The sequence below is a fragment of the Nonomuraea sp. NPDC003709 genome (assembly GCF_040610775.1).
In the GTDB taxonomy this organism is placed as follows: domain Bacteria; phylum Actinomycetota; class Actinomycetes; order Streptosporangiales; family Streptosporangiaceae; genus Nonomuraea; species Nonomuraea angiospora_A.
This window is the reverse complement of the sequence record NZ_JBEXMW010000005.1, coordinates 570,986-626,846: the sequence shown is the minus strand read 5'-3', so window position 1 is coordinate 626,846 and position 55,861 is coordinate 570,986. Positions and strand designations below refer to the sequence as shown.

The following is a 55,861-nucleotide window of genomic DNA, read 5'->3' as shown; positions in this document are numbered from 1 at the left end:
CCCGGCGTTGCGGAACAGGCGCCCGCTCAGCTCATGGTCGCCGAGCGCGCGGGTGATCGACCCGGCCAGGGTCATCGTGATCGGATCGGTGAGCGACTCGATCACCGCGCGGTCGCGTACGGCCGGTCCTGGATCGCGGCCTGTTCGTGCCCGGCCGGCGTTCCGAAGGAGCAGGAGCATCGCGTCCTCCGGGTCGTCCGAGTCGTCCGGGGCCGGCCCGATCTCGTCGAGCCAGCCGGCGAGGTCGGCCCAGGCCTGTGGCCGGTTGGCGCGGACACCGAGGTTGCCGTACATCGCGACGGTCGGGGCGAAGCGGCGCCGGTCGATCCGCAGGACGCGTGGGATCCAGGGCTTGATCAGGTCCATCGCGTCATCGGGCGAGCCGGCGAACTCGGCCACGATGGCTCGCATGACGGCCACGGAGATCCGGTCCGTCTCCTCCAGGGAGGGCTCGCGCTCGGCCTGATCCAGCAGCTCGGCAGCCGCGGCGGTGAACCCGCCCTGGGCGGCGGCGTGCGCGGCGGTCCACAGCCGCCGTCCCCTGCGCGGGCCGTCGACCGTGAGCTCGGCCGCCCGCGACAGCGAGGCCATGGCCGCGGCCGGGCCCCCGCGCAGGGCCGCCTGTTCGGCCGAGTGCTCGAGCTGGTCGGCGGCGTGCTCGTCGTGCCCGACGGCGGCCTGCCCGAGGTGCCAGGCATGGCGGTGCTGGTCGACCGGGGTGTCGAAGGCCGCGGCGAAGGCGCGGTGGATCGCGACGCGCCGGTTGCCCGTGGCGCTGTGGTAGACCGCTGATCGGATCAGCGGATGCCGGAACGCCAGCCGCGGCCCGTCGTAGGTCAGCAGCTCGTCGAGCTCGGCGCGGTGCAGCAGGTCGGCGGCGATCCCCATGGAGGTGGCCGCCTTCTCGATGGTCTCGACGCTGCCCGAGCCGTCGGCGGCGATCAGCTGGAGCAGCGGCAGTGATTCGACGTGCCGTGCCCGGATCCTGGCCAGGAACGACCGCTGCAGCCGGTCGGTCATGGCCGGCGGCTCCGGTGTCCCCTCCGGCGGGATCCTCCTTCCCGCAAGCTCGAGCAGGGCCAGCGGATTGCCCCCGGTGACGGCCAGCAGACGGTCCTGCTCACCCTCGCTGAGGCGCCGCCCGCCCGCGCGCCCGGCGAGCAGCGCCCTGCCCGCTTCGGGTTCGAGGCCCGCGAGCGGGATGCGGCGCAGGTCGGGCAGCTCGGTGCTGTGGCCCTCGTCGGCGCGCGCGGCCAGCGCCACCGCGATGGGCTCGTCGTCCAGCCGGCGGGCGACGAACGCCAGGGTCTTCAGCGTCGGCCGATCGGCCCAGTGCGCGTCGTCGACGACGCACAACACCGGCTTCTCCCCGGCCGCCAGGGACAGCAGCGACAGGGTCGACAGACCCACCAGGAACGGATCGGGTGGCGTGCCGTGCGCGCGCCCGAACAGGACGCGCAGAGCCTGCGCCTGCGGGTCCGGCAGCTCGTGGGCCCGCCCGAGCAGGGGGAGCAGGAGCTGGTGCAGCGTCGCGTACGCGAGATCGGCCTCCGGCTCGACGCCCACCGCGCGGAGCACCCGGAACCCCGCGGCCCGCTCCGTGGCGTGTGACAGCAGCGCGGTCTTCCCGATCCCCGGCTCGCCGTGGAGGATCGCTCCGCCGCCGCGTCCCTCGGCGGCGTGCCGCAGCAACGACTCAAGCAGTTCGCTCTCGTCGTCTCTCCCCAGCACACGCCGAGCATAGAAAGCACCGGCACCTGTGACAAAGCGAGCCCGCCGCTCAAGCCCGGCCACCGTGATCAGTTACCCGTGGTCAACACCATGCGGAAGCGGGCCCGGCCGGAGAGCATCTTCTGGAACGCCGCACCGGCCTCCTCCAGCGGGACCTCCTCGGTCCACGCCCGGACGCCGTTCCGGGCGGCGAACCTCATGGTGTCCTGGGTGTCGACCGCGATGCCGGAAGCGTGCCCGTGCACCCGTCTGGCCGCGTTCACGAGTTGCAGGGGCGTGATGTCCAGCCGCTCCGTGTCGACGCCGACGATGATGAGCTCGCCGCGGCGGCCCAGCCCGTCGATCGTCCCGGACATCGCCGCGGCGTTGGTCACCGTCGCCAGCACCACCTTGGCTCCCCCCTGGGCCTGCAGCGCGTCGGCCATGTTCTCGGCGGCGGTGTCGATGTAGTGGGCCGCGCCGAGCTTGTGGGCCAGCGACGCCTTCTCGGGGCCGCGGGCCATCGCGACGGTGTCGAAGCCCATCTTCGCGGCGAACTGGACACCCAGGTGCCCCAGGCCTCCCAGACCGAGGATCGCCACGGTGTCGCCGGAGCGCGCGGAGCTGCGCCGCAGCGCGTTGTACACGGTCACGCCGGCGCAGGCCAGGGGCGCGGCCTCCACCGCCGTGAGCTCGTCCGGGACCGCGGCCAGGGCGACGGCCGGCACCACGACGGAGTCGGCGAACCCGCCGGCGTACGCGACACCCGGCACCTGGAGCTCGGGGCAGAGGATGCCGTCGCCCTCCCTGCAGGCGTCGCAGTGGCCACAGCTGCCTCCGTACCAGCCGACCGCCACGCGATCACCGACGGACCAGCCGGCGACGTCGGCGCCGATCGTGTCGATGCGTCCCGCGATCTCGTGACCCGGCGTGACGGGGTACGTGGTGCCCGGGATGTGTCCGGCGATGATCAGCGCGTCGGAGTGGCACACCCCGCACGCCTCGACGGTGACCCGTACCTGGCCCGGGCCCGGCTCCTGGGTGTCCACCCGGACCAGAGACATGTCTCCGCCGGGCTCGGCGACCTGTACGGCACGGTGCGTGGCAGAAGAAGACATGCCGTCTCCTCTTCTTACGGAAGCAGCGGCCCCGCGGCGAGGCCCTCTCCCGCGCCCCCTTTCCTGTCCACCGGCCGTCGAACCTGGTCAGAGCGGGTTTGCCAGGCTTTGAGGACGAGGAGGGGGCCGTCGTGTACGGTGAAGGCCCAGCGGTCCGGAGCGGCCGTGACGCGCTGGTAGCCGTTCTGGCGAGACTGCGCAGGTTTTGCATGGTCCGCGGTGGCGGGCCTCCTCCATGGAAGGGTTCGCGTACGGGTCCCCAGGGTGACGATCCCGGCTGGACGGATTGTCGATCATTGACCGCTCTCCTCACGATCCGTCCAGACGGATGCTGATATTTCGGGAATGTGGGCCACCATGACGGGCGTGAATCTCAACGGCCGCAAATTCGTGATGGTGAGCTCGACCGCGAGCGCAGTCGACCCGGACAGCCCGACGGAGTTCCTGTACCAGGAGTCCGACGGGGTGGTGTGGGGCAGCTACTCCGGCGACACCGTGACCCACGGGCGTTTCGTGGGCATGCGTGACGACGCCCAGGTGGCGATCTCGTACGCGCACGCGCTGAAGGCCGGCGGGAAGGCGGGCGGCCAGAGCAGCAGCCGCATCGAGAAGGGGGACGACGGGCTGCTGCGCCTGGTGGAGGAGTTCAGCTTCGACGGGGACGACACGGTGCACGTGAGCGTGTGCAGGGAGGTCGGCTGATCACTCAGTCGTCCTTGCGGAGGGCGGCGCGGCCCTCGGCGGCGCCGACGAAGCGCATCTTGCCGAGCGGCACGCCGCCCTGCGCCCCCTCCTGGACGGGCCGCCGCGCCGGACGGCCCCGGTCGCGATCACGGTCTCGGTCGCTGGGCAGCACGTACGGCCGCTTCAGCACCTCGTCCAGGATGAACACGGTCTCCGTCGCCTTGACCGCCGGGATGTTGGCCAGCCGGTCGGTCACCATGGTGTGCACGGCGGCCACGTCGGACACGCGCACCTGGATCATGGCGTCGTGCTGCCCGGTGGTGATCGCGCAGTACTCCACCTCCGGCATCCGGGCCAGCTCGGCCCTGAACTGCTTCCACATCTGCTGGCGTACGGTCACGAAGATCAGGGCAGTGATGCCGAGCCCGGCCCGCACGTGGTCGATCTCGGCGGTGAAACGCTTGATCGCGCCGTCGGCGCGCAGCGCCTCGAAGCGCGTGTAGGCGTTCGCGCGGGAGATGCCCACCCGTTCGGCCAGCGCGGCCACCGAGATCCTGCCGTTCTCGCGCAGGACCTCGAGGATCTTCATGTGGATGTCGTCAAGCTCGAGACCGATGCCGATCCGTCCAGGCTGACCGCCGCCGCCGACACCATTTCTGGAAATTTCACTCATCATTACCTCACTGACCTTTATATACGTCTCACCGACCGCACAGTGCCTGGACGTTCTGCCGCACAATCCTCGACATCTTCCTGCCGAACGTCCAAATCTTGGAGGACCCATCATGGCGACCCGCTCGCAGACGGCGGCTGTGCTGCTCGCCGGTGCACTCGCCCTGGCCGCCTGCGGTAGCGGCGGCGGCTCCCAGACTCCCGCCGCGTCCGGCGGTGGGGGCAAGACCCTCGTCATCGACACGTCCTTCGACCTCAAGACGGCCGACCCGGGCCGCACGTACGAGCCGACGGGCCTGATCGTCGGCAAGGCCGTCTACGAGACGCTGCTGACGTTCGACGGCGCCGACGTGACCAAGCCGGTGCCCGCGCTCGCGGAGTCGTACGAGCTGAGCAAGGACGGCAAGATCCTGACGCTCAAGCTGAAGAAGGGCGCCACGTTCGCGGACGGGTCGCCGTTGACCGCGGACGACGTGGTGTTCTCGCTGACGCGCGTGCGGGACATGAAGGGCACGCCGTCGTTCCTGCTGGACGGTGTCGAGGTCGCCAAGACCGACGACTCGACGATCACGCTGACGTCCAAGGCGGCCAACCCGGCGCTGCCGTACATCCTGCCGAACCCGGCCCTCGGCATCCTCAACAGCAAGGTCGCCAAGGAGCACGGCGCCACCACGGACGCCCAGGACAAGGCCGAGCAGTACCTGAACTCGGCCTCGGCGGGCTCCGGCCCGTACCAGATCGAGTCGTTCAACGTGAGCAGCCAGGTCACGCTCAAGGCGAACCCCAAGTACTACGGCACCAAGCCCGCCTACGACAAGGTCGTCATCCGCAACGTCGAGGCCGCCACGCAGAAGCTGAACGTCCAGCGCGGCGACAGCCAGATCGCCCTCAACCTGTCCGGCGACCAGGTCACCGGCATGCCCGCGACCCTGCAGGTCAAGAAGACCGCCTCGGCGAACGTCATCTTCCTGCTGGCCAACCAGGACTCCGCGATCAGCAAGACGACGACGAACCCCAAGTTCGTCGAGGCGGTCCGCAAGGGCGTCGACTACGCGGGGCTGCTGGAGCTGGCCGGCGAGGGCTCGGCGCAGGCGCCGGGCATCATCCCGTCGCAGCTGCTCGGCGCGCTGCCCGCCGACCAGGCGGCCAAGCGGGACGTCGAGGGCGCCAAGGCGGCGCTGGCCGCCAGCGGCGTGTCGAACCCGACCGTCAAGCTGGAGTACCCGAGCGAGCTGACCGTCAACGGCCTGTCCTTCCAGCCGCTGGCCGAGCGCATCCAGGCCAACCTCAAGGAGGTCGGCATCACGGTCGACCTGCAGCCCGCGCCGGTCACCACGGCCCTGGACAACTACCGCAACGGCAAGGAGGAGATGGGCCTGTGGTACTGGGGCCCGGACTACCCCGACCCGAGCGACTACCTGGCGTTCCTGCCGGGCAAGACGGTGGGTCTGCGGGCCGGCTGGAAGGCGGGGGCGGCCAAGGAGATCGAGGCCACCGGTGACAAGGCCGCCACGGCGATCGGCGACGACGCCCGCAAGGCCGCCTACGTGGACGTGCAGACCAAGCTGAACGCCTCCGGCCCGTTCGTCCCGCTGATCCAGCCCAGCCAGAACATCGTGACGGCGGCGTCGGTGACCGGCCTCGAGTACCACCCGGTGTGGACGGTGGACGTGGCCGACCTCGGCGTGAAGTAAGGGAGCCTCGCAGGTGTCCGACATCCCGGGCGAACCCCGCCGGAGCCGAGCGAGACGGGCCCATCCGCTCGTCCGCTTCCTGATCCGGCGCATCCTGCTCGCGGTCCTGATGGCCTGGGGCATCACGCTCGTCACGTTCGTCCTGACGAACCTGGTGCCCGGCGACCCCGTGGCCGCGAACCTCGGCCAGCGGGCGCTGGGCGATCCGGCGATCGTGGCCCAGTGGCGGGCCGAGCACGGCCTGGACAAGCCGCTCTGGGAGCAGTACGTGCTGCACCTCCAGGGCGTGCTCCACGGCGACCTGGGCAGCAGCCAGCAGAGTCACCGGCCGGTCAGCCAGGACCTGGCCGAGTTCGTCCCGGCGACGCTGGAGCTGGCCGGGGCGGCGATCCTGGTGTCGCTGGTGCTGGGCGTGGCGTTCGGCGTGATCGCCGCGCTGCGCCGGGACCGGCTGTCGGACCACGCGCTGCGCGTGCTGAGCCTCATCGGCATCTCGGTCCCGACGTTCTGGCTGGCGCTGGTGGCGTTCTACGTGTTCTTCTACCGGCTGCAGCTCACCCCGGGCAGCGGCCGGGTGGACGCGGCGCTCAACGGCGCGGTCCCGGCCGTGACCGGGCTGCAGACCGTGGACGCGCTGGTGGCGGGCCGGTGGGACGTGTTCTCCTCCGCGGTCGGGCACCTCGTGACGCCCGCGCTGGTGCTGGCGCTCTACACGATCGGCCTGCTCACCCGCTTCACGCGCTCGGCGGTGCTGGAGGTGCTGGGGCAGGACTACGTGCGCGCCGCCAGGGCCAAGGGCCTGCCCGGCCGGGTGATCCTCTTCCGGTACGTGCTGCGTTCGGCCCTGGTGCCCATCATCACCGTGGCGGGCCTGGCGTTCGGCAGCCTGCTGTCCGGCACCGTGCTGGTCGAGGCGATCTTCGCCTGGCCCGGCGTCGGGCAGTACGCGTACAAGAGCGCCACCACCCTCGACCTGCCCGCCGTCATGGGCGTCGGCCTGGTCGTCGGCGTCGTCTACCTGGTCATCAACCTGATCGTGGACGTCCTGTACGGCGTCATCGATCCCCGAGTGAGGCTGCAATGAGACGGCGGGACCCTCTGGCCCGCAGGGGCCTGCTTGCCCGGCTGCCCGAGGCGTGGCGGCAGCCGCTGGCCGTGGTCGGCGCCGTGCTGGCGGTGGCCTGGCTGGTCATCGCGCTGGCCGCCCCCATGCTGGCGCCGCACGACCCCCTCGCCCAGGACCTGCCGCGGCTCGCGCCGCCGGGGCCCGGGCACTGGTTCGGCACCGACCAGCTCGGCCGCGACATCCTGAGCCGCGTCATGTACGGGGCCCGGGTGTCGATCCCGCTGACGTTGCTGCTGGTCGTGCTGTCGGTGCTGATCGGCGGGCTGCTCGGCGCCTGCGCCGGGTACTTCGGCCGGTGGGTCGACGAGACGATCATGCGGCTGGCGGACCTGGTGTTCGCGTTCCCGACCGTGATCCTGGCCATGGTGGTGGCCGCCGCGCTGGGCGCCAGCCTGACGAACGCGGTGCTGGCCGTGCTGGTCGTGGCCTGGCCCGCGTACGCCCGCGTCACCCGGGGGCTGGTGCTGGGGGTGCGCGAGCGGGAGTTCGTGCTGAGCGGGCGGCTGCTGGGCTTCTCGGTGTGGCGGTCGCTGCGCGTGGACGTGCTGCCGAACGTGACCGGCCCCATCCTCGTGCTCGCCACGCTGGACATCGGCACCGCGCTGCTGCTGCTGTCCGGGCTGTCGTTCCTGGGCCTCGGGGCCAAGCCGCCGTCCCCCGAGTGGGGGGCGATGGTGGCCTCGGGCGTGGAGGTGTTCGACAGCTGGTGGGTGGCGACGTTCCCGGGGCTGGCGATCCTTACGGTGGTGCTGGCGTTCAACTTCCTCGGCGACACCCTGCGGGACGCGCTCGACCCCCGTACGGCCCGCGCGATCAAGGAGCGTGCGCTGTGACGACGTTGGACATCACCGACCTGAAGATGTCGATCGGCGGCAAGGAGATCCTGCGCGGCGTCGATCTCGCGCTGGAGCCCGGCCGGGTACACGGGCTGGCCGGGGAGAGCGGCTCGGGCAAGACGATGACGGGCCTGGCCGTGCTCGGGCTGCTGCCGCACGGCGCCCGCGTGACGGGCGCGATCCGGCTCGGCGAGCGCGACCTGCTCACCCTGCCGCCCAAGGAGCTGAACCGGGTGCGCGGCGGCGAGGTCGCCATGGTGTTCCAGGATCCGGCGACCAGCCTGCACCCCATGCTGACCATCGGCAAGCAGCTCACCGAGCACATGCGCCACCACCTGAGGCTGGACAAGCGTGAGGCGCGGGCCCGGGCGGTGGAGCTGCTGGGCAAGGTACGCATCCCGGGCGCCGAGGAGGCGTACGGGCGCTATCCGCACCAGTTCTCCGGCGGGATGCGCCAGCGCATCGCCATCGCCATCGCGCTGGCCTGCTCCCCCAAGGTGCTGATCGCCGACGAGCCGACCACCGCGCTCGACGTGACCGTGCAGGCCGGCGTGCTGCGGCTGCTGCGCGGGCTCTGCGACGAGCTGGGGCTGGCGGTGCTGCTGGTCACCCACGACCTCGGGGTGATGTCCGCGGTGGCGGACGAGGTGAGCGTGATGAAGGACGGCCTCGTCGTGGAGTCGGGGCCGCGCGGGCGGGTGCTGCGGGAGCCCGAGCACGCCTACACGCGTTCCCTGCTGGAGTCCCTACCCGACGCGGAGGCGCAATGACTCTGTTGGCCATCGACGACCTGGTCGTCGAGCACCGCTCCCCCGGGCGTCCCGCCGTGCGGGCCGTGGCGGGGGCCAGCCTGGCGGTCAACCCCGGCGAGGTCGTCGGGCTGGTCGGCGAGTCCGGGTGCGGCAAGTCGACGCTGGCCCGCGCCGTCTGCGGGCTGAACCCGATCACCGCGGGCTCGATCGCGTTCGACGGGCAGCCGGTCACGCCGCTCGGCCTGCGGCGCAGGAAGCTGACCGGGATCCAGATGGTCTTCCAGGACCCGTACGCCTCCCTCAACCCCCGGCGGCGGGTCGGCGACCAGATCGCCGACGGTCTGCGCACCTCGCAGGACACCGCCACCTCCCCCGCCGACCTGCTGGAACGCGTCGGCCTGCCGCGGGACTTCGCCGGCCGGCACCCGCACGAGTTCTCCGGCGGGCAGCGGCAGCGCATCGCCATCGCCAGGGCGCTCGCGGCCCGGCCGCGGCTGCTGATCGGCGACGAGCCCATCTCTGCGCTGGACGCCTCGGCGCAGTCGCAGGTGGCCAGGCTGATGCGGGACCTGGCGGTGGACTCGGGCGCGGGGCTGCTGTTCATCAGCCACGACCTGTCCGTTGTGCGGCTGATCGCCGACCGGATCGCCGTCATGTACCTCGGCAAGATCGTCGAGGTGGGCGACACGGCCGAGGTGTGGGCGGACCCGAAGCACCCGTACACGAAGGCGCTGCTCCAGGCCATCCCCAAACCGGACGGGATGGGGGTGCTGCCCGCCGAGCTGGCCGGTGACGTGCCGGACCCGGCGAACCCGCCGGGAGGGTGCCGGTTCAACCCGCGGTGCCCGTCCGTGATGGACGTGTGCCGCGTGAAGGAACCGGAGTTCGGGCCGGTCGCCTGCTGGCTGCACGAGCCGAAGTGACCCCCGTCCGCGGGCCGCGGGCCGCCGCGGCGCGGCTGGCGGCGGTGCGGGCGGCCATGGACGAGGCCGGGGTGGAGGCCCTCGTGCTGCGGCCCTCGCCGGACGCCCGCTTCCTCGGGAGCCTTCTTGGGGACCGTCAGGGCGCGTACCTGGTGGTCACGCAGGACGTGGTGGCCGAGACCGGCGATCCGGCCGGGGTGGTGCCCGCGGGGGCGCGCCGGGTCGGGGTGGATCCGGAGATGCGGGTGCGGGAGCTGTTCGGGCTGGCGATCGAGGCCGAGCTCGTGCCCGCCTCCTCGGTGCTGTGGCCGCTGCGGCTGCGCAAGGAGCCGTACGAGGTCGAGGCCGTCGGGCGCGCGGTGGCGGCGGCGGAAGGGGTGCTGGGGCAGGCGCTGGAGCTGGCCTGGTTCGGGGCGACCGAGCGGGCGATGGCCTACCGGCTGCGGGTGCTGCTGGCCGAGTCGGGGTGCGAGGAGCTGCTGTCACTGCGGGTGGCGGCCGGGGAGCACACGGCCCTCCCCGCGCACGTGCCCGGGGAGCGCGTGATCAACCCCGGGGACGCGCTGGCCGTGGCGGTGTGCGGGCGGTGGGGCGGCTACTGCGCCGAGGTGTCCAGGGTGTTCGCCGTGGCGGAGCCGCCGGACGACTTCGAGGCGATGTACTCGGTGGTGCTGGCCGCCCACCGGGCCGGGCTCGCGGCCGTGCGGCCCGGCGTGCCGGTGGACGAGGTGGCCAGAGCCGTGGGCGAGGTGATCGACGGCAGCGGGTACGGGCGCTTCGCGGCGGCCCACGTGGGCCGGGGCGTCGGGCTGGGGCACGACGAGGGGCCGTGGCCGGGCGAGGACGCCGTGTTCGAGCCGGGGATGGTGTTCTGCCTGGAGCCCGCCATCTACGTGCCCGAACTGTTCGGGGCCCGGGTCGCGGACGTGGTGGTGTGCGCGGAAGACGGGCCGGTGCCGCTGGGCGCGTACCCGCACACCCTGCACGTCCTCGACCGCTAAGGCAGCCTGACGGCCTCGGCCAGCCTGCGGGCCTCGTCGGCCCATCCCGCCAGGAACATCAGCGCCTCGCCCCGCTCCCTGAACCGGCGGGCCGCGTCCACGGGCGTGGCGCCGCCGTAGTCGAGCTGCGCCTCCCCTGCCCGGGCCAGCATCAGCGGGGTCAGGAAGTCGTACTTGACCGCCGACGCGCACACCGCCAGCCGCACCAGCCGCTCGTCACCGCGCCAGCCGGAATCCCGCAGCCCCCGCACGTACGCCCCGTGGACGGCCGCGTCGAGCGCGGGCAGCAGAGCGGCCGGCAGGAACAGGTCGAACACGCTGTCCGGGATGTGGTTGCCGACGTCCTCGCCCAGCGCGCCGTCGCCCGCGAACGCCCAGTCCACCAGCACGCTCTCCCCGTCGCGGTCGATCACGTTGCTCGGCCACACGTCGAGGTGGCACAGCACCCTCGGCAGTGACTCCAGGACGGTCAGGAACTCCTCCCGGTCCCGGTGCAGCCGCACCAGCTCCCCGCGCAGCCCGGGCGGGAAGTTCTCGGCGACCAGGGGGTGCCGCCAGGCCGCGTCGTCCTCCAGCAGCTCGTACGGGACCGGTTTCGAACCCAGGTAGTCGCGCAGGAACGACCGGCTCGACCACGGCCGCTCCACCCGGCCCGCCGCCCCCTGGGCCAGGCCGAGCTGGCGCCCGAAGAGCGTGTGGCGCCCGAGGTCCCAGGTGGTGCCGGGCCGCCCGGCCACGTCCTCGGTCCACAGCGCGAGGTCGCCGTCGTCGCGTTCGACCAGCTCCAGCAGCTTCGGCGCGGCCACCCCCGAGCCCGCCCACAGCCCCGGCAGGCCGTCGGCGTAGACGTCGGCCTCCCTGCGCCAGTAGTTCCAGTGGCGCGGATCGCCGGAGTGCTCCCACCCCGCGCCGCCTTCCTTGCGGCGGGTCAGCACCTTGAGCACCGCCGACCTCGACCCCCTGCGCACCCGCCAGATGCCGCCGGTCACCGCGTTCAGCGGGTTGTGCGTGAGCGGCTCGACGACGACGTCGGCGCCGCCGAGCACCCGCACGATCTCATCTTCCACTCGCGTCACCCTATCTCGTGACGGTGTGTGATGATCCACGGTCAAGGGTAGTCCAGAATCATGCTGCGCATCGGCACGTGGAGATCTGCCGGGTCGCTCGACATGGTGATCTGCGGCTGGCACGACGGCGGCCCCGGACCCCTCGAAACGGGCATCAAGCTCATCTACGGAGCAGGCGGTCCGATGCCCGGCTTTCCCGGGCTGCGCGTGGGCACCCTCGTGGCGACGTGCGCGGAGGAGATCGCCGAGGCCCTGCTCCAGGGGATCGACGTGGTGGCCACCGCGCCGGACTGCTGCCCCGCGGCGCCCGTCGTGGCGGCGGGCATGTGGCACTACGGCTGGACCGGGAGCGATCCGGGCGCGCTGGCCGGGGCGACCGCCGCGGGCCTCGTCATGGCCGCGCAGCCGGGGCCGTGCGCGGTGGAGATCCGCCGCGACGGCCGCAGCTCGCTCGCCGGTGACGTGCGGGCGGAGACCGTACGCGCCTGCCTGGCCGGGGCCGTCCCCCTGGAGTCGGTACGCCTCAGCCAGGAGGCCCCCAGCAGGCTCCTCATCACACCCTGTTAGCCGCTTCCACCAAAGCCCGGCCCCGGCTTGGTGAACCCGGACGAATCGCGGCGGCCCCGCCATCGAATACCGTCGCCTGGGAAACGTCCGAGACGAGGAGCGGCAGGTTGGTCGAGGTCAGGGAGCTCCATGAGATGGCGGAGTTCGAGCAGGTGGATGCGTTGTTCGACGACATCTGGCACTTCGGGACCGGCGCCCCGCCCATCACGATCGAGCTGATGCGGGCCCTGGCGCACGCGGGCGGCTACGTGGCGGGCGCCTTCGAGGGCGGCCGCCTGGTGGGCGGCTCGGTCGGGTTCCTGGCCAGCGGGAACGCCCTGCACTCCCATGTCACGGGGGCGGCGGCCGGGCGCGGCATCGGGTTCGCGCTCAAGCTGCACCAGCGCAGGTGGGCCCTGGAGCGCGGGCTGGAGCGGATCACCTGGACGTACGATCCGCTCATGCGCCGCAACGCCCACTTCAACCTGGCCAAGCTGGGCGCCCGGCCCCGCGAGTACCTGCCCTGCTTCTACGGGGTCATGGACGACGCGATCAACCAGGGCGACGAGTCCGACCGGCTCCTGACCGTCTGGCCGCTGTCCGACCCGCGCGTGGAGGCTGTGGCGCGGCCGGATGCTTCGGCGCGACCGTCGGACGGCCCGCCGCCGGGCGCCGTGGTCGCGCTCGCCGACGTGGGCGGGCGGCCGGTGGCCGGTCCGGTGGACGCCGGCACGGTGCTGGTGGCCGTGCCCGCGGACATCGCGGGATTGCGCGGCGCCGACCCGGGAACGGCCAAGGCGTGGCGGCACGCCGTACGCGACGTGCTGGGCGGCCTGATGGCCGAGGGCCGCGCGGTCACGGGGTTCTCCGGGAAGTCCTACTACGTAGTGGAGAAGAAGTGAAGATCACTGGAGTTGAGCTGCGGCGGATCGCCATGCCGCTGGTCGCGCCGTTCCGCACGTCGTTCGGCACGGAGACGGCCCGCGACGTCCTGCTGGTCAGGGTGGTGACGCCGGACGCCGAGGGGTGGGGCGAGTGCGTGGCCATGGACGAGCCGCTCTACTCCTCCGAGTACACCGACGGCGCGGCCGAGGTGATCCGGCGCTTCCTGCTGCCCGCGCTGCCGAAGACGCTGGACGTGCACGACGTCGGCCGCGCGCTGGAGCCCATCAAGGGCCACCGGATGGCGAAGGCCGCGCTGGAGACGGCGGTGCTGGACGCACAGCTCAGGACGGCGGGCGAGTCGTTCGCCCGCTTCCTCGGCGCCTCCCGCACGCGGGTGCCGTGCGGGGTGTCGGTCGGCATCATGGACTCGATCCCGCAGCTGCTCGACGCCGTGGGCGGTTACCTCGACGAGGGGTACGTCCGCATCAAGCTCAAGATCGAGCCCGGCTGGGACCTGGAGCCGGTCCGGGCCGTGCGCGAGCGGTTCGGCGACGACGTGCTCCTCCAGGTCGACGCGAACGCCGCCTACTCGCTGAGCGACGCCCGCCGCCTGGCCCGGCTCGACGCGTTCGACCTGCTGCTGATCGAGCAGCCGCTGGCCAACGACGACCTCGTGCAGCACGCCAGGCTGGCCAAGCAGCTCAAGACGCCGATCTGCCTGGACGAGTCGATCGAGTCGGCCGAGCACGCGGCCGCCGCCATCGCGCTCGGCTCGTGCTCGATCATCAACATCAAGCCCGGCCGGATCGGCGGCTACCTGGAGGCGCGGCGCATCCACGACCTGTGCCGGGCGAACGGCATCGCGGTGTGGTGCGGCGGCATGCTGGAGACCGGCCTCGGCCGGGCGGCGAACGTGGCCCTGGCCGCCCTGCCGGGCTTCACGCTGCCCGGCGACACCTCGGGCTCGCGGCGCTACTACTCCACCGACATCACCCAGCCGTTCGAGCTGTCCGACGGCCACCTGGAGGTGCCCGCGGGGCCGGGCCTGGGCGTGGACCCGATCCCGGAGGTGCTCGACGCGGTGACCACGAGCACGGAGTGGATCACGCTCTGACCCCGGGCAGCACGGCCTGGCAGGTGGTTAATACGAGTCCCCCACGTGGGGGATGTTCACGGACGCTGCGGCGGCGAGCATCGGAACGCGCCACGCGAACACCACCTGCCTGACCGGAGGCCCCCGCATGACCACCACCCTCGGCGGAACACCACGGACCGGACGGCTTCCTGCCATCCTGGCCAAGCTGCACGGCCGGACGGCGGTGGGCGTGCCCCGCTGGGCCGTGTGGGCCGCCTACGCCACCACCTTGACCCCGCTGCCCTCCGGCATCTGGCGGATCGCGGCCTTCATCTTCGGGGCGCCGCTGCTGGAGTTCGGCGGGGCGCCCCCGCCCGGCCACGGGCCGGTGCTGATCGACGGCGAGTGGTGGTACATCGTCACGCTCAGCGTGGTCAGCGAGGCGACGGCGTTCCTCACCGTCGGGCTGGTCGCCCGGTGGGGTGAGGTGTGGCCGCGCTGGGTCCCCGGGCTGGGTGGCCGCCGGGTGCCGGTCCTGGCGGCCGTCGTCCCCGCCGGCCTGGGTGCGACGGTGCTGCTGGTCTTCCCGTACGCGCTGGTCATGTTCGCCTTCGGCCGGATGATCAACGGGAGCCCCGAGGGTTTGATCGTGCACGGCTGGCAGGCGGTCGCCTTCTGGGTCACGTACACGCCGCTGGCCGCCTGGGGCCCGCTGCTCGCCATCCTGACCGTGCACTACTTCCGGCGACGATCATCCTAGGTGCGTGGCTGGTCGCTCGCGGACTCCTGGGCGGCTCCGGTCGAGCCCGTGCAGCGCGATCTCGTAGCCACCCCGCGCGACGAGGCCCGGGCCGGTCGAGCAGGAGGCGCGCCGCCTGGCGACGGCGTCCTCAGGCGTTGTCGGGCGTGGCCCATTCGACGAACTGGATGATCACGCCGTTGGGGTCGGTGACCTGGAACAGCCGTTCGCCCCAGGGCTCTTCGCGCAGCGGCATCGTGATCTCGACTCCGGCGTCACGCAGCTGCTTCTCCTGGTCCTGCAGGCCGGTGTCGAGCGTGAACGCCAGGATCAGGCCCGCCGCGTGCTGATCGCGCTGCTCAGGCGGCAGGACCTGGATGCCACGGGCGAGCAGGACGATGTCCACCGCATCGGTACGGGTGAGGGAGACGAAGCCCTCGGCGGCGGCCTGAACGGAGTAGCCCAGGTGAGTGGTGAAGAACGCCTGGGAGGCGGCGATGTCGTCGATCGTGAGCGAGACGGTGGACGCGATGATCTGCAAGAAGGTCTCCCTGTCGGGTCGGAGCCGGGACGGAGGCGTGAGGTGCCGACGCGGGTCAGTAGCCGCGACGGCGGGGGATGTTGCGGGCGACACGGGGCTCGCATCGCCCGCGGACGGCACGGTCGGAGGGCAGGTGGCGGAGGTCGTCGCCGCGCTTGAGGGGCTGCTCCGGCCGGTGGTGGCCCAGTTGCCCGGTCCGCACATCGGTGCGGTCGATCGCGGGGACGGCCTGCTCGGCGGCGGGGTCGAGGTGGCGCATGGGCACTCTCCTTCGTTCCGGTCGGCGTTCCATGGTCGCAAACTTACGACGGGCGTAAATTTAGCCCAGACATCTCAGGGGTGTCAACATAAAAATGCTACGGGGGTAATATTTCCCCATGGCTACCCAGACTCCGGCCCAGACCGCCGGCGACCCCACACCGCTCGAGTCGCCCATCGGCCTGCGGGAGGCCAAGAAGCAGGAGACCCGGCAGCTCATCTCCGACCACGCCACCCGGCTGTTCATCGCCCAAGGCTTCGAACAGACCACCATCGCGGAGATCGCCGCCGCCGCCCGCGTCGCCAAGAAGACCGTCACCAACTACTTCGCCCGCAAGGAAGACCTGGCCCTGGACCACCAGGAGGAGTTCACCGCCGCCCTGGCCGAGGCCGTCGCCACCCGGCAGCCCGGGCAATCCGCCCTGACCGCGCTGCGCCGCGCCTTGCAGGACGCCATCGCCGCCCAGGACCCGGTCGCCGGCTTCTCCGGCGCGGCCTTCGCCCGCATGATCGCCGACAGCCCCACCCTGACCATCTGCCTGCGAGGCCTGCACGACCAGCGCGAACACCGCCTCACCCAAGCCCTCGCCGAGGCCACCGGCACCACTCCCGACGACATCACCGTCCGGACCGCCGCAGGGCTCCTGGGCACCGTTCACCGCATCCTGTTCCAACGCATCCAGGACCTCACCCTGGCCGGACGCTCCAACGACGAGATCGCCCGCACCCTCGACGCGGAAGCCACCCAGGCGTTCGATCTGCTGGAGCCCGCTCTGGCCGACTTCGCCACCTGAACCCGCCGACGCCGGGTGAACGTCAGGGCCGCCCACCGGTGTGGGTGGTGATCGTCGCCGCGAGGGACGGCACGACCGCGTGGGGCAGCGCGTGGCCGAGACCGGGCACTGTGACGAGAGTGGCGCCGGGGATGGCGCGCGCCAGCCGGGCGGCGTGCGGCGGCGGGGCGACGGGATCCTCCGGCGCGTCGATCACCAGAGTGGGCACCGAGACGTTCGCGAACTCGGCCCCGCGCTCCATGCCCGACTGGTCGGCCAGGGCATGGGCGGCGGAGTTACGCCAGGTGCCGCCGTGGGCGGCGATCCGGCGTTCGAGATCGGCGAACTCCTCGGCGTCGAAGGGCAGGACGCCGCCGTTGAGGACCCTCCAGTGCTCGACGCGCCACCGCAGCTCCGCCTCCGGGTCGCGCTCTTGTCCGAGCTCCTCCCACAGAGCGAGCAGCCGGGGGTCGGGCCCGGGCAGGTCGTCGTCGGAGATGCCGGGGTCGGGGGCCGCCCCGCCGATCAGCGCGGAGCCGAAGATCGTGGCGCTCATCAGCCGGTCCGCATGGTCGAGGAGGAGCAACTGGACCAGCGTGCCGCCCATCGACATCCCGACCACGTGAGCACGTGCGATCCGCAGCGCGTCGAGGACCGCGATCGGGTCGTCGGCCAGCGCCCGGATCGGGTAGGGACGCTCGTGGAAGGCATGGGTGGAGCGTCCGGTGTCACGGTGGTCGTAGCGGACGACGAAGTGGTCGCGGGACAACAGCTCGACCAACGCGTCGGGCCAGGTCAGCCCGCTCGCGTTGGCTCCCATCACCAGCAGCAGGGCAGGACGCTCCGGATCGCCGGTCGTCTCCACCCAGAGCCGATAACCGTCCGCGACCTCGACGAAGGCCTCAGCGTGGCGAAGTCCGCCGGTCCTCGGGCCGGTCGCTCGGGCCATGACTCACTCCTCATGGGTGGGGTTCGAAGCGACAGTATCAAGAGACGAAACGTATCGTCTCATATTGGCCAGGCGCCCGGCCTCGGCTCAGTTGCCCCAGGTTCCCGCGGCGGCGGCCGTCTTGACGTAGTCGGCGAAAGAGCGCGGGTCGCGGCCGAGCGCTCGCCGTACGCCGTCGCCGACGCGCTCACCGGCGCCGTCGCGGATCCGGCCCAGGAGCTCGGCCGCCAGGCCGGCCGCCTCCGCGGGCACTCCCTGAGCCGTCAGCGCGGCCGTGAACCGGGAGGTCTCCAGCGCCGTGTAGCGGACGGGCCGCCCGGTGGCCCCGGAGATCATCTCGATCGCGGTGCGGAACGACACCGGTTCGGGGCCGGACAGCTCGTAGATCTCGCCCGCGTGGCCGTCCTGGACGAGCGCGGCGGTCGCGACGTCGGCGATGTCCTCGGCATCGACGAACGCCTCCCGGCCCTCCCCGGCCGGCAGCGCCAGCTCCCCGGAAAGGATCGGCTCCAGGAACAGGTCCTCGCCGAAGTTCTGCGCGAACCAGGCCGCGCGCAGGATCGTCCACTCCAGGCCCGTCGCGCGCAGGGCCAGCTCGACCGGCTCCTGGTACGGGTCCGCCGCGCCGCCTACGCCGCGTGCCGACAGCAGCACCACCCGGCGGACGCCGGCCCGGGCGACGGCCGCGAGGAACTCTTCCACGGTGGCGGCCGGCACGGCTTCGCTCATCGGGACGAGGTAGACCGCCCCCGCTCCGTCCAGGGCCGGCCCCCAGGTGTCACGGTCGGCGAAGTCGAATCTGGTGCCGCCGGAGCGGGAGGCCGCGCGGAAGGGATGGCCGAGGCGGTCGAGCCGGGCGGCGACGCGGCGGCCGGTCTTACCCCGGGCGCCAAGTACGAGAACAGGTGAATCGGACATGAGGCCAGTACATCGGGTGCCGAGCGAGACACTCCATGGCCATCTATCTCGCACACATGTGAGATCGTCTCATCATGGACCTCTTGGAGGACTATCTCGCGGGTGTACGGGCGGACGGCGCGATCTTCTGCCAGTCGGTCGCCGAGCCGCCATGGGCGGTGCGGTTCAACGATCCCGCCCCGCTGGCGCTGGGCGCGATGCTGCGGGGCGAGTCCTGGATCGTGCGCGACGGCGCGGCTCCCGTCCGGGTCGGGGAGCGCGGCGTCGTCCTGGTCCGCGGCCTGCGGCCGTTCACCGTGGCCGACCGCCCGGGGACGGAGCCCCAGGTGGTGGTCGACGACGCGGAGACGTGCTGGACGACGGCCGACGGCCCCGCGCCCAACCTCGTGCTGGGGCCGCGCACGTACGGGTTCAGCGCCGAAGGCTCCGACCTGTTCGTCACCGCCGAGTATCCGCTGCGTGGCGACGTGTCCGAGCGCCTGCTCAAGGCCCTGCCCGAGGTGGCCGTCATCCCGCCGGAGCCCGAGTTCACGCCGCTGCTGGACCTGCTGGCGGTCGAGATCGGCCGGGAGGAGCCGGGCCAGCAGGTCGTGCTCGACCGGCTCCTGGACCTGCTGCTGGTACGGGCCCTGCGGTCGTGGTTCGCACGGCCCGACGTCGAGGCCCCGCCCGGCTACCGGGCCCTCGCCGACCCGCGGATCGGGCGGGCGCTGCGCCTGATGCACGAACGCCCGGCCCACCCGTGGACGGTCGCGGGCCTGGGCGCGGAGGTGGGGATGTCGCGGGCGGTGTTCGCGCGGCACTTCGCCGAGCTGGTCGGGCAGCCGCCCCTGCTCTATCTCACGGAGTGGCGGATGACCATCGCCGCCGACCTCCTTCGCACGCCCGGCGCGACCGTCGCCGCCGTGGCCAGGAGGGTCGGGTACGCCGACGGCTTCGCCTTCAGCAACGCCTTCAAACGGGTCCGCGGCATGCCGCCCAGCGACCTGGCCCGTTCCCCGAGATAACCGCCCACGGCAGGGCGTCGCCGTCGGCCAGGAACGCCGCCAGGGCCACCGCCACCAGCGACAACGAGATCCACGACAGCGCGCCCCTGCTCGCCGACGGCACCGCGGTCCGCTTCGGACAGGCAGCCCAGCGAGATGACGGCACCGCAGCCCCCTTCAGACAGGCAGCCCAGCGGGATGACGACCACCGTGCCGTCCTCGACGGTCCAGGTCGCGCAGGCCCGGCCGTGGACCAGGACCACGCGGGCGCCGGCGACCGACAGGCCGCACCAGGCGCGCAGGTCGGCCGAGGCCGCCGTCTCGGCGTACCGGGAAGCCGTCGTCTCCCTCGCGCCGCGGCTCGATCAGCCAGGCGGTGTCGGCCGCCTCGTCCCGTACGAGCTGCCCCTCATCGGCGGGTTCGGCCACCACACGGGAGGCAAGCCGGGCGAGCCGCAGCAGCGACGGACGGGCGGGCGGATCGCCGGATCGCCGGATCGCCGGATCGCCGGATCGCCGGGGAGCGTGAACATGCGCCACGCCACCCATTCCGGACCCACCGCCCTCCACTCCGATGATCCCGGGAAACACCTGGGACCGGATGAGCGAGCTGAGGACCCTCATCCGCTCGGGCGACCGGAGCTCCGCCACGGCCTTCCGAGCAGACCTTCACGTTCCGCAATGGCGGAAGCGGCAGAGGTTGAGGGCTCCACAGTGACAACGTTCACGACTTGGCCCGGTCGAACCCAACACGGAAAGTGAGGGGGACATTCATCCCACAGTGGGGAAATCCATGGCTACTCCTCTCCAGATCCCCGTGCCGTCGGAACGGACGTCCGCGACCCTCCGCCGTTACCTCGACCAGAGCGGGCCGATCTTACGCATCGAACTGCCGGGCCAGGTGCCCGCCTGGCTCGTGACCTCGTACGAACTGGTCAACGAGGTCCTGACGAACGACGACACGCTGTTCAGCAAGAACCCGGCGAACTTCACCGCACTGAACGACGGCACCATCCCGGCCGACTGGCCGCTGCGCCAGCTCATCGAGGGAGAGCACCTGCTGACCCAGGACGGCGCGGACCACCGGAGACTGCGGGGACTCATCAACCGGGCCTTCACCCCCGCCCGCGTACAGGGACTGGCCCCGCGCATCCAGCGGATCACCGACGAACTGCTGGACCGGATGGCCGGCCAGAGCGGCGCGGTGGACCTCGTGCGCTTGTTCACCGAGCCGCTGCCGGTCATGGTGATCTGCGAGCTGTTCGGGGTGCCGCAGGGTGAGCAGCAGCAGATCCGCGACTGGAGCCACACTCTGCTGCAGCACACCACCTCGCCGGAGGAGATGCTCGCCGCCAACGCCGGGTTGCTCGGGTATCTGGCCGCCTTCATCGAGCGCAAGCGCGACGACTCGGGCGACGACCTCACCACGGGGCTGATACGTGCGCAGGAGGACGACGGCGACCGCCTGTCCGACAGCGAGATGATGTGGATCCTGTGGCTGGTGCTCATCGCCGGTCACGAGACCACGGTTCACCTGCTGGCCAACACGGTCGTCGCGCTGTGCTCGGACCCGGAGCAGCTGGTCTTCGCGCGTGCGAAGAACGCCTGGGAGCAGGTGGTGGAGGAGGCGCTGCGCAGCAGGAACTCGGTGATCAGCGTCATGTTCCGGTATCCGCTGCGGGAGGTGCGGCTCGGCGGGGTGACCGTCGGGGCGGGCCAGCCCATCATGGTCGGCATCTCCAGCACCGGGACGGACAGGGCCAGATTCGGCGGGGAGGCGCCGCGGTTCGACGCGGTACGGGAGCCGGACGCGCACCTCGGATTCGGCCGCGGTCCGCACTTCTGCCTGGGGGCGCCACTGGCCAGGCTCGAGGCACGTATCGCGCTGGCGTCGTTGTTCGGCCGGTTCCCCGATCTCCGGTTGGCGGTCGAGCCCGGCGAGATCCCGTACACCTCGTCACTCATCACCGAGGGGCCCACGACACTGCCCGTGCTCCTCCGCTAGATGGAGGCACGCCGGCCTCACCGCACTCTCCAGGGCCCGATCCGCCTCTTCGCGGGAGATGCCCGGCATGGCACCATCGACGTGGAATGGGGGTCCCTGCCCTCGCACCGCGGCCGGGGAACCGGGCGGCTTTGCGTCAGATCATCGCGAGGCGGACGACGATGAGTTTCCGGCGCTGCCGAAGTCAGTACCGGCGACCCATCGACGACGTAGGGATGACCACATGACGCTCGATCTGTTCGCAGGCGTACCCGTCACCGACTATGCCGCGGCGCTGCCGTGGTACGAGCAGTTCTTCGGTGGGCCGCCGTCGTTCCTGCCGAACGACATCGAGGCGGTGTGGGAGGTGGCCGAACACCGGTACGTCTACATCGTGCAAGATCCACAACGGGCGGGGAACGCGCTGGTGCTGTCGTTCGTCGACGACCTCGACGGACGGGTCGCCGAGATCGCCCGGCGAGGCATCGAGCCCGCGAAGCGCGAGAGGTACGACGGTGGCGCGACCAAGGTGACCTACCGGGACACGGACGGCAATGAGATCAGCTTCGGCGGCGGCCCGAGCTGACGCCACCCTCTGAGGACATCGATGGCGGTCGCGCGGGTGCGAGCGACCCACGCGGCACCGGCACTGGTCCCGGTAATGCCCGAGGCTCCCGTGTAGACGAACGCGGTCCCGTTGCGCCCCGCCGCGTCGATCGCGTCCTGCTTGACCGAGACCCCCTGGATCGTGGACAGCGCCCGGAACAGTGTGGCCCGCACGTCGGCGACCAGCGGCTGCTCACCCAGCAACTGGAAGAGCGTCTGGAAGATCCACTCCTGCGTCGTCGCATGGACGTCGTCGAACTCCGAGACAGGAGCGGCGTCGACGCTCACCCGGATCCTGGCGATCATGGCGCGGTATTCGAACCTGACGCGCCCCTTGCGCGGTGCGACTGACCGCGCAAGGGGCGCATCGAGGAGGGCGACCGGACTACTGCACCTTGCAGTACCTGTTCTTGTGGCCGCGAAGGACCTTCCAGACGGTGTAGCCGCTGTTGGAGAACTTCTTGTTCCCCTTGGTCCGGCCATTGGTGTCCAGCGGTCTGCACCAGTACTGCCAGTGGTCGACGCGGTAATTGCGGCTCACCACCGCCGCAGTGATCTTCTTACCCTTCTTGCAGTGGTTGTTGAAGTAGATCTTGGTGGTGGCGTTGCCCTTCTCCCAGCTGAAGTTCACCTTCCTCTTGCCACCCAGGCCCTTGCCGCACCTGATGCCGGCGTCCGCCAGGCTCATCGCGGTGCTGTCGGCCGCGGCGGCGGAGGTGGACGGGGCCGCGGCGGTGGCAGGCGCGGGAGCGGCCTGGGCCGCCGGACCGGCCAGCATGGTCGCTCCGAAAACGGCAGCGACGGTAGTGCCAATGAGCTGGAACGTGCGCATGGATTTCCTCCTTGCTGTCTGAGGGCTGATACGGGGTTTCCGGGTCGGCGTGCGAAAGCCGGCAGTTGCGCGGAGGCCCTTCATGGGCGACCTGCATGCGCAGCCGCGCGCCCCAACCACGTGCGGGGAGCTGCGCAACCCACGTCATCGTCGCGTCGGGCGAGACGGTTGACGGGGGCGTCGTTGAACACAGCGCCGATCGTGGTGATCCTGCCTCCGCTGATCACGTCGGCGTGGGGCAGAGCCGGTCCATCGGCCTCGCCGAGACCCGCGCGCCACGCGGAGCGCCCGCGTGGCTCAGTCGCAGGCCTTGGCTGTGGTGCCGCTGCCCTTGTTGGCGCGGCCCACCCCGGCCGTCACCGTGCCCGTGGCCTTGGCGCAGATGCCGCTGGGGGCGTAGATCATGTTGCCCCAGTGGTGCCCGCCGTTCCCGGGCCGGTAGGTGAAGGATCTGCTCTTGGTGCCGGTGTAGACCGTGATGGTGCCGGAAGCGCCCGCGGCGACCGACACCTCGCCCCAGTTGGTGCCGCACTGGCGGGAGTAGAACAGCCGGATCGTGCCCAGGCGGTCTCCGACCTCGTTCCTGAGCGAGGCTTTCTTCCCGGTGTTGGCCCTGGAGCGGGCGCACCCGCTGCTGTACGGATCCTTTCCGTCGTACGGGTGAGCGCTCGCCGACCCTGCGGTCCTCGCGGCAGGGAGGGAGGCGGCTTGGGCCGCACCGTTCATCAGACCGGTGGTCAGGAGACCACTGGCCAGGGCGGCGCTCGTGCCGAAGACGGCCATCGTCTTGGTGATCGACGTCATGGTGCCGTGACTCATAAAGCGACGGCGGGCCTGCTTGTCAGACTGCATCGCCCGGCCCGTTGTTCCGCCGTTTGGGCGTCTGGCCTTTCGAGATCCACCCTTGCAACAGTGCGGCTCGCCGGTCTGTGTCGAAGTGCACACTGGCGCAACTTCTTTTGGATAGCCCGAAAACGGGCTGTTGGCCGGCGCTGGGGACGTCGGTACGCATCCATGGGGCTGACCTTGCCGCAGCCGGGTTTCTCGGCCCTGCCAGTCCATGGCCTCGGTAGCGCGGGTCGGCGCGCAGAAGGAGCCGGCCGACCCGCCAGGTGGTAACGCTAAAAATCTGCCCGATCACACTACGACATCACGGGGCATCACCTTGCGCAACGCCTCTCAGAAACCCATGGATCGGAACGACCCCATCACTACGCTCCGCCAGAATGCTCGGGCCGGTTTCATGACCTCGCTGTCGATTTCACGAAACCGGCGCATGAGGTCGTTCGATGCCTGCCGGGTCTCTGCTCCCCCGGTCGGCCAGGACTCTTCCTCCGCGCTGTTCAGCTTCTCCTGGATGAGGACCATGAACTCGACGAACTTGTCGAGCGCTGAACTTATCGTGCGGAGCGTGCCGTCGTTCCAGCTCGCCACCTCTCCGCTCTGTCCGTTCAGGACAAGGATTCCGGCGCCGCTGCCCAAGAAGATGAAGTCTCCAGCTTCCCGCCGCAGGCTTGAATTCGGATCCTGCACCTCGTCGGAGATGAGCGTCGGACCGTCACTGAAATCGGTGAAGGTGAGGTAACCACCGATCCGCTCGGGGATCCCGATCGCGGTGATCACCCGCCTGGCCGTTTCGTCCGTCACGCGTCCGGCGAGCGTACTGGGCGGCGATGTGGTCACCTCCAGCCCCAGCACTTTCGCGGTCAAGCATCGGGGAAACGACTCCTCAGGATTGAACGGTGACCAGGTATGGACTTCTGGCCGCGAATCCTGATCATCTCGCAGATGCGCTGGCTTACCGATCATGAGAGCAGTGGCGAAGCGCTGCTCCGGGAGTTGAGCGGATTGGGTCTGTCAGGGCACGTGCCGAGTCGCTCGAGTGCGGCTTGCGCTGGCTCACCCGGTCATCTCAGCACACGTGCGTCTAACGACAGACGGTAACGACGGTCTGTGATCGCCGGCGAAGACGGCCGGCTGGATGCCGTCCTCCGGGCAGACCAGGAGGTCCAGCGCATCCAGTTCCCCAGCCGTGGACGCCTTCCGCCTCGGCCACCTCGTCACCGAAATCGGCGATGTCGCCGGCAGTCACTGCTTCGCGCTGGGCCCGTCTGACGAGCCGGATCGCGATGCCAGTCGCCGCCGTGATATCGGCAGCGCACGCGCGCCCCGCGCCGGGGCACGAGCTGGCGCAATAGACGGAGCGGCCATTCGATTCCTGCGGGTATGCACGCATCGGCCCGGACCGGGAGAGGGCGAAGGAGTCTGATTGTCCACATGGTGCGGTAGCTCGGCTCAAGCGGGCACGGCACGCACCGGGCCCAGCGAGGGCCCGCGCACGCGTGCGCCATCGAGCCCTCGCTCCCCGGGCTGCGCAACATGCTGGAAGAGGCGGTCAACGTGCCACACGCGACAGAAAGGATCATCTCACTGTGACCTGCGGGACAAGGCCGCCGACCCAAGATGACGCCGACGCCTTCGGCACTTGGCGCTGATGTCGTCACGGCATGGTGTGGTCTGAAACCTGCCGGTATCCGCTCCCCCATCGCTGCTTGGCTGGTTCCCAACCCCACGGTCCCAACCCGAACGGAATCATGTCCACGATCATCCAAGCCCGGCCACGCTCACCGCTCATCAGCTGGCTGGCGGTCACCTCGCTCACGCTGGGCATCTTCGCCATCGTCACCAGCGAGATCCTGCCCATCGGCCTGCTGACCGACATCGGCGCCGATTTCGGCATCTCCGATGGCATCACCGGACTGACCATGACCCTGCCCGGCATCGTCGCCGCCATCGCCGCGCCCGCCGTCACGCTGGCCACCGCCCGCCTGGATCGCCGGGTGATGCTGTGCGCGCTCATGGCGGTGCTCGCGGTCGCCGACGTCCTGGCGGCGGTGGCGACCTCGTACTGGATCATGCTGGTCTCCAGGGTGCTGGTCGGCCTCACCATCGGCGGCTTCTGGTCGATCGGGGCCGGGCTCTCCGCCCGCCTCGTGCCGCCGCGCTCGGTCGGCACCGCCACCGCGCTGATCTTCTCCGCCGTCCCCTTGGGCTCGGTGCTCGGCGTGCCGGCCGGCACCTTCATCGGCCACCTCGCCGGCTGGCGGACCGCCTTCCTCGTCCTGGCCGCGCTGTCGGTCCTCGTACTGATCGCCCTGCTGATGCTGCTGCCGCCGCTCCCCGCCCACGAGGTCACCAGCGGCCGCGTCCTGCTCGGCCTCCTGCGCGAACGGGGCACCAGGATCGCCCTGCTGGCCACGTTCCTCATCGTCCTGGCGCACTTCGGCACCTACACCTACGTCACCCCCTTCCTCCAGAACGTCACCCACCTGGACCCGGCCGCCATCAGCGCCACCCTCCTGGCGTACGGCATCGCCGGGACGGCCGGGAACTTCCTGGCGAGCAAGGCGGTCGCGACCGCCCCACGAGCCGCCTTCCTGGCCTGCGGCGGCCTGATCGCCCTGGCCACGCTACTGCTGCCCGTGGCCGGCGCCTCCACCGCCGGGGCCGTCGCGCTGGTGGTCCTGTGGGGACTGGCCTACGGGGGCGTCCCGGTCTGCTCCCAGGCCTGGTTCATGAACGCCGCCTCCGGGACGCCGGAGGCCGCCACGGTCGTCTTCACCTCCTCCTTCCAGGCGACGTTCGCCCTCGGGGCGCTGGCCGGCGGCCAGGTCGTGGACGCCTTCTCGGTCTCGACGGCGATGATCTGCGGCGGTCTGACCGCCCTCCTCATGGCGGCAGCTTCGTGGTCGCTCACCAGACCCCGCCGAGTTTTCAAAGAAATGCCACGCGATTGGCGATCCCATTAACAGAATATCGGCTTTCCCGAGTTTTAAACATTAAATATGAAATCATTGATTCAGTTCTGCCGCGGAAAGTACAGATAATAATCTTATGCGTGGACAATGCCGACAGAAACATAAACCCGTGGCGTTGATGGCGGTAGGTATTTTCCTCTTGGGCTTGGCCATCGCGCTCCTGTTCCTTGCCTCGCAACTTCCCGGCACCATCGGGGCAGTCGTCGGAACCGCACAGGTCCTGACGGCCGCCGTCAGCGTGATTACGTTGAGTGACGGCCTGCTGCGGTGGGTGGTGTCCCTGTCGCGCCGTAAGCGTGGCGCGGTCGCGTCCGCACCCACGTCCGCCGACGTGGCCACCGCGAAAGACATCCTCACCGGCCTGGTGACCGAGAAGTGGCGCGAGGAGACCGCCCTGCGTTCGCTGGGCGATCCCGGGCCCATGCCGGTGCCCTGGCAGTCGACCGAGCGCCGCGAACTCGCCGACCATCCTGAGATCATCGCCAAGGGCACCGTGGCCTTCCCCGACTCGGACGTGCACATCGCGGACATGACACGTAACTTCCGCGCCCTGCGCCGCCGCCGGCTGGTCATCCTGGGCGGCCCGGGCGCGGGGAAGACCACTCTGGCCGTGCAGCTCGCGTTCGAACTGCTGAACACGCGGCGGCCGAAGGAGCCCGTCCCGGTGCTGGTATCGGCCGCACGCTGGGACGACCGCGTACATCCCCGGCTACAGGACTGGCTGGCCGACAGCCTGGCGACGGACTACCCCGCGCTGTGCGCGGCGAGCCTCGGCCCGGACGTCCCTGAGACGCTCGTGGCGCGCGGCGAGGTGCTGCCCGTCATCCACGGGCTGGACGAGCTGCCCGGCGCCGCCCGAGCGGACATGTTGACCGAGCTGAACCGGTCGATGTGCGAGGCCGACCAGCTCATCCTCACCTGCCGTACGGAGCAGTTCGCCGAGTCCGTCGAGAAGATCGGCGACGTCCTCACGGCTGCGGCCGTCATCGAGCCACGGCCCATGTCGGCCGCCGCGGCGGCCGACTACCTGCGGATGTGCCTGCCCCCGGTGTCCCGTCCCGCCTGGCTTCAGGTCCTGGCGGCGCTGCGCGCGGGCGACGCCCCGGCCCTGTCCGAGGTCGCCTCGACGTCGATGGGGCTATGGCTGGTGCGCGCCTCCTACATCACGCCGCAGGCGGATCCGACACCGCTGCTGAAGCTCGGATGCGGCAGCGCGGCCGAGCTGCACGACCACCTGTGCGACCAGCTCATCCCCGCTCTGGTGAGCACGCGCAGGCCCGCCGGCAACCCGCCCCAGCCCTTCCGGCCGCAGCACACCTGGACCCCGGAGCAGGTCGGCCGCTGGCTCACGTACCTGTCCCGCCAGCTCGCGCACAGCGAGGAGGACCCGCGCGACGTGGCGTGGTGGCATCTGGCCCGTCACATGCCCAGCCTCCCGATCCGGGCCGCGCTCGCCGTCGCGATCGGAGTCGTGGTATGGGCAACCCTCTCGCTTGCGACAGAGCTGGTGCCCCTTCAGAGGACGATAATCAGCGTGCTGACCGCACTCGTGGTCATGATCCTGATCGGTTCCTGGTTCACCGAATCACCGGGCCACGCCGACTTCCGCCTACGCGGCAGGCTCGCCGAGCTTCGCCTTGCCTTCCGCGCCGTGGTCGTCGGAGCCATCGGGGCCGTCATCAGCTTCGTCGTGACCACTCACCTGCAGGGCATGGCCGCCGGCCTGATCGCAATGACACAAGTCGGCCTGCTGTCCGCCATCGCATATGCGGTGCACGGCGTGATCGGATTGGCCGAGTGCCCCACCACCGCCACGACGGCGAGATCCCCGCGCTCGACCTGGCAGGCCGACAGGAATCTGACCGCCATCCGGATCGCGGGCGGGCTCGTGGTCGGGTTCACGATGGGGGGCATCTTCCTGTATTCGAAGACCGGGCTGATCACGGCGATCGTGGCCGGGCTGCTGCTGGGACTGCTGTCCGAGCTCATGGTGGGCCGGCACCACGCTTGGCTGGCCTACGAACTGACGATCCCCCGCCTGGCGACCAAGGGGCGGCTGCCCCTGCGGGCCATGGACTTCCTGGACGACGCTCACAGCCTGGGCCTGCTGCGCACAGAGGGGCCGTTCTATCAATTCCGGCACATCGAGCTGCAGGAGCATCTCGCCCGCAGACGGCATCCGACGCCCACCGCGTAGGCAGCCAACCCCAGTGCGGTCGCCGGCACATTGTCAGGCACTGCAAGGATTGCCTCCATGCCGCCCACTGGCCGAAGCGCGCCTCGGCGATGCCCGGTTCGTCCTCGACGAGCCGGGAAGGCGCGGGTGGAATCTCGGGGAAGTCGCGGAACGCGGCCTTGACCTCCCGGTCTTCCTGTATGGCAGGCAGGAGGTCAAGCCGGGCAAGACCGTGGAGCACGCCGGCTCCAAGATGTACGCGACCGCTTCCAGAAGATGCACGCTACTGTTCCCAGCATTTGACACCTCCACCGAGGATGGCCGCGACGCTGGCAACGGTTCCCGGATGGCCGGCCCGATATCCTGCGCGAAGGATGGACTGGAGGTTCCGGTCGGCGGCGGAGGCCCAACACTAATGATCACCGGACTCACCAGGGAGCCCGCAGCATGACCGGCACCACGGAGGCCCTTGGCGGGTCGGCTGCAGTCGACAATGCGGCACGAAGTGTCACGCGCCCGTTCTACGTATACGCCGTGCTCGCCAACACGCTGTTCCAGCGCGGCGTATTCGTCCTCTTCCTTCAGCAGCGAGGCTTCTCCGCCGAGCAAGTGGCTTTATTGCAGACACTGCTCTACCTGGTCAGCGGACTTGCGGAGTTGCCGACGGGGGTCATCGCCGACCGCATCGGCAGGCGTGCCAGCATCGTGATCGGCCAGCTGCTGATAGCTGGATGTCTGCTCGGCCAGGGGACGTTCTCCGACTACTGGGTGTTCCTGGCGCTGTTCATCGGGCAGGGCGTGGGCATGGCATGTGTGTCCGGCTCGGACACCGCCCTGCTGTACGACCTGCTCGTGCGTCGTGGTGCAACGGCCGGCTACGTCAAGGTCAAGTCCCGGTTCACCATGCTCGGGACGGTCACCTCGGGAGTCGCCATCGTCCTCGGCGGCCAACTGCAGCAGATCTCCTGGGGAGTCGTCTACGTCGGTTCGGCGGCGTGCCTCGCCCTGGCCGTGGTGGTGCTGATGTCACGGGTGCCCGAGATCCGCGGCGCGGACGCGGTGGACGAGCGGGACGGAGCCGAGAAGCACGGCGACGCCACCGCATGGCGGGCGATGCTTCGGGTCGCCACGCCGGCGCTCGTGACGCTTGTCGTGGTGTCCGGATTGATGCATGCGACTTTGACGCCGTACATCATCTTTGCGCAGAAGACCCTCTCCGATCAGGGAGCGGGCACCGCATTGGTCAGCGTGGTCATATCGGCGGGATTCTTCGCCGGCGGGCTCACTCCGCTGCTGTCGGACCGCGCGGACCGGCGCATCGGGTATCGGGTCATAGTCCCGGTGTCCCTCCTGACGCTCGCCGCGGCACTCGGCCTGAGCGGCCTCGGCCTTGTCTGGGTCACCATCGCCGCGTTCCTGGCCCTGGTCGGGATTCCCGAGATCACCGCCGTGATCGTGGACAACGTGTTCAACGAGTCCGTGCCGTCGCGCCACCGGGCGAGCCTGCTGTCGATGATCGCATTCGTGGAGTCGGCGCTCATCGGCATCGGCTATCTCGTCCTCGGCGCGCTCATGGACGGGCTGGGCTCCAGTGTGGGCATGGCCACCTACGCCGCGGTCCCCCTGCTGGCATGTCTCCTGTGGCTCCCGGTGCTCTTCCGAGGGGCACGGGTGACCACCGAGAGCGAGAAGCCCGCCGACGAAAAGGCATCCTGAAACAGATCATCTCGAGGACTCCGCCCTAGCTCACCTGCCGTCGGGGAAGCTCACCGCGAACGCGGCCTGGCTGACCCTGACCGCCACCTCCTACAACCTCACCCGCCCAGCCGGGCATCTCGCCGTCGCCACCTCCTGCGCAGCCGCGCGGCACGGTGGCTGGGCGTCACCGGGATCGTGCTCGGTGCGGTGTATCCGATCATGGCCGCTGAGTTCGTGTCCGGAGTGACGCTGCCGGCTCGATGATCTTCATGAAAGCGGGTTGATTCGCACATCCATGGTCGGATCGGTCGCGACGAGCCCGGTGGTGGATGCACGTGAAGCCCTCCCGGTTGCTCGCCACGCATCGCCGGCGCCTCAACACGCCCCCTGGGCCGCGGGTCCTGGGCACATTCCGGCAGGCGGTCACGGTGCTGCGCTGGTTCCGTGAGCGCGGCTGCGCGCTAAGAGCTTCGGCGGTAACGTCCAGTTCCTCGCGGCCTCTGACGGAACCCCGTTGTGGGTCTCCGTTGCCGAGCCAGGCTCCACCCCGGACATCACCGCCGCCCGGCCGCACGTCCTGCCCGCGTTGTACAAGGCGGCCGCCGACGGCCTGCCGACCCTGGCCGACAGGGGCTACATCGGCGCCGGTAACGGCGTCCACGTCCCAGCCCGCCGCCCGAAAAGGAACGCTCGCGCACACTGAAGCGCGTCACCCTGAGCCCCAGTCGAATCGGCGACATAGTCCGAGCCGCCCTCGCTCTCAACTGCCACTGGAAGTGATCTTCATGAGAAACCTCACTGAGAAGCGAATAGAAGCCATGCTCGCCGAAGCCGGATACCGGAATGACGAACCGATCGTGGTCGGGCTCCAGCGACGCGACAATGCGCCGGCTTTTCACGCGCAGGGGTTGACGGCCAGGCGCGAGACGCTGTCCGCCACGACGCCGATCTACGCGGCCTCCCTTTCCAAACAAATCACCGCCGCATGCGTGGCATTGCTCGTCCAGCAGGGTGCGCTGGACCTTGAGTCCGCGTTGTCGCGCTGGCTGCCCCAGCTGCCTTCATGGGCTGGTGACATCCGGGTCCGGCAGTTACTCCATCACACCGCGGCTCTGCCCGCTGATCGTGACATCGACGCCATCCTGGACGGTGACCGGACCAGCCAAGGCGTCATTCAGGCCCTCACCCGATTTCCCGCCCTCCCCGGCAGGCCGGGCGGCGATTACGTCTATTCGAACGCGGGATATGTCTGCCTCGCCGCTGCCGCGGAACGAGCGGCCGGTCAGCCGATTCCGGATTTCGCGCGGGACCGGCTTTTCGCCCCACTGTCGATGAGCGACACGCTTTTCTGGGCCGGACCCGCTCCCGCGCCTCCCGGTGCGGCACCTCTGTCCCCTGAACACCCGGCGCCGCTGTCCCTGGGTGACGGCGGCGTGTGGACCACCGCCGGTGACCTGCTGCGGTGGAGCCAGGCGCTCAATGCCGATGAGCTCGGCCTCTCCGCCCTCATGCACATCCCGGGCCGCCTCGATGACGGGACACCGATCGGCTACGCCTGGGGCATCGGCGTCCGCTCGCACGCCGGGCACCGCGTCTACCGGCATGGGGGCGGCTGGCCGGGACTGCGGGCCATGCAGGCCCGGCTGCCCGACCTGGGCTGGAGCATCGTGTTCCTCGCGACCGCCGACGACACCGAACGTCGGACGGTGCTGCTCGACCTGCTTCTCGACGCGGTGGTGGCAGAAGGCGAATAGCCGGATCCGGTTGTCCATCAGGGGTTTTTTCGGAGGACTTCCCCCTGGCATGCTGCCGTTCATGAACGAGGTCCGGATTCGGCCCGCATGCGATGACGATCTTGAAGGCGTCCTGGCTCTGGCTCCCCGGCTCGCCGAGGGTGTCGCGGCGTGGCGTGACCCCGAGGGTGCCGCCCGGGCGGCGCGGGAGTGGCTCGCCGGGTCCCTCGCCGCCGTCGGGGCGCAGCGGGGAGCGGTGTTCGTCGCCGTGTACGGTGGGGACTCACAGGTCATCGGCGTGGTGTCCGTCCAGCGCCAGCGGCACTTCACCGGGGCGATGGACGCCTACGTCGGCGAGTTGGCCGTTCATCCGCAAGCCGTCCGTACGGGAGTGGGCCGGCGGTTGATGGCCGCCGCCGAGGACTGGGCCCGGCAGCAGGGCCTGCGTCACCTGACCCTGGAGACGGGGGCGGCGAACACGACCGCCCGGCGGTTCTACGCCGCGCTGGGGTATCTCGAAGAAGGAGTGCGGCTGACCCGCTCTCTGGAGCCCGCAACCTCTCTATGAGAAGTTGTCCATTTGGCGGAGGGCCGTTCGTGGTGATGGTGTACGGCGAGCCTGCCGTACGCCGAACTCACCCATGAAGGGGACACCGTGAAGTACATGATGCTGATCAACGCCGCCACCACCGACCAGGACGAGCAGTGCACCTTCGAGGACTGGATGGCCTACGACAAGGCCGTACGGGAGGCGGGGATCTGGGTGTCCGGCGAGTCGCTGGCCGATCTGGTGACCGCCACGACCGTGCGAGTGGACAGGGACGGGGTGCGGAGCGTGATCGACGGGCCGTATGCCGAGACGCGAGAGGTTCTGGGCGGTTTCTATGTGATCGACGTACCGGACCTCGACGTGGCGCTCGACTGGGCCGCCCGCTGCCCGGGCGCGCGTGGCGGCGGGTCGGTGGTCGTACGCCCGGTCGCCGACTTCAATGAATGAGGTCGAGGCGGTCTTCCGGGAGGAGCGCGGCAGGCTGCTGGCCGCGCTCGTGCGCCGCTTCGGTGACCTCGACCTCGCCGAGGAGGTGACCTCGGACGCCATCGAGGCGGCGTTGAAGCACTGGCCGGTCGAGGGTGTGCCGCCCAAGCCGGGCGCGTGGCTGATGACGACGGCGCGGCGCAAGGCGGTCGACCGGCTCAGGCGCGACCAGGCCTTCGCCGCGCGGCTGGCCATCCTGCAGGTGGAGGCGGAGCGGGCGGCGCACGCCCCTCCGGCCGACGCGGACGGCGGCGAGCTGCCGGACGAGCGGCTGCAGCTGTTCTTCACCTGCGCCCACCCCGCGCTGCCCGCCGAGGACCGCGGGGCGCTGACGTTGCGCTGCCTGGCGGGGCTGACCACGCCGGAGGTGGCGCGGGCGTACCTGGTGCCGGTGCAGACGATGGCCAAGCGGATCGTCCGGGCAAAGAAGAAGATCCGCGAGGCCCGCATCCCGTTCCGCGTGCCCGGCGCGGACGAGCTGCCGGAGCGGCTGCCCGGGGTGCTGCAGGTGATCTACTCGATCTTCACCGAGGGGTACGCCGCCAGCTCCGGCCCCGACCTGCAGCGCCTGGACCTGGCCGAGGAGGCGATCCGGCTGGCGCGCATCCTGCGCCGGCTGCTGCCCTCCGAGCGGGAGGTCGCCGGGCTGCTGGCGTTGACGCTGCTGGTCCACGCGCGCCGCGAGGCCCGTACCGGTCCCGACGGTGAGCCGGTGCTGCTGGACGAGCAGGACCGCGGCCGCTGGGACCGGGACCTGATCGAGGAGGGCTCGGCGCTGGTCGTGACCGCGCTGAGCGGCGGCCCGCCCGGCGTGTACGGCGTGCAGGCCGCGATCGCCGCCCTCCACGACGAGGCGGCGGACCTGGCCACGACCGACTGGCCGCAGGTCGTGGCCCTGTACGACGTGCTGCTCGCGCTCGACCCGTCCCCGGTGGTCGCGCTGAACCGGGCGGCGGCCGTGGCCATGCGCGACGGCCCGGAGGCTGGCCTGGCGCTGCTGGACGAGCTGGCCGGCGAGCCGCGGCTGCGCGCCTACCACCCGTACCTGGTGGCGCGCGCCGACCTGCTGCACCGGCTCGGCCGCCGTCCCGAAGCCGCCGCGGCCTACCGCGCGGCCCTGGAAGCGGCCGGGAGCGAGCCGGAACGCGTCCACCTGCGGCGTCGCCTGGCCGCCGTCGAGGAGTCCTGAGGAATTTCGCGGGCGGCTGTCCATCCGGCCGCATCCCGTTCGTGGTCATGCCGTGCGACGAAGCGATGACCACCAACCGCGAAAGGATCCATGATGAGCACCTCCACCGAGCCCACGACCTCCCCTGCGACCGGGGCCGCGCTGCTGCTGGGCTGCGGCGCGATCGCCGGGATCCTGTTCCCTGTCGTGTCGTTCACGCAGGCATTCACCCGGACCGGATTCGACCTGCGGCGGCACGCGCTGAGCGCTCTCACGCTCGGCGACCTGGGCTGGCTGCAGACCGCGAATTTCGCGCTCACGGGCCTGCTGGCGTGCGCCTTCGCGCTCGGCGTACGGCGGGCCGCCCGTCCCGGGGTGGCGGGAGCGGCCGCTTCGCTCATCGGGCCGATCCTGATCGGCGCGTACGGCGTGGCGATGGTCGGCGGCGGGGTCTTCACGCCCGATCCCGCACTGGGCTGGCCGACCGGCGCCCCCGCCGGGCTGCCGGAGCGCCTCAGCACCGGCAGCATGTTGCACACGGTCTTCGGGGCGACGGCGTTCCTGTCGCTGATCGTGGCCGGGCTCGTCTTCGCGCGGCGGTTCGCGAGCCGTGGCTGGACGGCCTACAGCTTCGTCAACAGCCTGGCCACGTTCGTCCTCACGGTGCCGCCGTGGGGCGAGGACAGCGCCAGCCTGCGCTTCGCCGCCGGCGCCGTACTCATCTCCGCCTGGCTCGCCGCCCTGTCCGTTCGGCTCGGAAAACGCTGATCGGCGAAATTCGACACGTGGCAGGACGACATGACTCACGTGGACGGAGGCGGAACGGCTGAGCCTCGCCGTCTTCCTGGGCAGCCTCGCTGTGCGCCCATCTGGCCTCTCGACCCGCACCACCCTGTGCGTGGCGTTCAGGGGCATTCCGGGATTCGTCCGTGGAGTCACGTCTGTGGCCGTCCGGCGACCTCGATGTGTCTCGTCGTGGCGGTCACCAGTCAGGGGGCAGGTAGTAGTCAGTGGTCGAGCCCGGGCCTTCGGCTGTTTGGCGGGCGCATAGTCCGGCGAGTGGATGGCCGTCCGGCAGCACGGCGAGAAGGCTCGTGAAGGCGACCTGTGCGGTGTCGGTGTCTCCGGAGAGAGCGGTCCACAGGGCGAGCTGGTAGGCGGCGCAGTGGGTGAGTTCGTGGTTCTGCCCCAGGACGCGAGCGCAGTCGTCGCGGGCGCCGGTGGCCGTGGCCAGGGCTTCTTCGATACGGTCGGCGTGTCCCAGCATGGCGGCGAGCTGGATGATGCGCGTCAGGGTGCGCGCGTGGTCGGCACCGTAGAGGACCGCGCAGCCCTCGATGACTTCTCTCTGCAGGCGAAGGCCGGTCTCTCGGTCACCGTTTCGAGTCGCCCAGTCGGCCAGGTTCCAGCGGGCGTCGTTGGTGAGGGCGTGATGGTCACCGAGTAGGCGGGTGGCATCGTCGTTGAGTTCGCGCCAGGCGCGCTCGGCGGCCTGCGGCCCGTCGGCCTCCGCCCAGCAGGCCACTTCGAATCGCAGACCCAGCACCTGACGGTGCTCCGGCCCCCAGAGGGTCTGTCCGGTATCCAGGAGCTCCCTGGCCATCGCGAGGGCGTCGGCGGCCGATCCGGTGTGGCCGGTCCAGCGAATCAGGTTCCGTCTGGCTTGGATCGTGGCCGGGTGGATCCTTCCGTGGAGCTCCAGGAAGCCCTCGTATGCTTCGGTGGAGAGGGAGACCGCCCGGTCGAGGTCCCCGGACTGCCCCGTCCACCAGGCCAGCTGAAGGGTGAGTTCGAAGAGGTCGTCCGGAGCGGTGTCCGGCGGCGCGGACCGCAGCGCCGATCTGAGGACGTCGACGGCCTCGGCATGCCGGTTGGCGTCGCCGGACATCTCCGCCAGGCCGATCGCGCCCATGAGGGCACCGCCGTCGACCGCCTTGCGGAAGGCGGATGTCGCGGCGTCCCATTGGGTCCGTTGCTGGGCGGCCCGGCCTAGGTCGACGCAGGCCGCCGGCTCGGCGTGAACGATGAGCGTGTCCCAGACCGGCTGGGCGATCCCGCTGGTCCCGCGTTCGGAGTCGATCGCTTCGGGCAGGTAGTCGAAAACCCGGTAGCCGGTGCCGTCGTGGTTGGGGACCAGGAGGCTGCTGGTGGCGAAGATCGGTTTCGTTGCCCAGGCCAGAGCGGATTCCCAAGGCTCGGGACGGGCGCGGGCGCCCCCGAGGTCGAGCAGGTGGTGTTCGTGGAGGTCACGCAGGACCGGAGCCGGGAGGTGAGTGGTCCAGCCCGCGCAGAAGGCGTCGGCAGCGGCGGCCACCAGCGCCGCGCCTCGGGAGTGGTTCCCTTCGGGAGAACGGGCGTCCTTCCAGGTCGCGAGGAGCCGCGGTCCGGCTGCCAGGAACTCGGCGATTCCGTACGTGCTGGATGACTCGATCGCTTGGGCGATACGCTCGTCCTCTGTGTGCTCGGACGCCCGGCGCAGCTCTGCGGCGCTCCACCGGCGCTCCAGCCGTATCTCATGGGCGAGACCGAACACCGCCGCCTCCGGAACGGGAGACGCCTCGATCCCCCGGAAGCGGGCCCTCTCATGGGTGCGGATCGTGGCCACCACCAGCACCCCCGGCTTCCCGACGATCACGTTCCTGATCTGGTTCGGGAGGGCGCTTCCCGAGGTCAGGTAGCGTTCGAGATCGTCCAGCCAGATCACCGACGGCCGCACGGACTCGGCCGTCTCGAAGGCGGCCGCCAGGCTTTCCCCGCTCTCCGGATCCGGGATGAGCAGGCGGTGACGCGAGCATTTCTCACGCAGCGCCTCGAACGCCGCACGTGACTTCCCCGCGGTCGAGTCCCCGACCAGCAGGACGAAACGGTGTGAGGCCAGGGCCGACTCGATCTCGCCGCTTCTGTCCCTGGGGATGAACGCGGGGAACGCGTCACCGCCCGCACTATGGACGCGCACGACTGACAGATCGTCGATATCGCGGATGCGGGGAACTCTGCCGCGCCGAGCCACCACCAGCCCGCGCTCGCGCGCCGTCGGCGCCTCCACCAGCCGGTTGCCCCGCCCGGACACCACGCCGGCTGCGGCCCCCATCACAGCGACCAAGACCGCGCCCACCCCAGCGGGAAGCTCCGACTCGGCGAACGCCGCCACCGACGTCGCCACCGCCGCGCCGACGATCAGCCACCAACCCTTGACGCGCCCTCTCCACATCACCATGACATGAGACCAAGCCGCCTCGCCTCCGCGATAGGGCCAATCCACACCACTCGACGGGACGTAACCCGGGCCGCCAGGTACTCAGGACGAATGCGGTAGGCATCCCCGATCGGGTGGGCAGGGGCGTGTACGAATGGCCACATCGACTCACAGATGCAGCATTTACGATTCGCCACGGCGTGCTTGGCCGCCGTAGATTGCCGAGGGCGATCGACGATCGTGCTTCGTTCCTCAGCACGGCTCACTGAACGTTTTCCATCCTCCAGGACGCGTGCCCCGATCACATCATGATCGCGATGGCGGCGTTCGGCTGGTGGCTCTAAGAAGCTCCTGGTAGACGGGTTGATCACCACAATCCGCACCGTCACAACCAGGAGCTTCAGGTGCTGTTCGATCGTGCCCCAACCGCTCCCACGTCAAGCTCCGCGCTGAAGAGCTGGACGGTCCTCCGCAAGCTACGCTGCGGCCCTTCCAAGCCCGGCCACCTGTGCGAGACCATCGCCGTCCTTCAGAACCACTGGATCGCACAGGCAGCCTGAGGATGAAAGGAACCGATGATCGTGCAGGTGAAGATCATCATTCACCGAGTGCGGCTGGGAGCCTCGGAGCTCCGGGTGATCCGCCCGGCCAAACCTTTGGGCAATGGGGCACTCTACGACACCGGTAACCAGTACCACATGTATGTGGACCGGACGGATGGCCGACGGATCGGCGCGTTGTGGCTGCTCGCGGCCCGATCGCCACGCTCTCTGGTCTACTTGCCGATGCGCGCCACTCCGGCCGCCCCTGGGATCAACCCCGACTGGGATATGGCGGAGAGGTGCCCGGACCGGCCGCTTGATCTCGTGCTGGCCCACCACTCGCTGCAGTTCCCGCCCTCCCGCTGGAAGCAGGTACGAAAGCGGATCACCGCCCGAAGCCTTCCGGGCGAGATCCGGACGGCAAGCGTTCCGGACACCGACCTGCCCGCCGACGAGGAGATCGACTACCGGGCCCTGAACTACCAGGACAACAAGGACGCGCTCCACCAGCGCGTGCACGCCGAGACGCTGTTTCTGACCGGCAGCACCGCGGCGTTTCGGCAGCCGGCCCGCCACTTTTTCGCCGTGGCGAAGGAAGGGCCGCCCGCTGCCGCGACCTCGCTGTACATCTCGGGCGCCTGCAACTATCACGTCTGCCGGCTGTTCTACTGGCCGAATCTGGATCCAGGCGGCGGGCAGGACATCCACCTGGAGTACGCCCCGCGATGGACGGTCTGACAAACCCATGACCTGCGAATTCAGGCTGTCCTGGGTTCCGTTTCGGCCTCCGGAGGGCCCGAAAGGCATGCCGGTCCGGGGTGGGTGTCAGTCGGCCCACCTACGCGAACTCCCGCCGGGAATATTCGGTTGCGGTCGCGTGCTGTGGATCGCACTATGTTCGTCATGTTCCTGCACGCTCTCCTTGTGACGCCCGCGGTGCCGGGCGTGCTTGAGCGTGCCTGCGACGGCCTGGAGCGTTGACCTCTTCCCGTGAGTCCTGAGGTGACCCGGCGGGGGGAGGTTGTCGGCCCCGAGTACGGGTCACACGGAAACCAGGTCTCAAGGAAGGAACCATGGCCAAGCAGGCCTACGTACGGAACAAGCCGCATCTCAACATCGGCACGATGGGGCACGTCGACCACGGCAAGACCACGCTGACCGCCGCCATCACGAAGGTGCTGGCGCAGCGCGGGCAGGCCACGTACACGCCGTTCGAGCGGATCGACCGCACGCCCGAGGAGGCGCGGCGCGGGATCACGATCAACATCTCGCACGTCGAGTACGAGACCGCCACCCGCCACTACGCGCACGTGGACATGCCCGGGCACGCCGACTACGTGAAGAACATGATCACGGGGGCGGCGCAGCTGGACGGCGCGATCCTCGTCGTGTCCGCGCACGACGGGATCATGCCGCAGACCAGGGAGCACGTGCTGCTCGCCAAGCGGGTCGGCGTCGAGCACCTGGTCGTGGCCGTCAACAAGGCCGACGGCGCGGACCCGGAGCTGACCGACCTGGTCGAGCTGGAGCTGCAGGAGCTGCTGGCCGAGCACGGCTACGACGGCGTCCCGATGGTGCGGGTGTCCGGGCTGCGGGCGCTGGAGGGCGACCCGGTCTGGATCGCGTCGATCGAGGCGCTGCTCCAGGCGGTGGACGAGCACATCCCCGTGCCGGTGCGGTACGTGGACGCGCCGTTCCTCATGCCGGTCGAGAACGTGCTCACGGTCACCGGCCGGGGCACGGTCGTCACCGGGGCCATCGAGCGCGGCGCCGTCCGGGTCGGTGACTCGGTGGAGGCGGTCGGGTTCGGTGAGGCGTTCGGCGCCGTCGTCACGGGCGTGGAGACGTTCGGCAAGACGATGGAGCGGGGCGAGGCCGGTGACAACGCGGCCGTGCTGCTGCGCGGGATCCGCCGCGAGCAGGTACGGCGCGGCATGGTGCTGGCGGCGCCCGGCAGCCAGCACGCGCGCCGGTCCTTCACCGCCCGCGTGTACCTCCTGACCGCGGAGGAGGGCGGGCGGCGCAAGCCGATCGCGTCCGGCTACCGGCCGCAGTTCTACCTGCGGACGACGGACGTGCCCGGGGAGCTGGCGCTCAGCGGCGCCGTCGCCGCCCAGCCGGGTGACACGGTCGACGTGGCGGTCGAGCTGGGCAAGGCGGTCGCGCTGGAGCCCGGGCTCGGCTTCGCCATCCGCGAGGGCGGGCTGACGGTCGGCGCGGGCACGATCCTCACCGTGCCCGACGCCTGACCAGCCCCGGAAGGAGCGCCCGGCCCCAGAAGCAGAAGGGCCGGGCGCGTCCGATCAGGGGCGGACGCCCGTCGCGAAGCGGACCGTGCGGGGAAGCACGAAGCGGTCCTGGGGGAGCGCCGCCTCCAGGGCCGCCCGGGCCTCCTCGCGCAGGTGCTCCGGGATCGCCTCCAGCGGGGCCCTGCGGGCGGCCGACCAGAGCCAGTCCCACACCTGTCCCGCCTCGACGGCCACCTCGAACACCACGTCCTCGTGCCGCACCCCGCCCAGCCCGCCTGCCTCGAACAGCCCGGTCAGCTCCTCGGCCGAGCCCAGCGTGTGGCTGAACGGGGCGCCGCCCGCCCCCGACGTGTACGGCTCCAGTGCCCGCCCGACCAGACCGAGCAGCTCGACCTCGACCGGGCTCGACCGCACCAGCAGGCTGGCCGACAACCGGCCCCCGGACCGCAGCAGCCCGGTCATGGAGCGTACGGCGGCCAGCGGGTCGGGCAGGAAGTACAGCATCATCCCGGCCAGCACGACATCGAACCGCTCGCCGGGCAGCAGTTCCTCGGCCCGTTCCGCGTCGCCCAGCAGGACGGTCGCGTGGCTCAGGCCGTACCGCTCGATCTCGGCCGTGGCGGCGGCGACCATGCCGGGCGCGAGGTCCAGCCCGACCACCCGCCCCGTGGGGCCGACGGCCTGGGCCGCGGGCACGAGCGAGGCGCCCGTCCCGCAGCCGGCGTCCAGGACGCGGTCGCCCGGCCCGGGCGCGGCCTGGCGTACCAGCTCGGCGGCCACGGGCGCGAAGAACGGCACCCCCACCTGCTCGTACGTCCCGGACGCGCGGTCGAACACACCGGCCAGGTACTCCTTGGCATCCATCACATTCCTCCCGTTGAACGTCAGTGAACGGTCAGCACGAAGGCTGCGCGGCCCCGGAGGGGGGCCGCGCATGATCAGATCCGTCGGTCAGCTGGGCTCGAAGCGGAGCCTGAACGTCGCCCGCCCGGCCCTGAGGTCGTAGACGGGAAGGGCGCCGGGCCCGCAGGTGGCGGTGCCGATGCCCTGCTGGGCCAGGTCGAGGCCCAGGTGCACGCGCTCTCCCGGCACCAGGTCCGGCCGGTGCCGCGCCCGGTCCAGGTCGAAGGCGCTCCACGGCCGCGCGGTCAGCCCGAACACCGGGAACCCGCGCACCGTGAAGGCGCCGAAGTCGGCCCAGCGCACGTCCGCCCGGTGGCCGTTCTCCTGCGGGAACACGTACGGCGTCTGGAACTCGTCCAGGCTCGCCCGCCAGCGGCCGACCCTGGCGGCCATCCCGGTGTCCGGGTAGGCCTCGCCCGGCCCCCTGCCGAACCAGGTGACATGTTCGACCGCACCCGCGGGCAGCGACATGTCCAGCCCGAGGCGCGGGATGGGGTCGGCCCAGTCGCCCTCCGGCTCGACGTCCACCCTCAGCTCCAGGCCGCCGTCCGAGGCCGTCCAGGTGTAGGTGGCGCGCATGCCGGCGTCGGTCGCGGCCGGCGCCACCCGCGTGCGCACGGTCAGCGCGTCACCGATCTCGACCTCGTCCACGCGGTGGGTGAGGCGGTGCAGGCCGAGCCCGCGCCACTTGCCGGCCAGCCCGCCGTAGGTGTCGTTGTCGGTCGGCGCCCGCCACAGGCCGAGCCGCGGCCCCTCCACCTCCACGCCGAACAGCCTGACCAGGCGCCCGGTCTCCAGGTCGAAGGCCGAGTCCCCCGCGGAACCCACGGAGATCTCGCCGCCGTCGCGGACCAGCCCGGCGCTCCACGTCGCGGGCGCGCCCTCGACGGCCTCGCCGATGAGCGGCGACAGGAGCGCCTGGCCCCAGGCCACCTCGTGGCCCGCTCCGGCCCACGGCTGGTCGGCCGCCAGCACCGCGCGTACGGTGAGCCACACCTCGGAGCCCGAGTCCAGGCCGGGTGCGGCGGGCAGCTTGACCTCGCCGCCCTCGGCGGGCACGGTCAGCCGGTGCTCGGCGACCGTCTCCCCGTCCGCCTCCACCGTGGCCAGGAACTCCAGGTGCGACAGGTCCGCGAAGCCGTGGCCGTTGACGACGTGCACCACGCCGTCCCCGAACTCGAACCGGACCGGCTCGAACACCTTCTTCAGGTCGATCAGCCCGGGCGACGGCGTGCGGTCGGGGAAGACGAGACCGTCGATGACGAAGTTCGAGTCGTGCACGGGCTCGCCGTAGTCGCCGCCGTACGCGTACTCGTACTCCGGATGCGCGAGCCCGTGGTCGATCCACTCCCAGATGAACCCGCCGGCCAGCCGCGGATACTTCTCGAACAGCTCCTGGTACTCGGCCAGCCCGCCGGGCCCGTTGCCCATGGCGTGGGCGTACTCGCACTGCATGAACGGCATGCCGCGGCGCCGCGCGTCCAGCTCGGGGTCGTCCAGCGGCGCCTCCTCCTGCCGCCCGATGAGCTCGACCTCGGCGTGCGAGGCGTACATGCGGGAGTAGACGTCCGTGTGCGCGCAGGACCGGTCGCCCTCGTAGTGGATCGGGCGGGACGGGTCGCGCTCGCGGGTCCAGTCGGACATGACGGCCAGGTTCCTGCCGACGCCCGCCTCGTTGCCGAGCGACCACATGATGATGCTGGGGTGGTTCTTGTCGCGTTCGACCATGCGGCGCATGCGGTCGAGCAGCGCGTCGGCGTAGCGGGGGTCGTCGGTGGGGTTGCCGCGCCAGCCGATCATGCCGAAGCCGTGGGTCTCGAGGTCGCACTCGTCGATGACCCACAGGCCCAGCTCGTCGCACAGGTCGAGGAAGTCGGGGTGGGGCGGGTAGTGGCTGGTCCGGACGGCGTTGACGTTGTGCCGCTTCATCAGCAGCACGTCCTCGCGCATCGTCTCGTACGTCAGCGTACGGCCGCTCTCCGGATGGAACTCGTGCCGGTTCACGCCCTTGAACAGCAGCGGGCGGCCGTTGGCCAGGAGCACGCCGTCCACGATGGAGATCGTGCGGAAGCCGACGCGCAGCCGTACCGTCTCCTCGGGGAGGGTGAGGACGGCGTCGTACAGGCGGGGCGTCTCGGCCGTCCACGGCTCCACCTCCAGCGTCACCTCCGCCCCGGGCGCGAGGTCGGCGACGCCGAGCTCGGGGACGCTCAGCGTGCCCGAGCCCTCGAAGCCGAGCGTGCCGCGCCCGTCCGCGTAGGAGGCGCGCACGAAGACGTCGGCGGTGGAGCGGGTGAGGGTGACGTCCCGGAAGATGCCCGGCAGCCACCACATGTCCTGGTCCTCGAGGTAGCTGGCGGCCGACCACTGGTGCACGCGGACGGCCAGCACGTTGCGTCCCGGCCGCAGGTACGGCCCCGCGTCGAACTCGGCGGGCAGCCTGCTGCCGGTCCAGAAGCCCAGCTCGTGGCCGTTGAGCCAGACCCTGGCGAAGGAGTCGGCGCCCTCGAACCGCAGCCGGCCGCCCGTCCACCCCTCCGGCAGGTCGAACACGCGGCGGTAGTCGCCCGTCGGGTTCTCGTCCGGGACCCGGGGCGGGTCGACGGGGATCGGGAAGTCGACGTTGGTGTACGCGGGGGCGCCGTGCCCGTGCAGGTTCCAGTGGGACGGGACCGGGAGCTCGTCCCAGCCGGCGTCGTCGAAGGCCGGCTGGGCGAAGTCGTCAGGGACGTTCGCGGTGGGTGAGAGGCGGAAGCGCCACGTGCCGTTGAGGTCGAGGGCGGGCGCGTCAGAGCGGAGTGCTGCCCGGGGTTCGAGCAGTCCCGAACCGGGGGAGAAAGTTTCGAGATCCATCGCGGTCGAGCCTAGAGGTTAAGGACGGTTTCGTCATCGATGAGTTTTCTGTCCACACATGGGCGGAACATCGTTCGCCTTCACCCTCCGAGGTCATAGACGCGATGGGCGTTCTCCGCGCCCACCATCCAGGCCACCCGCATCGCCTGCTCCACCGACCACTCCCCCTCGGCCACGAACCCGCCGACCACCCGCGCCATCGCGCGCCGCCACAGCAGCGCCCCGAGATAGTGCAGCTCGGCCGGGCCGAAGCCGTCGGAGGAGAAGAGCAGCTTCGCGAACGGCGCCACCTCCAGGCTCTCGGCCACCAGCGCCACGCTGCGCGCGCCGGTGTAGCTCACGCCCAGCCCCACGTCGAAGAACACATTCGGGTACGCGTGCGCCAGCAGCCCCGCGTGCCGCTGGTACGGGTAGCAGTGCAGCAACAGCAGCGGCACCCCGGTCGGCTCGGCCAGCTCGATGAGCCCGCGCAGCAGCAGCGGGTCCGACCGGCGCAGGTCCACGTCCGGGTCCCCGAACCCGATGTGGAACTGCAGCGGCAGGCCCCGCTCCAGCCCCGTCCAGATGAGGTGGCGCAGCAGCACGGGATCGGACAGCCGCCCGCCCCCGGCGGACAACCAGCGCCCGGCGGCCTCCGTGACCTCCTCGCGCGTGGGCGGCGCGGGGTCGAAGTCGAGCCCGCAGCGGTAGGCGGCGATGCTCTTGAGCCCGCGCGCCGTACGCGTGCCCTCCCACAGCGCCTCGGCGAACCGGTCGGCGAACGCGCCCGCCCCGCACCCGCCGGCGGCCACCTGCTCGGCCACGGCCTCCAGCCGCACCACCTCGTCGGCCGGCATGCCGGTGACCTCCGCCATGCCGGAGGGCCCGAGCAACTCCTCGCCCCGGTAGCCGGTCTCGACCAGGAAGTGCCCGATGCCGCTCGCGCCCAGCAGCAGCCGGTTGGTCTCGTCGGCGCCGAGCCGGGCGCGCCTGGCCAGGTACTCCTCCGGCGTGCAGTACGGGTCGAGGCCGAGCACCGGCGCGCAGTGCCGCAGGATGGCGTGGCCGACCTGGGAGTCGAACGGGGTCATCCACGACGGCACCGGCCGGTCGGACTCGGTGATCAGCTCCTCGAACGCCCGGCGCGACAGGTCGTGGGACGTGACGCCGTGCACGTGGTGGTCCACCAGCGCCATCTCCTCGATGGCACGCACGAAGCCGGCGGGCATGAGGTCGAGCTCACTGGACATCGGCGGTGTCTCCCCAGGTCTCCCTACCCGGTCAGGATAGGGAGCTACCCGCGTCAGGAGGGGTTCACGCGCCGCGGTGAAAAGTTGTGGCCATGGGTGACAAGACAGACGAAAACTGTTTTAATCCCGCCTAGGTCCCAGTATGACCGTTTTCCTCGAGCGGGAAAGGCGGGTCCGTGCGTGCACCAGGTGGCGAAGTAGTCATCACCGGCGGTCTCGGATTCATCGGCTCACATCTGGTGGACGCCTACCTCGCGGCGGGCCACAGCGTACGGATCATCGACTCGAACGCCGGAGCGGTCGTGGACGGCGAGGACTACGACACCGACCCGCGCTGCACGGTCATCAGGCAGCGCGTGGAGGACCACCTGGCCTCCGGCGGCGACTTCGCGGGCGTGGACCGCGTCATCCACGCGGCCTCCTACGTGGGCCCGGCCAGCATCCTGTCGCGGTCGGGGCGGCTCGGGCACGACATCATCGGCAGCACCGCGCCGGTCATCGAGGCGTGCGCCGCCGCCGGGGTGCCGCTGTGCATGTTCAGCTCGGCCGAGGTGTACGGGCGCAGCGGCGTGCTCGACGAGAAGGACGACATCGTCGTGCCGACCCAGTACAACACGCGCATCGAGTACGCCGTCGCCAAGACGCTGGCCGAGGCCATGGTCTGCAACAGCCGGCAGCACGGGTTACGCGGCATCGTCATCCGGCCCTTCAACGTGGCGGGCGCGCGGCAGTCGCGGGCGGGCGGGTTCGTGATGCCCACGTTCGTGCAGCAGGCCCTGGCCGGGCGGCCGATCACGGTGTTCGCGGGCGGGGAGCAGGTCAGGGCGTTCATCGCGGCCAGTGACCTGACGGCTTTCCTCATCGGTTTCATGGACGCGGCGCTGGACGGCGACGACGTCATCATCAACGTCGGCAACCCGGCCAACGCCGTCACCGTCATGGAGCTCGCCGAACGCGTCAAGGCCCTGCTCGGCAGCCCTTCCCCCATCGTCGGCGTGGACGGCCGGACCGTGCACGGTCCGCACTACGCCGAGGCGGAGTCCTTCCACAAGATCCCGGCGCTCAGGACGGCCACCGACCTGGGCTGGCGGCCCCGCGTCACCCTCGACGAGCTCATCATGGCCACCGCCGACTACTACCGCGCCCGCGAGGACCGAAGGGCAGTGAATGCGCCGCTTTGACCGCGTCCTGGTGATCTCCCCCCACGCCGACGACGAGGTCCTGGGCTGTGCCGGCCTGATGGCCGCGCAGGCCGCGCTTGGTGCCGAGGTGCACGTCCTGTATCTGGCGGTGGACGGCATGCGCCACTACGGGCTGGCCGGCGCCACGACCTACCGGCAGCGGCTGGACGAGATCGAGGCCGTGCGGGCCCTGCTCGGCTTCACCTTCGAGATCGCGTACGGGGACCGCGGGCTGACCGAGCGACTCGACACGCTGCCGCGCCGGGAGCTGGTGGACCTGTTCGAGCACGCCCTGAACGAGCGGCGGCCCGACCTGCTGCTCCTGCCCAGTTTCGCCGACTACGACCAGGACCACTGCGCGGTCTTCGACGCCGGGTTCGCCGCCGCCCGGCCGATCGCGCAGCAGTTCGGCAAGTGGCTGGTGCCGAACGTCTTCATGTACGAGATGTCGAAGATCCAGTGGGCGTCCGAGCCGATGCCCCGCTCGACGGCTTACTGCGATATATCCGCTCATATGGGCGCGAAGCTTGCGGCATTGCGGGCGTACGAGAGCCAGCACCGGCCTTCACCGCACATCAGGAGCGAGGATTCGGTGACGGCGCTGGCCACGTTACGCGGAGCGGAGATCGGCGTCACCCGCGCGGAGGCGTTCGGGGTGCTGAGGGAGGTCCTGTGAAGACGTTCGCGTTCGCCACCGGGATGGAGTTCGCCGCGCCGGCGGTGGACGTGCTGGTGGCGCAGGGCACCCCGCCGTCGCTGCTGATCGGCTACCCGCCCGCGCTGCAGCACCGCTCCGGGTTCGCGCCGCTGCGGGAGGCGTCCGAGAAGCACGGCATCCCGCTGCTGGAGACGGCCGACATCAACGACGGGCAGGCGTACGAGCTGGTCAAGGACATGGACCTGTTCGTGATCGCGGGATGGTCGCAGCTGGTGCGCGAGCCCCTGCTGTCGGCGTGCCCCCTGGGGTCCATCGGGCTGCATCCCACGCGGCTGCCCGAGGGGCGGGGGCGGGCCGCGCTGCCGTGGACGATCATCAAGCGGCTGGAGACGAGCGCGGTCAGCCTGTTCTTCCTGGATGAGGGGGCCGACACCGGGGACCTGATCGCGCAGCGGGAGTTCACGGTCAGCCGGCGCGACGACGTCGGCGCCGTCTACCGCAAGGTCACCGAGATCAACGTGGACCTGCTGGCGACGTACATCCCGCTGCTGCTGGAGGGCCGCGTGGTGGCGCGCCCGCAGGGGCCCGGCGGGTCGTGGTGGGAGAAGCGGCGGCCCGAGGACGGGCTGATCGACTGGTCCCGGCCCGCCTCCGACCTCTACGACTGGGTACGCGCGCTGGCCCCGCCCTATCCGGGGGCGTTCACGTCCGTCTCCGGGCGGCGGCTGTACGTCCACAGCGCAGATCTCATTGGGGCAGATCTCATCGAGCTCAGCGGCACGGAACCGGCCGGGACCGTGCTCGCTCCCGTGTGGTCTACCGGGACCGGCGGCGTGCTGGTGGCCTGCGGGTCGGGGCTGCTGGTGGTACGCGACGTGCGGTGGGAGGACGGGGACCGGCGCGACGCCCTGGACCTCGTCGAGTCGGGCGAGCTCACGGTAGGCGCATGCCTGGGGACGTGAACCGGGGCGTGCGGCTGAGCGGGGCCGTGATGGCGCATCCCCAGCGCAGGGAGGCGGCCGCGCGGCTGGCCGGGGGCGTGCTCGACGTCGTCACCGACCCCGATCCGGCCGGCCGGCCCTCGGCGTTCCGCACCTCGCTGCTGGCGTGGTCGAGCATCCCCGGCGACTCCACCCACCACTTCCTCCTGCACGACGACATGGTGCTCTCCGGCACGTTCTTCCAACGGGCCGAGCGCGCCGCCCGCGCCATGCCGCACGCCGCGCTCGCCCTGTTCGCGTTCTGGAACTCGCGCAACGGCGCCGCCGTACGCCAGGGGGCGCTGGCCGGGGCGCGGTGGGTGGCGGGGGCGGGCGAGTACACGCCGGTGGCCGCCCTGCTGCTGCCCAAGGAGGTCGCCGAGGGGTACGTGGAGTGGGCCGCGGGCCGGGGCGACACGTGGCCCGACGACGTGCTCATGGGGCGGTACCTGCGGCAGGCCGGGGTGCCGGTGTTCGTGGCGGTGCCCAGCCTGGCCGAGCACGAGGACCTGGCGAGCCTGGTGGACAACGACTTCCAGGGGGTGCGCCGCTCGCCGTGCTTCTTCACCGACGACCCGCTGGCGGGGCTGGGCGAGGACGCCGTGCTGGACGATCTGCCGGTGATCCCGTTCTTCAAGCGGGGCGTCGCGCAGTGCGCCGTACGGGTGCCGGGGTCGGGGCGGTGGCGGGACCTGCGGTGCGAGGACTATCTGGCCGGCTTGGGGATCGACGCGGGCGGGCTGGTGGCGCGGGCGGGCGCGGGCGCGCATGGCGCGCTGTGGCTGACGGCGTACACGATGGGGGTCGTGCATCGGGGACGCGGGCGGGGAGACGCTCGGGTCGTGGACGGAGGTCGCGGGCTGGGGGACGCTCGGGTCGTGGACGAGGCGCTGGCCACGATGGGGCCGGGCGGGTCGTGCCACGAGCTCTCGGGGCGGGAGCTGGGGCGGCTGTCGGCGGAGCTGCACGAGGTGGCGCGGGCGGGCCTGGAGGCGGGCCTGCACGACGCGGCGCGGGCCCGTTCCCAGGGCCTGGAGGCGACCCTGGGAACGGGCCCGGCGGACCGCCCGCCTCGCGCCGTACCTTCGCCGTCCCTGACGGATCACCCGCCGCGCGTCGTGACCCCGCCGTCCCCTGTCCCCTTGATCGCGGCCCTGGGACCGTCTGCGACGGTGGCCGTGAGCGGTGCCGAGACGTTCGTCCGGGAGCACCTGGCGCACGCGCTCGCCGACCGGGGCCTCCGTCTCGCCGCCGGTGACTCCGGCGTGCCGGTGGTGCACGTGTGCGCCCTCGGCTGGTCCCCCGACGCCGACCCGGAGGAGGAGCTGAGGCTCGCGCGGGCGGCCTTCGCGGGCGGGCGGAGCGGAGTGCTGCTCAGCTCGGTCCACGTCTACCCGCAGCGGAAGTGGGTGGACGAGGAGACACCCGTGTCGCCCGCCGCCACGCCGTTGTCGCGGGCCCTGCTGCAGGTGGAGGCGGCCGCGCCGGGAGCGGTGGTGCTGCGGCTGGGCACGCCGTACGGGCCCGGCATGCCGCAGGGCGGGCCGGTGGCGGACCTGGTGCTGCGGTCGTCGCTCAACCGTCCCGCGCCTGTCTCCGGGCGTCCGGTACAGCTGGTGCACGTACAGGACGTCGCCGGGGCGGTGCTGTCCTCGCTGGAACGGGGGGTTGCGGGGCGCGTGTACAACATCGCCGGCCGGAAGCGGCTGCGCATGGGTGAGCTGGCCGAGGCGGTGTCCAAGGCGGTGCGACCGATGGACGTCGAGACGTCCGACGAGCCGCCCGGGCCGCTGGTGAACGTCGAGCGGGCGGAGGTCGAACTGGGGTGGCGAGAGAGTGTGACGCCGGACTACGGGCTGCACACGTTCGCGCAGTGGCTGGCCTACGAAAGCGACCGCCCTTAGGCGGGGATCGCTCCGCCGGGCAAGTGGCCCGCCGCCGAGCGGACCATGGCGCCCTCGATCACCGAAGATGAACTCGGTGCCGTGACGAGGCGGACGGCCGCTGGTCCCCGGCACCCGCGCTGGAGCAAGCTGACCTTGTCATTTGACCTCTGATCCTGGTGTTCGTCCGAGTCCCCTGATCAGCCGGGTCACGTGGGCCGCCGCGTCGGTGGGATCGAGTGGTTCGTGTTCCACGAGCAGCCGGTACCAGAACGGCCCGAAGATCAGGTCCGTCGCGTGGCCGATGTCCAGGCCGGGGTCGAGTTCGCCGCGTTCGACGCCTCGTTCCAGGAGGTGGGCCACGATCGCGCGGCGGCTGTTCACCCAGGCGCGGAACGGTTCGCGGAAGTCCTCGTCGAGTTGGGCTTCGGCCATCAGCCCGCGCAGCGTGCGGACGCGCAGTGGATGCTTCACCACCCGATAGAGCTCGGTGACGAAAACGGTGAGATCGCTCTGCACCGATCCGGCGTCGGGCTCGGGCATCCTCCGGTCGACGGTCTGGGTATAGGCCTCCATCACCAGCTCGGGCCGGGAGCGCCACCACCGGTAGATGGTGCTTTTGGCGACCCCGGAACGCGCGGCGATCTTCTCGATGGTCAGGGTCTGGTAGCCATGCTCCTCCAGCAGTTCGGCGGCGGCGGCCAGTACCGCCTGGTGGGCCTCGGGGCTGCGGGTGCGCCCGCCCCTGCGCTCGGTTGACATGTAGATCACCGTAGCCTACTTTTCAATCGAAACGAAACGTAGCGATTCGATTGGAATCCCATGAGCCGTGTCGTCATCTCGCACGAATACGCCAGTTCCCCCGACCAGGCGTGGTACGACCACCTGGCCGCCGAACTGAGCCCCCACGACGTGCGGGTCCCGCAGATGCCCGACCCTGAGGCGCCACAGCCCGAACCCTGGCTCAAGGCCGTGACCGCCGAGGTGAACGACCCCCGCGACACCGTCCTGGTCGGGCACAGCTTGGGCGGCGTCAACCTGCTCCGCCTGCTGCAGCAGCACGACGTCGGCCGCGAGGGCCCCTACGCCGGCGTCGTGCTGGTCGCCTCCATGGCCCACGAGGTCGGCTACGACCAGCTCGCCGCGTTCTTCCAGGATGGCTTCGACTGGGACCGCATCCGGCGCGCCGCCGGGCAGTTCCGGGTGCTGGTCGCCATCGACGACCCGGTGCTCACGCCCGACCCCCTCGAGCATGTGCGGCTGTTCGCCGAACACCTGGGCGCCAAGGCCCTGGTCACCCCCGATGGCGTCCACTTCAGCCGCCTCCAGGATCGGCGCGAGCTGCACGAGGCCGTCGCCCTGGTCACCGACCTGCTGCCATGATCGTCCTGGTCACCCGACGTGTGCGGGCGGGCAGAGAGCAGGAGTTCGAGGCCTTCCTCGAACGCGTCCGCTCCTTGGCCGCCGCGCACGGCAGTCAGGGCATGACGGTCATCCCCCCGTCCGAGGGAAGCGGCGAGTACGCGATCGTCTACCGCTTCGCCGATGCCGGGCAACTGGCCGCCTGGAGATCCTCACCCGACCGCGCCGCCCTGATCGCCGAGTCGGCCGACCTGGTCGACTCGCCGCCCCTCGAACGCGACCTGACCGGTCTCGACGGCTGGTTCGCACCCACCGACGGCCAGGTCGTACGCCCGCCCGCCCGCTGGAAGACCTGGCTCGTCACCCTCACGGCCCTCTACATCCTGCTGCTCACCATCACCACCATCGCCGAACCGCTCCTGTCCCCGCTCACACCACCGCTGCGGTTCGCGCTGCTCCTGCCCGTCCTCACCGCACTCATGACCTGGATTGTCATGCCAAGACTCAGCCGTCTCCTGGCCTCCTGGCTGTACGACTGAGCTTGGCGGACTCCTCCTCGCTCCAGCCGGCCCCGGAGGTCGAGGGTGGCGGCCACGTCGGCCGGCACGACCGGGTGCCGGTAGTGAACCCTGGTGACCAGGGTGCCCGTTCCGCCGAGCGGCCGCTCGTTGACAGGCTTGGCGACGGTGGCCGGCGCCTGCTCTACGACAGTGACCGCCAGCGGAGGGCGCCGTCGGGTGCGGCGCCGATGAGTCGTCCTGCGGCGGCGGCCAGGGCGATGTGCCCTTCGGCGGGGCCCAGGTCGCTCCAACCGGCCTCATGCCGCTCGGCCGTCCTCACGAGGATCCGGTCGGCCGAGACGGCGAACAGCCGGCCGTTCATCGCGGTCAGGCTCACCGCACCGGCGGCCGGGCCGACGCTCCTCCAGTCGTGAACGCCGAGCCGTCTGATGGGCAGGTGCCACAGCTCGTCCCCGGAGGTGACGGCGAACAGCCCTTCGTCCACGACGGCCAGGGCGATGGTGTCCTCTGGCGCCCGGCTGACGTCCCGCCACGGCATCGGGGCCGGCACGGGGTCGCGGTAACGGATGGTGCCGTCCGGGGCGACCCCGTACAGCCCGGCGGGCGGGCCGCCGTGCGCCTCCCGGGGTGCGGCGAGCGCGATCGCGTCGGTCTCGCCGATCGTCTGCCACGGGAGGTTCTGGCCGCATACGTCCCTGACGGCGAGCGTTCCGTCCGGGCACGCGGCGTAGAGGCGGTTCTCACAGCAAACGAGCGCCCGCACGACTGCGGCACCGCCCGGCTCGGCCGCCGCGCCGGACGGTGGCACGACTGCGGCACCGCCCGGCGCGACGGCCGCCGGCAGGGCGACCTCATCGGACGGCGACGCGCCGACGTCGGAGGCCGACGGCGCGGCTTTGACCGCCGCGAGAGGCGACAGGGCCCCGGCCGCCCGCGACGCGAGGGCCGACGCCCGCTCCGGCGGCGCGTCGGCGAGGGCCGCAGGTGGAGCAGGAGCCGAGGGTGGCGAAGCGGCCGCGATGGCCACCGGCGGGGTGGGGCCGATGGGGTCCCAGGTGGGGGTGGTGGGTGGGTGGGAGAGGCGGTTGAGGATGTTGCGGGTGATGGTGGCCAGGGCCGGGTCGTCGAGGGTGTTGCCCCAGTTGATGGTGCCGGCGTTGAAGACGGTGCCCGCCCCGAGGCGGTGGAGGCCCATCGTGGCGGCCCCGCCCTTGCCGTAGCGGCGCCAGTGGGACAGGTCTGCCGTGGCGAGGACGACGAAGGACGGGGGCGTGCCGTCACGACCGGTCGCCCGGGGGACGCCGGCCACCCATTCCAGGTCGGCCGCGTCCGTCTCGTAGCCGATCGCGCCTCTCCCGAACGTGTCACCGTCCGCGAGCCCCGTTCCCTCGAAGACCCAGTGGCCGGCGAATCTGGCGGTGTAGGACTCCTCGGACATGACGCGCGAGTCCACCCAGCAGCCGGCGCCGTTCCTGAAGGTAAGGCCGGTGAGGGTGTTCTCGGGCCGGTTGACGGGGTCGCTCGGCCACTCGACCGTGACCCTGCCGGGGTCGGTGGCGGCCATGGGGTCGGCGGTGGCGTCGCGGTAGCAGACCATGGTACGGAGGTCGTCCTCGAAGCGGACCTGCCACCAGCAGGTATTGCCGGAGAATATGGCGATATTTCCGCCACGGCGGGCAAATGCCTCCGCCACGTCCCGCATCTCCCACGACCAGTACTCGTCATGGCCGTTGATGACCAGGAGCCGGTAGCGGGAGAGGAGGTCGAGGCCGCCGTGCAGGTCCAGGCCCGAGCAGTAGTCGACGGTGTAGCCCGCCGGGCCGAGCCAGCGGAGCAGGCCGAGCTCCCACTCCTCGATCTGCGGCCCCGCGCCCGGCCGGTCGAAGGTGACCTTGACGGCGCGGTCGGGCTGCTCCGACTGGTAGAGGCCCTCACCGGGGACGCCGGGCCGGTTGTACGCCTCCCAGGTGGGGAACGGGATCGAGACGAGGATGGGCGAAGCGGGCACGGAGCTACGTACGACGAAATATGCGCTGGTGTCGCGGTAGATGGCTCGGTAGAGGGAACTGGGCCAGTCGTCGCCTACCTTCAGGGTCCAGGAAGGGCCGCCGGAGGAGACGTCCTCCATGACGACCCGGCCCGACGGCACGTCCTCCACCACGATCGGGCCGCCGCCCGCGTCGAGGAGCCGGAAGCGGAGCTCCTCCCCCTGCGCGCACGACGTCGCCTCCGCGTACAGGCTCATGTACGGGCCGCCTCCACGATCAGGGCTTCCAGGTCCAGCAGGTACTGTTCGATGCCCGGCGGGGGCAGCAGGGCGGTGTCGGCGTAGCAGGAGACCTCCATGCGGCCCGGCTCGCCGCCGACGTGCAGGCGGAAGTCGCAGATGTTGCGGTCCATCGCGTCCGTCCTGACCACCTCGGTCTTGCCCTCCAGGGCGGCCACCTGGCCGTCCTCCTGGACGAGCCGCTGATCGTTGAAGCAGCCGAACGACCGGAGCCCCGGCCCCACCCGGGTGACCGCCTCCTCCATCGCGTACGGGTCGTACTGCGCCTGCCGGTACGCCCGCAGCGCCGTCCCCCACGCCTGGCGCACCAGCGCGTCGAAGGACTCCGTACGCAGGTCCAGCACCACCAGCGCCTCCTGCGAGACCGTGGACACCACGTCGCGCCGCCCGGCCGCGAAGCGGTTGTTCACGATCACCCGCATCCCGCAGAACCGCTGCCCGGTCAGCCCTCCGGCCACCCACATCGCGCCCGCGAGCAGCACCGTCGAGGAGCTGACCCGGTTGCGGGCGGCGACCTCCTGCGCGGCGGCGGCCAGCGCGGGCGAGCGCATCGTGGCCTCCACGAAACGCGGCTCCCCCGGTACGTGCGAGGACGGCGGCACGGGGTCCATCCGGGCGTACTCCTCCAGCCAGAACCCGATCGCCTCCCCCGACACCCGCTTCCCCTCGGGCGAGTGCTGCCAGGCGGCGAGCTCCCCGGGTGTGGCGCTGCGCAGGGGCGGCAGGGAGTCCCGGAGCAGGAGCAGGCGGAAGTCCTTGACCACGAGTTCGGCCGCGTGGCCGTCGGCGGCGAGATGGCAGAGGACCAGGACGATATGCCGGACATATCCCCCGGCCACCACGAACGCCACCCGCAGCGGCCACTCCTCCCGGTACGCGAACGGCTCGGCCGCCAGCCGCTCACCCACCTGCTCGGCCAGAACCGAGCTCACTTCCTCGGCCCGAACCGACCCGACCGGCCCCGACCCGACCGGCCCCGACCCGACCGGCCCCGACTCGGTCGGCCCCGTCTCGACCACCTCGTACGGGGGACACGCGGACGGCCAGACCTGCTGGAGCGGCGCGTCGCGCGGCCCCGTGAGGCGGGTGCGGAGCGACTCGTGCCGGGCGACCAGCCGTTCGAGGGCCAGCGCGGCGCGCTCCACGCTCACCGGACGCTTGGGCGCGGCGAAGACCCGGGCGATGTTGAGGTAGCGCTCCTGCGGCGCGGCGGCGACGACCGCCCGCCAGATGTCCTGTTGCCCCCAGGTGAGCGGCCCGTCCCTGGCCGGCACCTCACCGGGGTCAGCCATGGAGCCGGACGTAGTCCACCAGCGCGTCCAGGCTGTCGATGGCCGTGGGGTCGAGCTCCACCCCGAACTCGGCCTCCACCGCGTCGATCAGTCGTAAGTAGGCCAGAGAAGTGACGCCGAGATCGCTCAGCCGGGTCTGCCCGGACAGCACCTCGGCCGGATCGACCGCCCCGTCGGCGGCCTTGGCGATCATGTCGGCGAGCCGTTCGCGAAGCTCCCCATCCATCAGCACCTGGTGAACCCTCCCTCGTCGGGGAATCCGGGGCGAGTGTGTCACGCGGTGCCAGACGTCGGCAAGCGCCTATAGGTAAGGGCTTGACGCATGTGTGCATTTTTTCTAGCGTCAAGCGGCACGACGAAAAAAATTCTGGGGGTGGTTCCGTCGGCCCTTCCAGTGCCCGATCTCCTGACGTCCCGAGCC

General features: G+C 71.0%; 52 protein-coding genes and 1 pseudogene (2 of these 53 cut by a window edge). 33 read left to right on the top strand and 20 right to left on the bottom strand.

What is annotated here, in order from left to right; all coding sequences use genetic code 11:
* Together ABZX61_RS19110 and ABZX61_RS19105 are read right to left on the bottom strand one after the other, a co-directional pair.
* Nucleotides 1–1,731, bottom strand: the 5' portion of a protein-coding gene (locus tag ABZX61_RS19110) for an AAA family ATPase (protein WP_355196107.1). Its footprint begins 1,002 nt before the window's first position; the window shows 1,731 of its 2,733 coding nt (coding positions 1–1,731); it begins with the start codon at nt 1,729–1,731; its stop codon lies beyond the left edge, outside the window.
* Nucleotides 1,732–1,799: 68 nt separating this feature from the next.
* Nucleotides 1,800–2,828, bottom strand: coding sequence for an alcohol dehydrogenase catalytic domain-containing protein (locus ABZX61_RS19105; RefSeq protein ID WP_355196105.1), 1,029 nt, complete (start codon nt 2,826–2,828; stop codon nt 1,800–1,802).
* Between the two features lie 357 nt (nt 2,829–3,185).
* Here ABZX61_RS19105 and ABZX61_RS19100 point away from each other — a divergent pair, with 357 nt between their 5' ends.
* Nucleotides 3,186–3,530 (top strand): hypothetical protein, encoded by a 345-nt coding sequence (locus ABZX61_RS19100; protein ID WP_350727953.1) that lies wholly within the window; start codon nt 3,186–3,188, stop codon nt 3,528–3,530.
* 4 nt (nt 3,531–3,534) lie between these two features.
* Here the strand turns inward: ABZX61_RS19100 and ABZX61_RS19095 are convergent, their stop codons facing one another.
* Nucleotides 3,535–4,185, bottom strand: coding sequence for an Lrp/AsnC family transcriptional regulator (locus tag ABZX61_RS19095; RefSeq protein WP_355196139.1), 651 nt, complete (start codon nt 4,183–4,185; stop codon nt 3,535–3,537).
* Nucleotides 4,186–4,297: 112 nt separating this feature from the next.
* Between ABZX61_RS19095 and ABZX61_RS19090 the strand changes: the two genes are divergently transcribed.
* The 6 genes from ABZX61_RS19090 to ABZX61_RS19065 are packed head-to-tail and all read left to right on the top strand — an operon-like array spanning nt 4,298 to nt 10,516.
* Complete coding sequence (locus ABZX61_RS19090) at nt 4,298–5,878, top strand: ABC transporter substrate-binding protein (protein WP_355196102.1); 1,581 nt, start codon at nt 4,298–4,300, stop codon at nt 5,876–5,878.
* 13 nt (nt 5,879–5,891) lie between these two features.
* Nucleotides 5,892–6,962: an ABC transporter permease gene (locus ABZX61_RS19085; protein ID WP_355196101.1), complete on the top strand. Its 1,071-nt coding sequence runs from the start codon at nt 5,892–5,894 to the stop codon at nt 6,960–6,962.
* The gene (locus ABZX61_RS19080) at nt 6,959–7,837 is read left to right on the top strand and encodes an ABC transporter permease (RefSeq protein ID WP_355196099.1); all 879 of its coding nucleotides are present in this window, start codon (nt 6,959–6,961) and stop codon (nt 7,835–7,837) included. The genes ABZX61_RS19085 and ABZX61_RS19080 overlap by 4 nt, the downstream gene beginning before the upstream one ends.
* On the top strand, nt 7,834–8,610 hold the full coding sequence (locus tag ABZX61_RS19075; RefSeq protein WP_355196097.1) for an ABC transporter ATP-binding protein: 777 nt from the start codon (nt 7,834–7,836) through the stop codon (nt 8,608–8,610). Before ABZX61_RS19080 ends, ABZX61_RS19075 begins: the two co-directional genes overlap by 4 nt.
* Complete coding sequence (locus ABZX61_RS19070) at nt 8,607–9,515, top strand: ABC transporter ATP-binding protein (protein ID WP_350727948.1); 909 nt, start codon at nt 8,607–8,609, stop codon at nt 9,513–9,515. The genes ABZX61_RS19075 and ABZX61_RS19070 overlap by 4 nt, the downstream gene beginning before the upstream one ends.
* Nucleotides 9,512–10,516 carry a Xaa-Pro peptidase family protein gene (locus ABZX61_RS19065; protein WP_355196095.1) on the top strand — a complete coding sequence of 335 codons (1,005 nt, stop codon included), beginning with the start codon at nt 9,512–9,514 and terminating at the stop codon, nt 10,514–10,516. Before ABZX61_RS19070 ends, ABZX61_RS19065 begins: the two co-directional genes overlap by 4 nt.
* Here the strand turns inward: ABZX61_RS19065 and ABZX61_RS19060 are convergent.
* Complete coding sequence (locus ABZX61_RS19060) at nt 10,513–11,583, bottom strand: hypothetical protein (RefSeq protein ID WP_355196093.1); 1,071 nt, start codon at nt 11,581–11,583, stop codon at nt 10,513–10,515. The genes ABZX61_RS19065 and ABZX61_RS19060 overlap by 4 nt on opposite strands.
* A gap of 60 nt (nt 11,584–11,643) precedes the next feature.
* On the opposite strand from ABZX61_RS19060, the gene ABZX61_RS19055 reads away from it, so the two are divergent.
* The 4 genes from ABZX61_RS19055 (at nt 11,644) to ABZX61_RS19040 (ending at nt 14,849) form a co-directional block, all read left to right on the top strand.
* The gene (locus ABZX61_RS19055; protein WP_350727945.1) at nt 11,644–12,150 is read left to right on the top strand and encodes an acyclic terpene utilization AtuA family protein; all 507 of its coding nucleotides are present in this window, start codon (nt 11,644–11,646) and stop codon (nt 12,148–12,150) included.
* Between the two features lie 107 nt (nt 12,151–12,257).
* Entirely contained in the window at nt 12,258–13,031 is a 774-nt protein-coding gene (locus tag ABZX61_RS19050) for a GNAT family N-acetyltransferase (protein WP_355196091.1), read from the top strand.
* On the top strand, nt 13,028–14,128 hold the full coding sequence (gene menC / locus ABZX61_RS19045) for an o-succinylbenzoate synthase (protein WP_355196089.1): 1,101 nt from the start codon (nt 13,028–13,030) through the stop codon (nt 14,126–14,128). Before ABZX61_RS19050 ends, menC begins: the two co-directional genes overlap by 4 nt.
* 127 nt (nt 14,129–14,255) lie before the next feature.
* On the top strand, nt 14,256–14,849 hold the full coding sequence (locus tag ABZX61_RS19040) for a hypothetical protein (protein WP_355196087.1): 594 nt from the start codon (nt 14,256–14,258) through the stop codon (nt 14,847–14,849).
* A gap of 130 nt (nt 14,850–14,979) precedes the next feature.
* Here the strand turns inward: ABZX61_RS19040 and ABZX61_RS19035 are convergent, their stop codons facing one another.
* Together ABZX61_RS19035 and ABZX61_RS19030 are read right to left on the bottom strand one after the other, a co-directional pair.
* Complete coding sequence (locus ABZX61_RS19035; protein ID WP_355196085.1) at nt 14,980–15,369, bottom strand: VOC family protein; 390 nt, start codon at nt 15,367–15,369, stop codon at nt 14,980–14,982.
* A gap of 55 nt (nt 15,370–15,424) precedes the next feature.
* The gene (locus tag ABZX61_RS19030; protein WP_355196084.1) at nt 15,425–15,628 is read right to left on the bottom strand and encodes a hypothetical protein; all 204 of its coding nucleotides are present in this window, start codon (nt 15,626–15,628) and stop codon (nt 15,425–15,427) included.
* Nucleotides 15,629–15,746: 118 nt separating this feature from the next.
* On the opposite strand from ABZX61_RS19030, the gene ABZX61_RS19025 reads away from it, so the two are divergent.
* Nucleotides 15,747–16,421, top strand: a complete 675-nt coding sequence (locus tag ABZX61_RS19025; protein WP_355196082.1) for a TetR/AcrR family transcriptional regulator — start codon at nt 15,747–15,749, stop codon at nt 16,419–16,421.
* Nucleotides 16,422–16,443: 22 nt separating this feature from the next.
* On the opposite strand, the gene ABZX61_RS19020 is transcribed toward ABZX61_RS19025, so the two are convergent.
* Nucleotides 16,444–17,349: an alpha/beta fold hydrolase gene (locus ABZX61_RS19020; RefSeq protein ID WP_355196080.1), complete on the bottom strand. Its 906-nt coding sequence runs from the start codon at nt 17,347–17,349 to the stop codon at nt 16,444–16,446.
* Nucleotides 17,350–17,436: 87 nt separating this feature from the next.
* Nucleotides 17,437–18,267, bottom strand: a complete 831-nt coding sequence (locus tag ABZX61_RS19015) for an NAD(P)H-binding protein (RefSeq protein WP_355196078.1) — start codon at nt 18,265–18,267, stop codon at nt 17,437–17,439.
* Between the two features lie 74 nt (nt 18,268–18,341).
* Between ABZX61_RS19015 and ABZX61_RS19010 the strand changes: the two genes are divergently transcribed.
* The 3 genes from ABZX61_RS19010 (at nt 18,342) to ABZX61_RS19000 (ending at nt 21,823) form a co-directional block, all read left to right on the top strand.
* A complete protein-coding gene (locus ABZX61_RS19010; protein ID WP_355196076.1) occupies nt 18,342–19,274 on the top strand; it encodes an AraC family transcriptional regulator in 933 nt (310 codons plus the stop codon).
* A gap of 772 nt (nt 19,275–20,046) precedes the next feature.
* Nucleotides 20,047–21,258 (top strand): cytochrome P450, encoded by a 1,212-nt coding sequence (locus ABZX61_RS19005; protein WP_355196074.1) that lies wholly within the window; start codon nt 20,047–20,049, stop codon nt 21,256–21,258.
* Between the two features lie 223 nt (nt 21,259–21,481).
* On the top strand, nt 21,482–21,823 hold the full coding sequence (locus tag ABZX61_RS19000; RefSeq protein WP_355196072.1) for a VOC family protein: 342 nt from the start codon (nt 21,482–21,484) through the stop codon (nt 21,821–21,823).
* On the opposite strand, the gene ABZX61_RS18995 is transcribed toward ABZX61_RS19000, so the two are convergent.
* From ABZX61_RS18995 to ABZX61_RS18980, 4 genes are all read right to left on the bottom strand, one after another.
* Entirely contained in the window at nt 21,772–22,149 is a 378-nt protein-coding gene (locus ABZX61_RS18995) for a hypothetical protein (protein ID WP_355196070.1), read from the bottom strand. The two genes, ABZX61_RS19000 and ABZX61_RS18995, sit on opposite strands and share 52 nt — an antisense overlap.
* 79 nt (nt 22,150–22,228) lie before the next feature.
* Nucleotides 22,229–22,675 (bottom strand): hypothetical protein, encoded by a 447-nt coding sequence (locus tag ABZX61_RS18990; protein WP_355196069.1) that lies wholly within the window; start codon nt 22,673–22,675, stop codon nt 22,229–22,231.
* 297 nt (nt 22,676–22,972) lie between these two features.
* On the bottom strand, nt 22,973–23,479 hold the full coding sequence (locus ABZX61_RS18985; RefSeq protein WP_355196067.1) for a DUF2690 domain-containing protein: 507 nt from the start codon (nt 23,477–23,479) through the stop codon (nt 22,973–22,975).
* Between the two features lie 375 nt (nt 23,480–23,854).
* Nucleotides 23,855–24,484: an SUKH-4 family immunity protein gene (locus tag ABZX61_RS18980; RefSeq protein WP_355196065.1), complete on the bottom strand. Its 630-nt coding sequence runs from the start codon at nt 24,482–24,484 to the stop codon at nt 23,855–23,857.
* Between the two features lie 785 nt (nt 24,485–25,269).
* On the opposite strand from ABZX61_RS18980, the gene ABZX61_RS18975 reads away from it, so the two are divergent.
* The 9 genes and pseudogenes from ABZX61_RS18975 to ABZX61_RS18935 all read left to right on the top strand — a co-directional run bounded on the left by ABZX61_RS18975 (nt 25,270) and on the right by ABZX61_RS18935 (nt 35,072).
* Complete coding sequence (locus tag ABZX61_RS18975; RefSeq protein WP_355196063.1) at nt 25,270–26,484, top strand: MFS transporter; 1,215 nt, start codon at nt 25,270–25,272, stop codon at nt 26,482–26,484.
* A 256-nt stretch (nt 26,485–26,740) separates the two neighbouring features.
* The gene (locus ABZX61_RS18970; RefSeq protein WP_355196061.1) at nt 26,741–28,690 is read left to right on the top strand and encodes an NACHT domain-containing protein; all 1,950 of its coding nucleotides are present in this window, start codon (nt 26,741–26,743) and stop codon (nt 28,688–28,690) included.
* A gap of 426 nt (nt 28,691–29,116) precedes the next feature.
* A complete protein-coding gene (locus ABZX61_RS18965) occupies nt 29,117–30,385 on the top strand; it encodes an MFS transporter (protein ID WP_355196059.1) in 1,269 nt (422 codons plus the stop codon).
* A gap of 454 nt (nt 30,386–30,839) precedes the next feature.
* Nucleotides 30,840–31,070 (top strand): annotated as a pseudogene (locus tag ABZX61_RS18960) (transposase family protein); the annotation flags it as partial.
* A 115-nt stretch (nt 31,071–31,185) separates the two neighbouring features.
* The gene (locus ABZX61_RS18955) at nt 31,186–32,121 is read left to right on the top strand and encodes a serine hydrolase domain-containing protein (RefSeq protein ID WP_355196057.1); all 936 of its coding nucleotides are present in this window, start codon (nt 31,186–31,188) and stop codon (nt 32,119–32,121) included.
* A gap of 61 nt (nt 32,122–32,182) precedes the next feature.
* A complete protein-coding gene (locus ABZX61_RS18950) occupies nt 32,183–32,668 on the top strand; it encodes a GNAT family N-acetyltransferase (RefSeq protein WP_355196055.1) in 486 nt (161 codons plus the stop codon).
* A gap of 96 nt (nt 32,669–32,764) precedes the next feature.
* Nucleotides 32,765–33,097 (top strand): YciI family protein, encoded by a 333-nt coding sequence (locus ABZX61_RS18945; protein ID WP_355196137.1) that lies wholly within the window; start codon nt 32,765–32,767, stop codon nt 33,095–33,097.
* Nucleotides 33,090–34,325, top strand: coding sequence for a DUF6596 domain-containing protein (locus ABZX61_RS18940; RefSeq protein WP_355196053.1), 1,236 nt, complete (start codon nt 33,090–33,092; stop codon nt 34,323–34,325). The genes ABZX61_RS18945 and ABZX61_RS18940 overlap by 8 nt, the downstream gene beginning before the upstream one ends.
* Nucleotides 34,326–34,415: 90 nt before the next feature.
* Nucleotides 34,416–35,072 carry a DUF998 domain-containing protein gene (locus ABZX61_RS18935; protein ID WP_355196051.1) on the top strand — a complete coding sequence of 219 codons (657 nt, stop codon included), beginning with the start codon at nt 34,416–34,418 and terminating at the stop codon, nt 35,070–35,072.
* Nucleotides 35,073–35,286: 214 nt separating this feature from the next.
* Here the strand turns inward: ABZX61_RS18935 and ABZX61_RS18930 are convergent, their stop codons facing one another.
* Nucleotides 35,287–37,521, bottom strand: coding sequence for a hypothetical protein (locus ABZX61_RS18930; RefSeq protein ID WP_355196049.1), 2,235 nt, complete (start codon nt 37,519–37,521; stop codon nt 35,287–35,289).
* A gap of 554 nt (nt 37,522–38,075) precedes the next feature.
* On the opposite strand from ABZX61_RS18930, the gene ABZX61_RS18925 reads away from it, so the two are divergent.
* On the top strand, nt 38,076–38,780 hold the full coding sequence (locus tag ABZX61_RS18925) for a hypothetical protein (RefSeq protein ID WP_355196047.1): 705 nt from the start codon (nt 38,076–38,078) through the stop codon (nt 38,778–38,780).
* A 335-nt stretch (nt 38,781–39,115) separates the two neighbouring features.
* On the top strand, nt 39,116–40,291 hold the full coding sequence (tuf, locus tag ABZX61_RS18920) for an elongation factor Tu (protein WP_355196045.1): 1,176 nt from the start codon (nt 39,116–39,118) through the stop codon (nt 40,289–40,291).
* 54 nt (nt 40,292–40,345) lie between these two features.
* Here the strand turns inward: tuf and ABZX61_RS18915 are convergent, their stop codons facing one another.
* The 3 genes from ABZX61_RS18915 to ABZX61_RS18905 all read right to left on the bottom strand — a co-directional run bounded on the left by ABZX61_RS18915 (nt 40,346) and on the right by ABZX61_RS18905 (nt 45,276).
* Nucleotides 40,346–41,155, bottom strand: a complete 810-nt coding sequence (locus ABZX61_RS18915) for a methyltransferase domain-containing protein (RefSeq protein WP_355196043.1) — start codon at nt 41,153–41,155, stop codon at nt 40,346–40,348.
* Nucleotides 41,156–41,242: 87 nt separating this feature from the next.
* Nucleotides 41,243–44,047 carry a glycoside hydrolase family 2 TIM barrel-domain containing protein gene (locus ABZX61_RS18910; protein ID WP_355196041.1) on the bottom strand — a complete coding sequence of 935 codons (2,805 nt, stop codon included), beginning with the start codon at nt 44,045–44,047 and terminating at the stop codon, nt 41,243–41,245.
* 80 nt (nt 44,048–44,127) lie between these two features.
* A complete protein-coding gene (locus ABZX61_RS18905; protein ID WP_355196039.1) occupies nt 44,128–45,276 on the bottom strand; it encodes an amidohydrolase family protein in 1,149 nt (382 codons plus the stop codon).
* A 176-nt stretch (nt 45,277–45,452) separates the two neighbouring features.
* On the opposite strand from ABZX61_RS18905, the gene ABZX61_RS18900 reads away from it, so the two are divergent.
* From ABZX61_RS18900 to ABZX61_RS18885, 4 genes are read left to right on the top strand one after another with little or no spacing between them, the layout of a single operon-like run.
* On the top strand, nt 45,453–46,457 hold the full coding sequence (locus tag ABZX61_RS18900) for an NAD(P)-dependent oxidoreductase (protein WP_355196037.1): 1,005 nt from the start codon (nt 45,453–45,455) through the stop codon (nt 46,455–46,457).
* Complete coding sequence (locus tag ABZX61_RS18895) at nt 46,444–47,133, top strand: PIG-L family deacetylase (protein ID WP_355196035.1); 690 nt, start codon at nt 46,444–46,446, stop codon at nt 47,131–47,133. The genes ABZX61_RS18900 and ABZX61_RS18895 overlap by 14 nt, the downstream gene beginning before the upstream one ends.
* On the top strand, nt 47,130–48,077 hold the full coding sequence (locus ABZX61_RS18890) for a methionyl-tRNA formyltransferase (protein ID WP_350727916.1): 948 nt from the start codon (nt 47,130–47,132) through the stop codon (nt 48,075–48,077). The genes ABZX61_RS18895 and ABZX61_RS18890 overlap by 4 nt, the downstream gene beginning before the upstream one ends.
* The gene (locus ABZX61_RS18885) at nt 48,062–49,999 is read left to right on the top strand and encodes an NAD-dependent epimerase/dehydratase family protein (protein WP_355196033.1); all 1,938 of its coding nucleotides are present in this window, start codon (nt 48,062–48,064) and stop codon (nt 49,997–49,999) included. Before ABZX61_RS18890 ends, ABZX61_RS18885 begins: the two co-directional genes overlap by 16 nt.
* A gap of 138 nt (nt 50,000–50,137) precedes the next feature.
* On the opposite strand, the gene ABZX61_RS18880 is transcribed toward ABZX61_RS18885, so the two are convergent.
* Entirely contained in the window at nt 50,138–50,740 is a 603-nt protein-coding gene (locus tag ABZX61_RS18880) for a TetR/AcrR family transcriptional regulator (RefSeq protein WP_350727914.1), read from the bottom strand.
* Between the two features lie 60 nt (nt 50,741–50,800).
* Between ABZX61_RS18880 and ABZX61_RS18875 the strand changes: the two genes are divergently transcribed.
* Together ABZX61_RS18875 and ABZX61_RS18870 are read left to right on the top strand one after the other, a co-directional pair.
* Nucleotides 50,801–51,361, top strand: a complete 561-nt coding sequence (locus ABZX61_RS18875) for an alpha/beta fold hydrolase (RefSeq protein WP_355196031.1) — start codon at nt 50,801–50,803, stop codon at nt 51,359–51,361.
* Nucleotides 51,358–51,879 carry an antibiotic biosynthesis monooxygenase gene (locus ABZX61_RS18870; RefSeq protein WP_355196029.1) on the top strand — a complete coding sequence of 174 codons (522 nt, stop codon included), beginning with the start codon at nt 51,358–51,360 and terminating at the stop codon, nt 51,877–51,879. Before ABZX61_RS18875 ends, ABZX61_RS18870 begins: the two co-directional genes overlap by 4 nt.
* 163 nt (nt 51,880–52,042) lie before the next feature.
* Here the strand turns inward: ABZX61_RS18870 and ABZX61_RS18865 are convergent, their stop codons facing one another.
* From ABZX61_RS18865 to ABZX61_RS18855, 3 genes are read right to left on the bottom strand one after another with little or no spacing between them, the layout of a single operon-like run.
* Nucleotides 52,043–54,106, bottom strand: a complete 2,064-nt coding sequence (locus ABZX61_RS18865; RefSeq protein WP_355196027.1) for a N,N-dimethylformamidase beta subunit family domain-containing protein — start codon at nt 54,104–54,106, stop codon at nt 52,043–52,045.
* Nucleotides 54,103–55,440, bottom strand: coding sequence for a hypothetical protein (locus ABZX61_RS18860; protein ID WP_355196025.1), 1,338 nt, complete (start codon nt 55,438–55,440; stop codon nt 54,103–54,105). The genes ABZX61_RS18865 and ABZX61_RS18860 overlap by 4 nt, the downstream gene beginning before the upstream one ends.
* Nucleotides 55,433–55,666, bottom strand: a complete 234-nt coding sequence (locus ABZX61_RS18855) for an acyl carrier protein (RefSeq protein WP_355196023.1) — start codon at nt 55,664–55,666, stop codon at nt 55,433–55,435. Before ABZX61_RS18855 ends, ABZX61_RS18860 begins: the two co-directional genes overlap by 8 nt.
* Nucleotides 55,667–55,834: 168 nt before the next feature.
* Between ABZX61_RS18855 and ABZX61_RS18850 the strand changes: the two genes are divergently transcribed.
* Nucleotides 55,835–55,861, top strand: the 5' end (the start) of a protein-coding gene (locus ABZX61_RS18850) for an AMP-binding protein (RefSeq protein WP_355196021.1). It continues 1,434 nt past the right edge of the window; the window shows 27 of its 1,461 coding nt (coding positions 1–27); its start codon is at nt 55,835–55,837; the stop codon falls past the right edge of the window.

Bases quoted from the DNA above. Each gene is read 5' to 3' on its own strand.
- ABZX61_RS18975 (WP_355196063.1), top strand. From the start codon at position 25,270: ATGTCCACGATCATCCAAGCCCGGCCACGCTCACCGCTCATCAGCTGG.
- ABZX61_RS19100 (WP_350727953.1), top strand. From the start codon at position 3,186: ATGACGGGCGTGAATCTCAACGGCCGCAAATTCGTGATGGTGAGCTCG.
- ABZX61_RS19055 (WP_350727945.1), top strand. From the start codon at position 11,644: ATGCTGCGCATCGGCACGTGGAGATCTGCCGGGTCGCTCGACATGGTG.
- ABZX61_RS18930 (WP_355196049.1), bottom strand. From the start codon at position 37,521: ATGGTGATGTGGAGAGGGCGCGTCAAGGGTTGGTGGCTGATCGTCGGC.
- ABZX61_RS18985 (WP_355196067.1), bottom strand. From the start codon at position 23,479: ATGACGTCGATCACCAAGACGATGGCCGTCTTCGGCACGAGCGCCGCC.
- ABZX61_RS19000 (WP_355196072.1), top strand. From the start codon at position 21,482: ATGACGCTCGATCTGTTCGCAGGCGTACCCGTCACCGACTATGCCGCG.
- ABZX61_RS18980 (WP_355196065.1), bottom strand. From the start codon at position 24,484: ATGATCGGTAAGCCAGCGCATCTGCGAGATGATCAGGATTCGCGGCCA.
- ABZX61_RS18935 (WP_355196051.1), top strand. From the start codon at position 34,416: ATGATGAGCACCTCCACCGAGCCCACGACCTCCCCTGCGACCGGGGCC.
- ABZX61_RS18915 (WP_355196043.1), bottom strand. From the start codon at position 41,155: ATGGATGCCAAGGAGTACCTGGCCGGTGTGTTCGACCGCGCGTCCGGG.
- ABZX61_RS19005 (WP_355196074.1), top strand. From the start codon at position 20,047: ATGGCTACTCCTCTCCAGATCCCCGTGCCGTCGGAACGGACGTCCGCG.
- ABZX61_RS18865 (WP_355196027.1), bottom strand. From the start codon at position 54,106: ATGAGCCTGTACGCGGAGGCGACGTCGTGCGCGCAGGGGGAGGAGCTC.
- ABZX61_RS19070 (WP_350727948.1), top strand. From the start codon at position 8,607: ATGACTCTGTTGGCCATCGACGACCTGGTCGTCGAGCACCGCTCCCCC.
- ABZX61_RS18940 (WP_355196053.1), top strand. From the start codon at position 33,090: ATGAATGAGGTCGAGGCGGTCTTCCGGGAGGAGCGCGGCAGGCTGCTG.
- ABZX61_RS18925 (WP_355196047.1), top strand. From the start codon at position 38,076: ATGATCGTGCAGGTGAAGATCATCATTCACCGAGTGCGGCTGGGAGCC.
- ABZX61_RS19095 (WP_355196139.1), bottom strand. From the start codon at position 4,185: ATGAGTGAAATTTCCAGAAATGGTGTCGGCGGCGGCGGTCAGCCTGGA.
- ABZX61_RS18870 (WP_355196029.1), top strand. From the start codon at position 51,358: ATGATCGTCCTGGTCACCCGACGTGTGCGGGCGGGCAGAGAGCAGGAG.
- ABZX61_RS18950 (WP_355196055.1), top strand. From the start codon at position 32,183: ATGAACGAGGTCCGGATTCGGCCCGCATGCGATGACGATCTTGAAGGC.
- ABZX61_RS18910 (WP_355196041.1), bottom strand. From the start codon at position 44,047: ATGGATCTCGAAACTTTCTCCCCCGGTTCGGGACTGCTCGAACCCCGG.
- ABZX61_RS19030 (WP_355196084.1), bottom strand. From the start codon at position 15,628: ATGCGCCACCTCGACCCCGCCGCCGAGCAGGCCGTCCCCGCGATCGAC.
- ABZX61_RS18905 (WP_355196039.1), bottom strand. From the start codon at position 45,276: ATGTCCAGTGAGCTCGACCTCATGCCCGCCGGCTTCGTGCGTGCCATC.
- ABZX61_RS18880 (WP_350727914.1), bottom strand. From the start codon at position 50,740: ATGTCAACCGAGCGCAGGGGCGGGCGCACCCGCAGCCCCGAGGCCCAC.
- ABZX61_RS19040 (WP_355196087.1), top strand. From the start codon at position 14,256: ATGACCACCACCCTCGGCGGAACACCACGGACCGGACGGCTTCCTGCC.
- ABZX61_RS18995 (WP_355196070.1), bottom strand. From the start codon at position 22,149: ATGATCGCCAGGATCCGGGTGAGCGTCGACGCCGCTCCTGTCTCGGAG.
- ABZX61_RS19090 (WP_355196102.1), top strand. From the start codon at position 4,298: ATGGCGACCCGCTCGCAGACGGCGGCTGTGCTGCTCGCCGGTGCACTC.
- ABZX61_RS18875 (WP_355196031.1), top strand. From the start codon at position 50,801: ATGAGCCGTGTCGTCATCTCGCACGAATACGCCAGTTCCCCCGACCAG.
- ABZX61_RS19080 (WP_355196099.1), top strand. From the start codon at position 6,959: ATGAGACGGCGGGACCCTCTGGCCCGCAGGGGCCTGCTTGCCCGGCTG.
- ABZX61_RS18885 (WP_355196033.1), top strand. From the start codon at position 48,062: ATGCCTGGGGACGTGAACCGGGGCGTGCGGCTGAGCGGGGCCGTGATG.
- ABZX61_RS18965 (WP_355196059.1), top strand. From the start codon at position 29,117: ATGACCGGCACCACGGAGGCCCTTGGCGGGTCGGCTGCAGTCGACAAT.
- ABZX61_RS19105 (WP_355196105.1), bottom strand. From the start codon at position 2,828: ATGTCTTCTTCTGCCACGCACCGTGCCGTACAGGTCGCCGAGCCCGGC.
- tuf (WP_355196045.1), top strand. From the start codon at position 39,116: ATGGCCAAGCAGGCCTACGTACGGAACAAGCCGCATCTCAACATCGGC.
- ABZX61_RS19015 (WP_355196078.1), bottom strand. From the start codon at position 18,267: ATGTCCGATTCACCTGTTCTCGTACTTGGCGCCCGGGGTAAGACCGGC.
- ABZX61_RS19025 (WP_355196082.1), top strand. From the start codon at position 15,747: ATGGCTACCCAGACTCCGGCCCAGACCGCCGGCGACCCCACACCGCTC.
- ABZX61_RS18945 (WP_355196137.1), top strand. From the start codon at position 32,765: ATGATGCTGATCAACGCCGCCACCACCGACCAGGACGAGCAGTGCACC.
- ABZX61_RS18955 (WP_355196057.1), top strand. From the start codon at position 31,186: ATGCTCGCCGAAGCCGGATACCGGAATGACGAACCGATCGTGGTCGGG.
- ABZX61_RS18855 (WP_355196023.1), bottom strand. From the start codon at position 55,666: ATGGATGGGGAGCTTCGCGAACGGCTCGCCGACATGATCGCCAAGGCC.
- ABZX61_RS19020 (WP_355196080.1), bottom strand. From the start codon at position 17,349: ATGGCCCGAGCGACCGGCCCGAGGACCGGCGGACTTCGCCACGCTGAG.
- ABZX61_RS18860 (WP_355196025.1), bottom strand. From the start codon at position 55,440: ATGGCTGACCCCGGTGAGGTGCCGGCCAGGGACGGGCCGCTCACCTGG.
- ABZX61_RS18895 (WP_355196035.1), top strand. From the start codon at position 46,444: ATGCGCCGCTTTGACCGCGTCCTGGTGATCTCCCCCCACGCCGACGAC.
- ABZX61_RS19010 (WP_355196076.1), top strand. From the start codon at position 18,342: ATGGACCTCTTGGAGGACTATCTCGCGGGTGTACGGGCGGACGGCGCG.
- ABZX61_RS18990 (WP_355196069.1), bottom strand. From the start codon at position 22,675: ATGCGCACGTTCCAGCTCATTGGCACTACCGTCGCTGCCGTTTTCGGA.